The organism is Stenotrophomonas sp. YIM B13575, assembly GCF_042787595.1.
Lineage (GTDB): Bacteria > Pseudomonadota > Gammaproteobacteria > Xanthomonadales > Xanthomonadaceae > Stenotrophomonas > Stenotrophomonas lactitubi_B.
In genome coordinates this window covers 1-50290 of sequence record NZ_JBHZOP010000063.1, presented here as the reverse complement: position 1 = coordinate 50290, position 50290 = coordinate 1, and the positions used below count along the sequence as shown (strand labels likewise).

41 protein-coding genes are annotated in these 50290 nt (G+C 67.4%); 23 read left to right on the top strand and 18 right to left on the bottom strand.

The window, feature by feature from the left end:
- Positions 1-96: 96 nt before the first annotated feature.
- Together ACFX4F_RS11850 and ACFX4F_RS11845 are read right to left on the bottom strand one after the other, a co-directional pair.
- Positions 97-1524, bottom strand: a complete 1428-nt coding sequence (locus tag ACFX4F_RS11850) for an amino acid permease (protein WP_099818326.1) — start codon at positions 1522-1524, stop codon at positions 97-99.
- Between the two features lie 97 nt (positions 1525-1621).
- The gene (locus ACFX4F_RS11845; protein WP_180166946.1) at positions 1622-3097 is read right to left on the bottom strand and encodes an amino acid permease; all 1476 of its coding nucleotides are present in this window, start codon (positions 3095-3097) and stop codon (positions 1622-1624) included.
- 176 nt (positions 3098-3273) lie between these two features.
- On the opposite strand from ACFX4F_RS11845, the gene ACFX4F_RS11840 reads away from it, so the two are divergent.
- Positions 3274-3843, top strand: a complete 570-nt coding sequence (locus tag ACFX4F_RS11840) for an NUDIX hydrolase (protein ID WP_380655445.1) — start codon at positions 3274-3276, stop codon at positions 3841-3843.
- A gap of 118 nt (positions 3844-3961) precedes the next feature.
- Here the strand turns inward: ACFX4F_RS11840 and serA are convergent, their stop codons facing one another.
- Positions 3962-5203 (bottom strand): phosphoglycerate dehydrogenase, encoded by a 1242-nt coding sequence (gene serA / locus ACFX4F_RS11835; protein WP_099818329.1) that lies wholly within the window; start codon positions 5201-5203, stop codon positions 3962-3964.
- A 169-nt stretch (positions 5204-5372) separates the two neighbouring features.
- On the opposite strand from serA, the gene ACFX4F_RS11830 reads away from it, so the two are divergent.
- From ACFX4F_RS11830 to ACFX4F_RS11820, 3 genes are all read left to right on the top strand, one after another.
- Complete coding sequence (locus tag ACFX4F_RS11830; RefSeq protein WP_380655442.1) at positions 5373-6761, top strand: FAD-binding oxidoreductase; 1389 nt, start codon at positions 5373-5375, stop codon at positions 6759-6761.
- A gap of 63 nt (positions 6762-6824) precedes the next feature.
- Complete coding sequence (locus ACFX4F_RS11825) at positions 6825-7124, top strand: DUF2388 domain-containing protein (protein ID WP_099818331.1); 300 nt, start codon at positions 6825-6827, stop codon at positions 7122-7124.
- Positions 7125-7134: 10 nt separating this feature from the next.
- Positions 7135-8991: a DUF4105 domain-containing protein gene (locus ACFX4F_RS11820; protein WP_380655438.1), complete on the top strand. Its 1857-nt coding sequence runs from the start codon at positions 7135-7137 to the stop codon at positions 8989-8991.
- On the opposite strand, the gene ACFX4F_RS11815 is transcribed toward ACFX4F_RS11820, so the two are convergent.
- Positions 8969-10036 carry an ATP-binding protein gene (locus ACFX4F_RS11815; protein WP_099818332.1) on the bottom strand — a complete coding sequence of 356 codons (1068 nt, stop codon included), beginning with the start codon at positions 10034-10036 and terminating at the stop codon, positions 8969-8971. The two genes, ACFX4F_RS11820 and ACFX4F_RS11815, sit on opposite strands and share 23 nt — an antisense overlap.
- Positions 10036-10752, bottom strand: a complete 717-nt coding sequence (locus tag ACFX4F_RS11810; protein ID WP_099818333.1) for a response regulator — start codon at positions 10750-10752, stop codon at positions 10036-10038. The genes ACFX4F_RS11815 and ACFX4F_RS11810 overlap by 1 nt, the downstream gene beginning before the upstream one ends.
- A 130-nt stretch (positions 10753-10882) precedes the next feature.
- Between ACFX4F_RS11810 and ACFX4F_RS11805 the strand changes: the two genes are divergently transcribed.
- The 4 genes from ACFX4F_RS11805 to ACFX4F_RS11790 all read left to right on the top strand — a co-directional run bounded on the left by ACFX4F_RS11805 (position 10883) and on the right by ACFX4F_RS11790 (position 16372).
- On the top strand, positions 10883-12031 hold the full coding sequence (locus tag ACFX4F_RS11805) for an efflux RND transporter periplasmic adaptor subunit (RefSeq protein WP_099818334.1): 1149 nt from the start codon (positions 10883-10885) through the stop codon (positions 12029-12031).
- Between the two features lie 21 nt (positions 12032-12052).
- Positions 12053-15217, top strand: a complete 3165-nt coding sequence (locus ACFX4F_RS11800) for a multidrug efflux RND transporter permease subunit (RefSeq protein ID WP_380655433.1) — start codon at positions 12053-12055, stop codon at positions 15215-15217.
- The gene (locus tag ACFX4F_RS11795) at positions 15198-15590 is read left to right on the top strand and encodes a nuclear transport factor 2 family protein (RefSeq protein WP_380655430.1); all 393 of its coding nucleotides are present in this window, start codon (positions 15198-15200) and stop codon (positions 15588-15590) included. The genes ACFX4F_RS11800 and ACFX4F_RS11795 overlap by 20 nt, the downstream gene beginning before the upstream one ends.
- An 83-nt stretch (positions 15591-15673) precedes the next feature.
- Complete coding sequence (locus ACFX4F_RS11790; protein ID WP_099818337.1) at positions 15674-16372, top strand: COG3650 family protein; 699 nt, start codon at positions 15674-15676, stop codon at positions 16370-16372.
- A gap of 50 nt (positions 16373-16422) precedes the next feature.
- Here the strand turns inward: ACFX4F_RS11790 and ACFX4F_RS11785 are convergent, their stop codons facing one another.
- The 7 genes from ACFX4F_RS11785 to ACFX4F_RS11755 all read right to left on the bottom strand — a co-directional run bounded on the left by ACFX4F_RS11785 (position 16423) and on the right by ACFX4F_RS11755 (position 23236).
- On the bottom strand, positions 16423-16971 hold the full coding sequence (locus tag ACFX4F_RS11785; RefSeq protein WP_380655427.1) for a hypothetical protein: 549 nt from the start codon (positions 16969-16971) through the stop codon (positions 16423-16425).
- The gene (gene yeiP / locus ACFX4F_RS11780; protein WP_099818338.1) at positions 16961-17527 is read right to left on the bottom strand and encodes an elongation factor P-like protein YeiP; all 567 of its coding nucleotides are present in this window, start codon (positions 17525-17527) and stop codon (positions 16961-16963) included. The genes ACFX4F_RS11785 and yeiP overlap by 11 nt, the downstream gene beginning before the upstream one ends.
- Before the next feature lie 49 nt (positions 17528-17576).
- Entirely contained in the window at positions 17577-18347 is a 771-nt protein-coding gene (locus tag ACFX4F_RS11775) for an SDR family NAD(P)-dependent oxidoreductase (RefSeq protein WP_230111078.1), read from the bottom strand.
- 79 nt (positions 18348-18426) lie between these two features.
- Complete coding sequence (locus ACFX4F_RS11770) at positions 18427-21000, bottom strand: EAL domain-containing protein (protein ID WP_380655422.1); 2574 nt, start codon at positions 20998-21000, stop codon at positions 18427-18429.
- Positions 20997-21890 (bottom strand): hydroxymethylglutaryl-CoA lyase, encoded by an 894-nt coding sequence (locus tag ACFX4F_RS11765; RefSeq protein ID WP_380655419.1) that lies wholly within the window; start codon positions 21888-21890, stop codon positions 20997-20999. Before ACFX4F_RS11765 ends, ACFX4F_RS11770 begins: the two co-directional genes overlap by 4 nt.
- Before the next feature lie 169 nt (positions 21891-22059).
- The gene (locus tag ACFX4F_RS11760; RefSeq protein WP_380655416.1) at positions 22060-22446 is read right to left on the bottom strand and encodes a VOC family protein; all 387 of its coding nucleotides are present in this window, start codon (positions 22444-22446) and stop codon (positions 22060-22062) included.
- Position 22447: 1 nt separating this feature from the next.
- Entirely contained in the window at positions 22448-23236 is a 789-nt protein-coding gene (locus ACFX4F_RS11755; protein ID WP_380655413.1) for an enoyl-CoA hydratase-related protein, read from the bottom strand.
- A gap of 119 nt (positions 23237-23355) precedes the next feature.
- On the opposite strand from ACFX4F_RS11755, the gene ACFX4F_RS11750 reads away from it, so the two are divergent.
- The 3 genes from ACFX4F_RS11750 to ACFX4F_RS11740 are packed head-to-tail and all read left to right on the top strand — an operon-like array spanning position 23356 to position 25723.
- The gene (locus tag ACFX4F_RS11750; protein ID WP_089240906.1) at positions 23356-23610 is read left to right on the top strand and encodes a FeoA family protein; all 255 of its coding nucleotides are present in this window, start codon (positions 23356-23358) and stop codon (positions 23608-23610) included.
- Positions 23607-25469 carry a ferrous iron transport protein B gene (feoB, locus tag ACFX4F_RS11745; protein WP_099818345.1) on the top strand — a complete coding sequence of 621 codons (1863 nt, stop codon included), beginning with the start codon at positions 23607-23609 and terminating at the stop codon, positions 25467-25469. The genes ACFX4F_RS11750 and feoB overlap by 4 nt, the downstream gene beginning before the upstream one ends.
- Positions 25469-25723 carry a DUF6587 family protein gene (locus tag ACFX4F_RS11740; RefSeq protein WP_099818346.1) on the top strand — a complete coding sequence of 85 codons (255 nt, stop codon included), beginning with the start codon at positions 25469-25471 and terminating at the stop codon, positions 25721-25723. Before feoB ends, ACFX4F_RS11740 begins: the two co-directional genes overlap by 1 nt.
- Positions 25724-25904: 181 nt before the next feature.
- Here ACFX4F_RS11740 and ACFX4F_RS11735 read toward each other — a convergent pair whose 3' ends face one another.
- Entirely contained in the window at positions 25905-26486 is a 582-nt protein-coding gene (locus tag ACFX4F_RS11735; protein WP_099818347.1) for an NAD(P)H-dependent oxidoreductase, read from the bottom strand.
- Between the two features lie 54 nt (positions 26487-26540).
- Positions 26541-26936 (bottom strand): MerR family transcriptional regulator, encoded by a 396-nt coding sequence (locus ACFX4F_RS11730; protein WP_099818759.1) that lies wholly within the window; start codon positions 26934-26936, stop codon positions 26541-26543.
- Positions 26937-27143: 207 nt separating this feature from the next.
- On the opposite strand from ACFX4F_RS11730, the gene ACFX4F_RS11725 reads away from it, so the two are divergent.
- The 5 genes from ACFX4F_RS11725 (at position 27144) to ACFX4F_RS11705 (ending at position 34074) form a co-directional block, all read left to right on the top strand.
- The gene (locus ACFX4F_RS11725) at positions 27144-27827 is read left to right on the top strand and encodes a 4-hydroxy-tetrahydrodipicolinate reductase (protein ID WP_380655452.1); all 684 of its coding nucleotides are present in this window, start codon (positions 27144-27146) and stop codon (positions 27825-27827) included.
- A 327-nt stretch (positions 27828-28154) separates the two neighbouring features.
- Positions 28155-29285 (top strand): glutamine-hydrolyzing carbamoyl-phosphate synthase small subunit, encoded by a 1131-nt coding sequence (gene carA, locus ACFX4F_RS11720; RefSeq protein WP_099818349.1) that lies wholly within the window; start codon positions 28155-28157, stop codon positions 29283-29285.
- 149 nt (positions 29286-29434) lie between these two features.
- On the top strand, positions 29435-32677 hold the full coding sequence (carB, locus tag ACFX4F_RS11715) for a carbamoyl-phosphate synthase large subunit (RefSeq protein WP_099818350.1): 3243 nt from the start codon (positions 29435-29437) through the stop codon (positions 32675-32677).
- Between the two features lie 8 nt (positions 32678-32685).
- On the top strand, positions 32686-33150 hold the full coding sequence (greA, locus tag ACFX4F_RS11710; RefSeq protein WP_176022519.1) for a transcription elongation factor GreA: 465 nt from the start codon (positions 32686-32688) through the stop codon (positions 33148-33150).
- A 3-nt stretch (positions 33151-33153) separates the two neighbouring features.
- Positions 33154-34074, top strand: coding sequence for a phosphoglycerate mutase (locus tag ACFX4F_RS11705; protein WP_380655404.1), 921 nt, complete (start codon positions 33154-33156; stop codon positions 34072-34074).
- A 38-nt stretch (positions 34075-34112) separates the two neighbouring features.
- Here the strand turns inward: ACFX4F_RS11705 and ACFX4F_RS11700 are convergent, their stop codons facing one another.
- Together ACFX4F_RS11700 and ACFX4F_RS11695 are read right to left on the bottom strand one after the other, a co-directional pair.
- Positions 34113-35171: a DUF1176 domain-containing protein gene (locus ACFX4F_RS11700; RefSeq protein ID WP_380655401.1), complete on the bottom strand. Its 1059-nt coding sequence runs from the start codon at positions 35169-35171 to the stop codon at positions 34113-34115.
- Complete coding sequence (locus ACFX4F_RS11695; protein WP_380655398.1) at positions 35172-36215, bottom strand: DUF1176 domain-containing protein; 1044 nt, start codon at positions 36213-36215, stop codon at positions 35172-35174.
- Between the two features lie 122 nt (positions 36216-36337).
- Here ACFX4F_RS11695 and recJ point away from each other — a divergent pair, with 122 nt between their 5' ends.
- Entirely contained in the window at positions 36338-38095 is a 1758-nt protein-coding gene (gene recJ, locus ACFX4F_RS11690) for a single-stranded-DNA-specific exonuclease RecJ (protein ID WP_380655395.1), read from the top strand.
- A 12-nt stretch (positions 38096-38107) separates the two neighbouring features.
- Here the strand turns inward: recJ and ACFX4F_RS11685 are convergent, their stop codons facing one another.
- Positions 38108-39157 (bottom strand): DUF1176 domain-containing protein, encoded by a 1050-nt coding sequence (locus ACFX4F_RS11685; protein WP_380655392.1) that lies wholly within the window; start codon positions 39155-39157, stop codon positions 38108-38110.
- Between the two features lie 133 nt (positions 39158-39290).
- Between ACFX4F_RS11685 and ACFX4F_RS11680 the strand changes: the two genes are divergently transcribed.
- Positions 39291-42170, top strand: a complete 2880-nt coding sequence (locus ACFX4F_RS11680; protein ID WP_380655389.1) for a VIT domain-containing protein — start codon at positions 39291-39293, stop codon at positions 42168-42170.
- A gap of 102 nt (positions 42171-42272) precedes the next feature.
- Here ACFX4F_RS11680 and ACFX4F_RS11675 read toward each other — a convergent pair whose 3' ends face one another.
- Entirely contained in the window at positions 42273-43484 is a 1212-nt protein-coding gene (locus ACFX4F_RS11675; protein WP_380655386.1) for an acyltransferase family protein, read from the bottom strand.
- 197 nt (positions 43485-43681) lie between these two features.
- Here ACFX4F_RS11675 and ACFX4F_RS11670 point away from each other — a divergent pair, with 197 nt between their 5' ends.
- From ACFX4F_RS11670 to ACFX4F_RS11650, 5 genes are all read left to right on the top strand, one after another.
- On the top strand, positions 43682-44524 hold the full coding sequence (locus ACFX4F_RS11670; RefSeq protein ID WP_380655449.1) for a LytTR family DNA-binding domain-containing protein: 843 nt from the start codon (positions 43682-43684) through the stop codon (positions 44522-44524).
- Between the two features lie 90 nt (positions 44525-44614).
- Positions 44615-45740 (top strand): peptide chain release factor 2 gene (gene prfB / locus ACFX4F_RS11665; RefSeq protein ID WP_099818762.1). Its coding sequence is split into 2 segments (ribosomal slippage): positions 44615-44689 and positions 44691-45740, totalling 1125 coding nucleotides; the frame shifts between segments, so codons are not numbered across the junction.
- Positions 45741-45839: 99 nt separating this feature from the next.
- Entirely contained in the window at positions 45840-46622 is a 783-nt protein-coding gene (locus ACFX4F_RS11660; protein WP_099818357.1) for a helix-turn-helix transcriptional regulator, read from the top strand.
- Between the two features lie 488 nt (positions 46623-47110).
- Positions 47111-48502 (top strand): NAD-dependent succinate-semialdehyde dehydrogenase, encoded by a 1392-nt coding sequence (locus ACFX4F_RS11655; protein WP_380655381.1) that lies wholly within the window; start codon positions 47111-47113, stop codon positions 48500-48502.
- Positions 48503-48577: 75 nt separating this feature from the next.
- Positions 48578-50218, top strand: a complete 1641-nt coding sequence (locus tag ACFX4F_RS11650; RefSeq protein WP_099818359.1) for an acetolactate synthase large subunit — start codon at positions 48578-48580, stop codon at positions 50216-50218.
- The last annotated feature ends 72 nt before the right edge of the window (positions 50219-50290 follow it).

Sequence of the window (50290 nt, the reverse complement as noted above, 5' to 3'; positions counted from 1 at the left end):
CAACCCCCCCCCCCCCCCGCCAAACCCTCAAACCCGCCGGTGCTGTTGCTGTTGCTCCAGCGGGTGCAGGGCCGCAGGCCCTGCAATGCAGAAAACTCACTTCCCCCGCAAACGGCTGTGCTTGAAGCCGTAGAAGAAGTAGATCACGAAGCCGACAAACGTCCACACGCCCATCAGCATCCAGTTGTGCAGCGTCATCGCCGACAGCAGCGCCAGGCAGCTCAGCACGCCCAGGCCGCAGATCAACCACGCGCCCCGGATGCGGAACGGACGCGGCAGGTCCGGCTGGGTGCGGCGCAGGATCAGCACGCCGGCACAGACCGCCGCGAAGGCGATCAGCGTGCCCATCGAGGTCAGTTCACCGAGGATGTCCAGCGGGAACAGCGCCGCCAGCAGGGCGATGCCGATGCCGGTGATGACCGTGTTGATATGCGGCGTGCGGTACTTCGGGTGGATCTTGGTGAACACCGGCGGCAGCAGGCCGTCACGCCCCATGATCATGAAGATGCGCGGCTGGCCGATGATCATCACCAGCACCACCGAGGACAGGCCGATCAACGCACCGATCTCCACCACCACCCGCAACCAGCCCAGCTGCGGGTGCGCGGCCACGGCGGTGACCACTGGCTCGTCGGTGCCCAGCAGCTGGTAGGGCACCAAGCCGGTCATGACCGCAGCCATCGCGATGTACAGCACCGTGCAGATCACCAGCGACAGCATCATGCCGATCGGCATGTCGCGCTGCGGCTTGTGTGATTCCTGCGCGGCCACCGATACGGCTTCGAAGCCGATATAGGCGAAGAACACCATCGCCGCGCCGCGCAGCACGCCTTCCATGCCGTACTTGCCGGGGCCTTCGTTGGCCGGGATGAACGGGGTCCAGTTGCTGGTGTCCACGTATTTCCAGCCGACCACGATCACCAGCACGATCAGCCCGGTCTTGAGGATGACCATGGCCATGTTCATCGCCGACGACTTGCTGATGCCGACGTAGCAGAGCCAGGTCAGCAGCAGCACCAGGATCGCGGCGGGGATGTTGGCGATGGCGCCGGTGGGGCGCAGCTGCGCGTCCAATGGGGCACTGACCAGCGCAGCCGGTAGATGGATGTCGAAATGGCTGAGCAGGCTGAGGAAATAGCCGGTCCAGCTGACCGCCACGGCCGAGGCGGAGACGCCGTACTCGAGCACCAGCATCCAGCCGATGAACCAGGCCGAGAGCTCGCCGAAGGTGGCGTAGGTATAGGTATAGGCGCTGCCGGAGACCGGCACCATCGCCGCGAACTCGGCATAGGCCAGGGCGCAGAAGGCGCAGCAGATCGCGGCCAGCACGAACGACAGCATGATGGCCGGGCCGGCGTGATTGGCGGCAGCCTGGCCGGTGATGACGAAGATGCCGCCGCCGATCACCGCACCGATGCCGAGTGCGGTCAGGCCCCAGGGGCCGAGGTGGCGACGCAGGCTCAGGCCATTGGCGTCTTCGTGGGCGGCGTGCGGGTGCTTGGTGGCCCACAGTTGCTTGAACATGTGTGGTGGTCTTGTGCGGTGCGCCCCGTGAACGGGCGCGGGCGGAAATGCTTGCGGATATCGACGGGCCGGCGCAGGAGCCGGCCCGTCGGGAGGATCAGGGCGACTTGGCCAGCTTGCTGTGGCGCATGCCGTAGCCGAAGTAGATCAGCAGGCCCAGCACGGTCCAGCCCACGAACAGGTGCCAGTGCACCACGAAGGCCTGCCAGAACAGGAACAGGCACGACAGCGCGCCCAGCGGGCAGATCACCCACACCAGCGGCACGCGGAACGGGCGGTGCAGCTCCGGGCGGGTGTAGCGCAGGATCAGCACGCCCACGCAGACCGTGGCGAAGGCCAGCAGGGTACCCATCGACACCAGCTCGCCGAGCACGTTCAGCGGCACCAGGCCGGCCAGCGAAGCGGCGATCACGCCGACCACGATCGTGGCCCAGTACGGGGTGCGGAAGCGCTTGTGGACCTTGCCGAACACCTTCGGCAGCAGGCCGTCGCGCGAGATGGTGTAGGCGATGCGGGTCTGGCCCATCATCATCACCAGCACCACCGAGGACAGGCCCGCGATCGCGCCGATTTCCACGGCGGTCTTCAGCCAGGACAGGCTCGGGTAGGCTTCCAGTGCGGTGGCCACCGGCTTGTCGGTGCCCAGCAGGTGGTACGGCAGCATGCCGGTCAGCACCGCGCAGACGATGATGTAGACGATGGTGCAGACCGCCAGCGAGCCGAGCAGGCCGATCGGCATGTTGCGCTGCGGGTCCTTGGTTTCGCCGGCGGCGGTGGAGACCGCATCGAAGCCGATGTAGGCGAAGAACACGATGGTGGCCGCGCGGAACACGCCACTCCAGCCGAACTCGCCGGACACGCCGGTGTTTTCCGGGATGAACGGATGCCAGTTGGCCGGGTCCACGTGGGCCGCGCCGATGCCCACGAACAGGCAGATCACAAACACCTTGATGGCCACAATGATCGCGTTGACGAACGCGGACTGGGTCACGCCCACGTACAGCAGGCCGGTCACCGCCGCCACGATCAGTACCGCCGGCAGGTTGAACAGCTTGCCGGAGGCGGCGAACTCGTGCCCGTTCCAGGCGATCGGCGCCGCACTCAGTGCGTCCGGGAACGGCATGTGCAGCGTGGTGGTGATGAAGCTGATCAGGTACGCCGACCAGCCCACCGCGACCGAGGCCGAGGCGAACAGGTACTCCAGCACCAGGCACCAGCCGATGAACCAGGCCATGCCCTCGCCGAGGGTGGCGTAGGAGTAGGAGTAGGCGCTGCCGGAGACCGGCATCATCGCGGCGAACTCGGCGTAGCACAGGCCCGCCAGCGCGCAGGCGATCCCGGCGAACACGAACGACAGCATCACCGCCGGACCGGCGTGGTTGGCCGCGGCCTGGCCGGTGAGCACGAAAATACCTGCGCCGATCACCGCACCAATGCCAAGCATGATGAGGTGTTTCGCCGTGAGGGTCCGTTTCAACGTGGCTTCGCCGTCCAGGCTGCCTTCGATGGGTTCGCCGGCATCGACGTGCCCGGCCGGTTCGACCGGCTTGACCCTCAACAGAGCTTTCAGCATGCAGTACTTCCTGATGATCGGATTGGGAGGGCTGCCGGTACATTGCCAGCGGCCCGAATGGTGAAGGCCGCGCAAACGGCCCGCTGTACCTTAGCCAATGCTGAAGGCACCGCACAAGCGCAAACGCAACAATGAACGGCGATAATGGCCGGTATTTTTCCGGGCACCCCGCATTCATGAGCGAAACCACCGAATCCCTTGCCGTGCTTGACGATCGCCTGCGCAGCCTGCTGCATGACTATGCGCGCAAGGAACCCGCCCACGACGCCCTGGCTGCCGAATTCGGCACATTGATCGACGATGTGGAAGATGCGTTCCGCCGCGAGCGGCTGGCAGGCCATTTCACCGCCAGCTGCTGGCTGGTCAGCGCCGATGGCCAGCGCCTGCTGCTGACCCACCATCGCAAGCTGCAGCGCTGGCTGCAGCTGGGCGGCCACGCCGACGGCGACCGCGACCTGGCCCGGGTGGCGCTGAAGGAGGCCGAAGAGGAGTCCGGCCTGACCGGGCTGGTGCTGGACGATCCGGCGATCTTCGACCTGGACAAGCATTGGATTCCGGAACGCAAAGACGTGCCGGGGCACTGGCATTACGATGTGCGTTTCGTGATCCGTGCGCTGGGCGGCGAGGATTTCGTGCTCAGCGAAGAGTCGCTGGAGCTGGCCTGGCGCCCGGTGGCCGAGGTCGCCGGCGATCCGCAGTCGGATGAATCGATGCAGCGCATGGCGCGCCGGTGGCTGGCACGCTGAAAAAATACATCCACGCATGGCGTGGATCTACCAGGGGATCGCGCGCCCAGTAGATCCACGCCATGCGTGGATGGCGTGGTGCCGGATGCATTCCGCCGGGCATGGCCCGGCGCCGCCATCAATACAGAATGCGCGTGCGCAACGTGCCCGGAATCGCCGCCAGTTCGTCACGCACCGCGCTGGCCTGTTCCTCGCTGGCGGTGATGTCGATCACCACGTAACCCACCTTCGGGTCGGTGCGCAGGAACTGGCCGTCGATGTTGACGTTGTGCCGCGAGAAGATCTCGTTGACCTTGGACAGCACGCCCGGCACGTTCTGGTGGATGTGCAGCAGGCGCAGGCTGTCGGCGTGCTCGGGCAGGGTCACTTCCGGGAAGTTGACCGCCGACAGGGTGCTGCCGTTGTCGCTGTAGCGCACCAGCTTGGCGGCCACTTCGATGCCGATGTTGTCCTGCGCTTCCAGCGTGCTGCCGCCGACGTGCGGGGTCAGGATCACGTTGTCGTGGCGGGTCAGCGGCGATTCGAAGACATCGCCGTTGCCCTTCGGCTCGACCGGGAACACATCCAGTGCAGCGCCACCGATGTGGCCGCTGGCCAGTGCAGCATCCAGCGCATCGATGTCGACCACGGTGCCACGCGCGGCGTTGATCAGGTGCGCGCCGCGGCGCATCTTTGCCAGCTCGGTGCTGCCGATCATCCACTGCGTGGATGGCGTCTCCGGTACGTGCAGGGTCACGATGTCGGCACGCGCCAGCAGGTCGTCCAGGCTGGCCGCCGCCCGGGTATTGCCCAGCGAAAGCTTGGTTTCCACATCGTGGAAGATCACCTGCATGCCCAGCGATTCGGCCAGTACGCCCACCTGGGTGCCGATATGCCCGTAGCCGATGATGCCCAGCACCTTGCCGCGCACCTCATGGCTGCCGCTGGCCGACTTCGACCAGCCGCCGCGATGGCACTCGGCGTTCTTCTGCGGAATGCCACGGGTCAACATGATCGCTTCGGCGATCACCAGCTCGGCGACGCTGCGGGTGTTGGAGTAGGGCGCGTTGAATACCGGTATGCCGGCCAGCTCGGCCGCATCCAGGTCGACCTGGTTGGTGCCGATGCAGAAGCAGCCGACCGCAATCAGGCGCTTGGCCTCGGCCAGCACCTCGGCGCTGAGCTGGGTGCGCGAACGGATGCCGACGATGTGCGCCTCGGCGATGCGCGCCTTCAGCTCGTCCTCGGGCAGTGCCTTGGTGTGCGCTTCGATCTGGCTGTAGCCGGCGGCGCTGAACACCTCCACGGCGGTCTGGCTGACCCCCTCCAACAACAGTACGCGGATATCCTGCTTCGGGAACGAGGTCTTCTTCGGCGACATGGGGCGGCACGGCCAGTGGGACAGGGGCTGACCACTATGCCAGATCGCAACGCCCATGGTGCAGTGCGCAATTGGTTGCAACTGCAGCTATCGAAGGCGTTGCGGGGCTGGACGCTGCCCCCCGCCACTGGCACGCTTGCCCGTTCTTCACGCCCCGCGCTGGACCGTCATGACCGATTCCCGCATCGCCTCGTTGCAGCAGGCCTGTCCCGGCCTGAAGCTGAAGACCGACCCTGCCGACCTGGAGCATTACGGGCGCGACTGGACCCGGCGCTGGACGCCGGCGCCGCTGGCGATCGCGTTGCCGGCCACGGTGGAAGAAGTGCAGGCGGTAATGCGCTGGAGCGCGGCCGAAGGCGTGGCAGTGGTTCCGTCCGGTGGTCGCACCGGCCTGTCCGGCGGCGCGGTGGCGGCCAATGGCGAGCTGGTGCTGAGCCTGGAACGGATGAACAAGGCGCTGGACTACGACGCCGTCGACCGCACCCTGGTGGTGCAGGCCGGCATGCCGCTGGAGGCGCTGCACAACGCCGCGCTGGAGCACGGCCTGATCTACCCGGTGGATTTTGCCGCGCGCGGTTCCTGTTCGATCGGCGGCAACATCGCCACCAATGCCGGTGGCATCCGGGTGATCCGCTACGGCAATACCCGCGAATGGATCGCGGGACTGAAGGTGGTCACTGCCACGGGCGAACTGCTCGAGCTCAACAAGGGCCTGATCAAGAACTCGAGCGGCTACGACTTCCGCCAGTTGCTGATCGGCTCGGAGGGCACCCTGGGCGTGATCGTCGAGGCCACGGTGAAACTCACCGACCCGCCGCCGGCCAGCAACGTGATGCTGCTGGCGCTGCCCAGCTTCGACGTGCTGATGCAGGTGTTCGCCGCGTTCCGCGCGCGACTGCAGCTGCAGGCCTTCGAATTCTTCACCGACCGTGCGCTGGAGCACGTGCTGTCCCACGGCGCGCAGGCACCGTTCGATGAAGTACATCCCTATTACGTGGTGACCGAATTCGCTGCCGGTGACGAAGCGCAGGAAGCGGCGGCAATGGCCGCCTTCGAAGACTGCATGGGCAATGGCTGGGTCAGCGACGGGGTGATCAGTGCCAGCGATGCGCAGGCGGCGCAGCTGTGGCGCCTGCGCGAGGGCATCACCGAGGCGCTGGCGCGCTACAAGCCCTACAAGAACGATGTCTCGGTGCGGATCTCGTCGATGCCGGCGTTCCTGGCCGAGACCCAGGCGCTGATCGGCGACGCCTACCCGCATTTCGACGTGGTCTGGTTCGGCCATATCGGTGACGGCAACCTGCACATCAATGTGCTCAAGCCGGATGACACCAGCGATGCCGACTTCGTGACCCAGTGCGAGCACGTGACCAAGCTGCTGGCGCAGGTGCTGGCGCGCTTCAATGGCAGCATTTCGGCCGAGCACGGTATCGGCTTGGTCAAGAAGGGCTACCTGGACAGCACCCGTGGCCCGGCCGAGATCGGGCTGATGAAGGCGGTCAAGCGCGCGTTCGATCCCGAAGGGCGGCTGAATCCCGGCAAATTGTTCGACCTTTGACACGGGCAAAGACTTCACCCAGCCGTTACGCTCCACCCACCCAAATCAACGAACTTCCTGACCATGATCCGTCCGCTCCTGCTGGTTGCCCTGTTGTCCCTGCCGCTGGCCGGCTTCGCTTCGAGCTTTGCCGGCACCTCGGCCGGGTCGGCGACGGGCGCCTCTTCGGGTTCCTCGGGCAGCAGCTCGGGCGATGACAAGGTGGTGCTGGCCGCACGCGATGATGCGGCGGCTTTTGTCGCCAGCGATGGCCAGATCCGTGGTGCACGCCTGCAGGCGGCGCTGGTGCACCTGCGCGAGCAGGATGCAGCTGCGCAGCAGCAGAGCGACCTGCAGCTGGCGCGCGCGCTTCTGGCGCGTTGATCCGGGCAACATGACCTCCGCGTCATCGCTTGCTGTAGAGCCGAGCCATGCTCGGCTGAATGCCAAGCGCAGACGGACGATCACAGCTGCCACGCATGGCGTGGCTCTACTGCTGGCCGCTCAGGTCGCGCACGCGGCTGATCGCCTGCAGCTCGACCCGGCCGGTCTCGATCCGGCACAGCAGCAGCTCGCCAGCCAGACCCTCGCCGATGTGCAGTCACTGCTGCCGGAAGGCCTCCTGGCTGCATTGCCGGCGCAGGTGCAGGTGCGCTGGAGCGATGACCTGCCGGCCGATGTGCATGGCCGTGCCTTCGCCGGGCGCATCGCGCTGCGCCGCGACCTGCTGGATGACGATGTGGCCGGTGCCCGTCGCGCCCGCCGCAGCGCGCTGGTGCACGAACTGACCCATGTTGCTGACCGCAACAGTACGCACTGGTCGCGCAGCGCCCGCTGGCGCGACCTTGCCGGTTGGCAGCGCAAGCCGTGGCATCTGGGCCGCGGTGACAATGCCTTCCGCGACCGCAGCCCCGATGCCTACGAGCTGACCGACCCGGCCGAGTACCTGGCGGTGAACGCCGAACACTTCGTGCTGGATGCAGAGTTCGCGTGCCGCCGCCCGGCACTGGCGCAGTGGTATCAGGCGCACTTCGGTACGCCGCCATCGTTGCCTGCGCCGCACTGCGCTGGCACCGTTCCACTGCTGCAGGCCGATGCGGAAGAGGGCGCGGCGTCGCTGCTGCAGCTTGACCCGTCGCGTGTGTACGCCGTGGACTATCTGTTCGCCGAAGGCAGTGCGCAGCCGATGAGCCGCTGGGGCCACAGCATGCTGCGGCTGGTGATCTGCCGTCCCGGCCGCGCACCGGGACCGGACTGCAGGCTGGACCTGGAGCATCACCGGGTGCTGTCCTTCCGCGCCTTCGTCGGCGATGTGCAGATTTCCAACTGGCGCGGCCTGACCGGTGGTTATCCTTCGCGCCTGTTCGTGCTGCCGCTGCAGCAGGTGGTGGACGAATACACCAAGGTCGAACTGCGCGGACTGGCCTCGCTGCCGCTGCAGCTGGACCGCAGCGAGATCGCCAGCCTGCTCGAGCGCACTGCACAGGTGCACTGGAGCTATGACGGCCGCTATTACTTCGTCAGCAACAACTGCGCGGTGGAGACGGCAAAGCTGCTGCAGGCAGGTGTTCCGCGTCTGGGCGAAGCCGGCCTGGCGCAGCTGAGCCCGCGCGGGTTGCGGCGGCGGCTGGCGCGGCTGCATGCCCTGGACGAGCAGGTGCTGGCCGATCCCGCGCAGGCACAGGCGCAGGGCTACTACTTTGCGTCCGCGCGCGATCACTACCAGCAGTTGTTTTCGGTTGCCGCCGCGCAGATGGCGTTGCCGGCGCGCGATGTGCGTGCATGGCTGGCGCTGCCGGCGCAACAGCGCGCACCGTGGCTGCTGCGCGGTGATGTGCGCGCCAGCGCCGGCCTGCTGTTGCTGGAACAGGCGGCGCAGCGGCGCGCGGAACTGCGCGCACGCGATGCACTGAAGCGGCGGTTGCTGGCTGACCCTGACAGCAGCGCCACCCGTTCACTGCGCGCGTTGCTGGAACAGAGCGGGCAGTGGTTGCGGCCCGGACAGTTGCTGGCCGACGCCGGCTACGGCCTGCCGCAGGCGGAAGAACAGGCAGAGGTGGCACGCGCAGTGGCCGTCGCCAGCGCACAGGCCATACCCGCCTGGCAGGCACTGCGCGTGCAGCTGCGCGCGCAGTTGCCGCCATCGCAGCGACGTGAGCTGGATGACATCGACAACAATCTGGCTGCGTTGGGTGCGCGCGTGCGTGAGCAGGCCGCCGAAGTGCCGCCTACTGGCGCGGCAGCTCGATGACGAAACGACTGCCACCGGCCGTGCCCGGGGTGCAATAGACCTGGCCGCCGTGTGCATCGGCGATGGCCTTGACCACCGCAAGGCCGAGACCACTGCCACCGCCCAGGCGCGATCGTGAACCGTCGCCGCGCATGAACGGATTGAAGATGTCCGCATGCAGGGCCGGATTGATACCCGGGCCTTCGTCCTCGATCGCCACCTGCACATGGGCCACGGTGTCATGCACGGCGATGCGTACCTTGCCCGGGTTGGCATAGCGGCGCGCGTTCTCCAGCAAGGCCAGCAACGCCTGCCGCAACCGCGTCGGATCGCAATGGGCGGGGTGCTCCTCGCGGCTGGTCTCCAGCTCCAGCACGAAGCCGGCACTGCGGAAAGCGGGATCGACCAGGGTCATCACCGAATGCACTTCGGCCACCACATCGGTGCGGGCGCGGCGCACATCAAGGCGGGCATTGTCGGCCAGGCTCAGCACCCGCAGGTCCTCGATCAGCCGTGACAGGCCCTCGACCTGCGCCAGCAGACTGCGGAACTGCGACTCATCGGGCTGGAACACGCCTTCGGCCAGGCCCTGCAGGCGCCCGCGCAGGATCGTCACCGGCGTGCGCAGTTCGTGGGCGATGGCCGCGTGCCACATCACCCGTTCGCTTTCCATGTGCTGCAGGCGGCGCGCCATCGCGTTGAAGTCGTCCACCAGCGCTGCGACCTCACCGGGGGAGTTGGCCTCGGCCGTGGCGCGCGCGCCGAGATCGCCGCCTGCCAGTGCGCGCACGCTGTCCACCAGTGAATTGAGCGGCGACAGGATGCGATGGGCCAGGCGGAACGAAGCGGCAATCGCCAGCGCCAGGCCGGTCAGGATCACCCCGACCATCCACGCCAGCTCCGGTCCCGTCGGCAGCCAGCCTTCCGGCTCTTCGGCGCTGGCCGGGAAGAATTCGATCAGCACGGCATACAGCAGCCACGAAGAGAGGATCACCATCACGATGACGCCGACGACCATCAGCGACATCGAGACGATGATGTGCCGGCTGAGCCCGGAGCGCCGCATCAGCGGTCGGCCATCAGTCGGTAGCCGACACCGCGCACGCTGGCCGGAATCTGGGTGAGGCCTACTTCGTCCAGTTTGCGCCGCAGCTTGCTGACATGGCTGTCCACGGTGCGTTCCAGTGCTTCGCTTTCCGGCAGGCATTCGTGCATCAGCTCGCTGCGGCTGAAGATCCGTGACGGCGCCAAAGCCATGCAATGCAGCAGCTTGAACTCGGTCAGGGTCAGCAGCAGCTCGTGGCTGTAGCCGTCGCCTTCCACATGCACCGCGTGGGTGGCGGTGTCGATCAGCAACGGGCCGACGCGCAGGGCAGTGGGCGCATCCGCCCGCGCACTGCGCAGCGTACGCCGCAGTACTGCACGCACGCGTGCTGCCACCTCTGCCGGGTTGAACGGCTTGACCACATAGTCATCGGCACCCATCCGCAGCGCGGTCAGCTTGTCCAGATCCTGGTCCAGCGCGGTCAGCATGATGACCGGCGTTTCGCCGCGCTGGCGCAGCTGGGTCAGCACGCTCCAGCCATCCAGCCGCGGCAGCTGCACGTCCAGCAGTACAAGGTCCGGGCGCATGCTGCGATGCAGGTCCAGGGCAATCTGGCCATCGGCCGCACGCAGGGTGCGCAGGCCCTCGCGTTCAAGGTAGGCGGCAAGGATGTCGGCGATCTCGGCTTCGTCCTCGACGATCAGGACCAGCGCCGCGAGGGCAGGGGAGGCATGCATGGCAAGGCGAGGCCGGAAGGTGCTTGCCCTCCATCGTATCTCCACAGTTCCTCCATCGAAACCCCATCATCGCCACGCACACTGCGCGCTTCATGATTCGTCAGCCGCGCCTGCGGCACTGTGCACAGCAATGAGAACCTTCAGGACTCCGGTCGCGCTGGTCGCGACCTTCGCCTTGGCCATGACGGCCTGCTCCCGCCCCGAACCCAGCGTCGAAGCGGTGCCGCGTGTCAGCGTGGTCACTGTCGGCCCGCAGGTGGTGCAGCGCGATGATGAACTGCCCGGTCGGGTGGCGGCGGTGCGCACCGCGCAGATCCGTGCGCAGGTCGGCGGCATCGTGCAGCGCCGGATGTTCGAGCAGGGTGCGGAGGTGCATGCCGGGCAGCCGCTGTTCCAGATCGACCCGGCGGCATTCCGCGCCGACGTCGATTCGGCGCTGGCGGCCCTGCAGCGCAGCGAGGCCGCCCTCGGCCGCAGCCGTGTGCAGTCACAGCGGCTGCAGGCGCTGGCCGCTGCGCAGGCGGTCAGCCAGCAGCACCGCGATGATGCCAGCGCCGAGCACGAGCAGGCCCGCGCAGCGGTCAACGAGGCACGCGCGATCCTGGCGCGACGCCAGCTCGACCTGCGCTACGCGACGGTCAGTGCACCGATCGATGGCCGCATCGACCAGGCATTGGTGACCGAAGGCGCGCTGGTTGGCGTCGCCGATGCCGAGCCGATGGCGGTGGTGCAGCAGATCGATCAGGTCTACGTGGACGTGCGCCAGCCGGCATCGCAGCTGCAGTCCCTGCGGCGTGGCGCGGTGGACGGCGAGCTGCCGGTGACGATCATCGGCGCGGCGGGTTCGCCGCTGCCCGAGCGCGGCCGGTTGTTGTTCTCCGGTGTCAACGTCGATGCACGCACCGGCGATGTGATCCTGCGCATCCTGGTCGACAACCCTGAGCGGCAGCTGTTGCCGGGCATGTATGTGCGTGCCCGGGTGCCACGCGGTGCGCCGGCCAGCGCGCTGCTGCTGCCACAGCAGGCGGTGCTGCGCAGCGCCGGTGGCCAGGCGTATGCCTGGGTCATCGCCGCCGATGGCAAAGCAGTGATCCGCACACTGGAGGTGGACGGCAGCGTCAACCGGCAATGGCTGGTGCGGCATGGCCTGAAGGCGGGCGAGAAGGTCGTGGTGGAAGGCCAGGAGCGCCTGCAGGAAGGCGTGCTGGTCGACCCGCGCGACTGGCAGGTCCCCGTTGCCAGTGCCAGTGCAACGCCTACACCCGCAAGCCAGGGCTGAGCCCTTCCAGGAACCCACGACATGGCTCGTTTCTTCATCGATCGCCCGGTATTTGCCTGGGTGCTGGCGATCTTCGTCATCCTGGCCGGCGTGCTGGCCATTCCGCGGCTGGCGGTCGAGCGCTATCCGGCGGTCGCGCCGCCCAGCGTCAGCATCTATGCCAGCTATCCCGGCGCCAGCCCGCAGACGTTGAATGACGCGGTGGTCGGCCTGATCGAGCGCGAGCTGTCCAGCGTCAAGCATCTGCTGTACTTCGAATCGTCGGTGGACACCTCCGGCGAAGCGTCGATCACCGCCACCTTCAAGCCCGGCACCGATCCCGAGCTGGCACAGGTGGACGTGCAGAACCGGATCAAGGCGATCGAGCCGCGCCTGCCACGCAGCGTGCGCCAGAACGGCCTGTTCGTGGAGGCTGCCGACTCGGGGTTCCTGATGCTGGTGGGCCTGCGCTCACCCGATGGCAGTGTCAGCGAAGCGGCGCTGGGCGATTTCATGGCGCGCAACATCATCGAAGAGCTGCGGCGCATCGACGGCGTCGGCCGCGTGCAGTTGTTCGGTGCCGAACAGGCGATGCGGATCTGGCTGGATCCGACCCGGCTGACCGGCTACGGCCTGACCATGGTCGATGTGGCCAGCGCGATCGAGCAGCAGAACCTGGAGATCTCGCCGGGTCGCATCGGCGATTCGCCCGGCGTTCCCGGCCAGCGCATCACCGTGCCCTTGAGTGCCGAAGGCCAGCTGTCCACGCCCGAGCAGTTTGCAGCGATCGTGCTGCGCGCCGGTGCCGATGGTTCGCGGGTGCTGCTGGGTGACGTCGCCCGGGTCGAACTGGGTGCGCAGAGCTATGCCTGGGGCACGCGCGAAGATGGCTACCCGGCGACGGCGGCCGGTGTGCAGCTGCGCCCCGGTGCGAATGCGGTGCGTACCGCCACGGCTGTGCGCGAGCGCATGGCCGACCTGCAGCCGCTGCTGCCGCAGGGCGTTGAATCCAGCATTCCGTTCGATACCGCGCCCTTCGTCAAGGTCTCGATCCAGAAGGTGCTGCAGACCCTGGTCGAGGCGATGCTGTTGGTCTTCGCAGTGATGTACCTGTTCCTGCAGAACTGGCGCTACACGCTGATCCCCGCCCTGGTCGCGCCGATCGCGTTGCTGGGCACCTTCGCGGTGATGCTGGCGCTGGGCTTCTCGATCAACGTATTGACCATGTTCGGCATGGTGCTGGCGATCGGCATCATTGTTGACGATGCGATCGTGGTGGTCGAGGGCGTGGAGCGGATCATGGCCGAAGAAGGCCTGCCGCCGCGGGAGGCCACGATCAAGGCAATGCGTGAGCTGACCGGTGCGGTGATCGGCATCACCCTGGTGCTGACGGCGGTGTTCATCCCGATGGCGTTGGCCAGTGGCTCGGTCGGTGCGATCTACCGCCAGTTCAGCGTGGCGATGTCGGTGTCGATCCTGTTCTCGGCACTGCTGGCGCTGAGCCTGACCCCGGCGCTCTGCGCGACGCTGCTGCGCCAGGGCACGCGTGGCCACCATGGCCGCGGCGGTGTGTTCGGTGCGTTCAACCGTGGCTTCGAGCGGATGACCGGGCGTTACCAGCAGGGCGTGGCGGCGGTCCTTCGGCGCAGTGGCCGGGTGATGGGCCTGTTCGCTGCCTTGCTGGTGGCACTGCTGATCGGCCTGCATTGGTTGCCGGGCGCGTTCCTGCCGGAAGAGGACCAGGGCTATTTCATGACCTCCATCCAGCTGCCGGCCGAAGCAACCGCCGAACGCACGCTGGCGGTGGTCGAGGCCTACGAACAGCATGTCGCCTCGCGGCCTGCGATCGCCTCCAACCAGGCAATCCTCGGCTACAGTTTCTCCGGCTCGGGCCCGAGCGCGGCGTTGACCTACACCATGTTGAAGGACTGGGGTGAGCGCGGCGGCAGCACCGCAGCGGATGAGGTGAAGGCCGCGCAGCAGGCCATGGCGACGGTGCCGGAAGGCGAGGTGATGAGCGTGATGCCGCCGGCCATCGACAGCCTTGGTCGTTCCTCCGGCTTCTCGTTGGCACTGCAGGCGCGTACCGGCCAGGGCCAGGCCGAGCTGCGCGCCGCCCTGCAGCAGCTGTTGAAACTGGCGGAAGCCAGTCCGTTGTTGGCGGAGGTGCATGCCGATGGGCTGCCTGCGGGCAGCAACGTGCGGCTGGACATCGATCGCGCCAAGGCCGAAGCGATGGGCGTTGCATTCACCGATATCAGTGCAACGCTGTCGGCGGCGATGGGCTCGCAGTACGTCAACGATTTTCCCAATCGCGGGCGCATGCAGCAGGTCATCGTGCAGGCCGATGCCCCACACCGGATGGAGCTGGAGGACGTGCTGAAGCTGTATGTCCGCAACAGCGAAGGCGGCATGGTGGCGCTGTCCGAGCTGGTCAGCCCGCAGTGGACCGAGGCGCCGCTGCAGCTGCAGCGTTACTTGGGGTTCCCGGCATTGAACCTGTCCGGCGCACCCGCCAGCGGCGTGTCCACCGGCCAGGCGATGATCGAGATGGAGCGCCTTGCACAGCAGCTGCCCGCGGGCTTTGCCCTGCAGTGGACCAGCCAGTCGCTGCAGGAGCGCGAGTCCGGTGCGCAGGCGCCGTGGTTGCTGCTGCTGTCGATGCTGGTGGTGTTCCTGGTGCTGGCGGCGCTGTACGAGAGCTGGTCGATTCCGCTGGCGGTGATGCTGGTGGTGCCGTTGGGCCTGCTCGGCGCCGTTGCTGCAGTGCTGCTGCGCGGGATGCCCAATGATGTGTTCTTCAAGGTCGGCATGATCACGGTGATCGGGCTTTCGGCGAAGAACGCGATCCTGATCGTCGAGTTCGCCCGCCAGCTGCAACAGCAGGGGCGCGGCCTGGTCGAGGCCGCCATCGAAGCGGCGCGGCTGCGGCTGCGGCCGATCGTCATGACCTCGCTGGCGTTCGCGCTGGGCGTGGTGCCGCTGATGCTGGCACAAGGTGCTTCAAAGGAAACGCAACAGGCCATCGGTACCGGGGTGTTCGGCGGCATGGTCAGTGCGACCGTGTTGGCCGTGTTCTTCGTGCCGGTGTTCTATGTGGTGGTGCAGGGTGCGCAGCAGTGGCTTGCGCAGCGCCTGCGTCGACGCCGGCCGACGCCGGGAGGACGCGTGGATGGAAAGCAGGTGGATGGAAAACAGGAACCGTGAGGGCCTGTACGACGCGCAGCTGCGCGTGCTGGAGCAGCAGCTGCGCGATGCGTTGCTGGACGGTGACCATGGCGCGGTAGCTGCCCTGCTGTCGCCGGTGTTGTTCATGATGGACGGGCAGGGCGGCCGGATGCTCGACCTGCCCTGGCTGCGGGACTGGCGGCAAGGACGCCTGCAGATTCTTGCGCTGCAGGTGCATGCAGTTGAAACGTTGCTGTGTGGACGCCTGGCGTTGTTGTCCGGCGATGTTCAGCTGCATGTGCACTGGCTGGGACGCGAACACGTGCAGCACTTTCGCCTGTTGCGCGTCTGGACAAGCGCTTCCAGTGCCGGCGGCGCGCAGCTGCTGTCGATGGCGGTGCTGACAGGCTGAACACGGTCATGCAGCTTTCAGGCCCCGTTTGCGCGCAGATGGTAGGGTCCGAGGTCTCTGTAGTTTCGACAAGGAGTCGAGCCATGCGTGTAATTCCCAGTCTGTTGGCGGCTTCCCTCGGCCTTGCGCTGAGCGCCTGCCAGCCGGCGCAGACGCCGGCATCCAGTGGCGCAGCCGATGCGGCCGCAACGCCGGCACCGGCACCTGTGGCTGCCGCTGTTGATGGCGGCGGCAACGAAACTCTCTACCGCTGCGGCGACCTCGACGTGCGCGCGACCTTCAACGGCGAAGACGCAGCGACGGTTGTGATCGGCGAGCGCAGTTTCGCGATGTCCTCCGAACGCGCGGCCTCCGGAGCGAAATATGCCGATGGCAAGGGCAACAGCTTCTGGACCCGCGGCAGCGACGAAGCGCTGCTCAGCCTGAAGGGCGAGGCGGACCGTGAGTGTGGTGCGGTGGAAGCGACCGAGGGCGATGGCAGTGCCGGCAACGCCGCGTTCCGTGCCACCGGCAACGAGCCCGGCTGGCTGGCCGTCGTCGACGGTGATGCGCCGGGCCTGCAGGTGGAGGTCGACTACGGCGAGCGCCGCTTCGCGGTCGCCAAGCCGACCGAGGGCGCAGACGGCTGGGTTGGCAAGGCGGCCGATGGCACCGACATCAAGCTGAGCTTCCAGCGCACCACCTGTCAGGACGACATGAGCGGTGAGGCGTTCGAGGCCAAGGCGATGTTGACTGTGGGCACGCGCCAGTACCACGGCTGCGGCAACTTCGGCGCGAAGTAACGCGTGGTTACGCGGATCGGTAGCGCCGGGCCATGCCCGGCGTTGATCGGTCAGTCCTCACAGGGCTTCAAGTCCAGCTCGAACACCAGGTCGTAGCGGCTGTTGATCCCGACCAGCGCCTTGCGGATCGCACAGTCTCCGCGATGGCGCGCGACCAGATCGGTGAAGATCTTCTCGCGACCCTCGCAGTACGTCGCGCTGGCCTCTTCGAGTTCCCGACGGCGCTCGTCGTCGTAGGGCTCTTCGCCGGCGAAATGCTGGCAGGTGTTTTCGCGCGCGAGAAACGCCTGCACGTCGCCGGGCATCTGACAGTAGATGCGTATGTCTTCGATGTCGTACACGTCGTTGGAGACCGCACAGCCAGCGGCGGCACGGACCTGTTCCAGTTCCTCGTAACTCGAGGGCAGGCTGGCAGCGGAGGGCTCCTCGGCGGGTTCCTGCAGGGCCGCGGGCGACGTCGCTGGCGGTGCGATGGGAGCCACCGGATCGACCGCTACGCCCTCTGGCGTGGCACCACCTGCACCGTTGTCCGCTGCCTGCGGCGAGCACGCCGCAAGCAGGGACAGGCAGGCGATCAGTGCCGCGCGGTTAATCGGCACGGCCGGCAAATTCGCCGGTGGCGGTGCTCACCAGCACACGCTCGCCGTTGACGATGTACTCCGGCACCATGATCTCGATGCCGGTGTTGAGCTTGGCCGGCTTCGGACGCTTGGTGGCGGTACCGCCCTTCAGTTCCGGCGGCGTCTCGATCACTTCCAGCACCACCGAGGCCGGCAGCTGGATGGCCACCGGCTGCTCGTCGATCACCTGCACGTAGATGCCGGTCAGGCCGTCGGTGATGTAGCCGGCGTCATCGCCGATCACGTCCGCGTCCAGGGTGTAGGGGGTGTAGTCCTCGTCATCCAGGAAGACGAACGCATCGCCGTCCTTGTACGAATAGGTGGACTGGCGGCGCAGCAGTTCGACTTCGACCAGGTTGTCGTCGGCATCGAAGCTGGCATCGAGCTTGTTGCCGCCCGGCACGCTGTACATGATGAAGCGGAAGCGGACGTTGCCGCCGCGACCCTGCGGCGAGCTGCGCTCGATGTCGCGGATCTGGTAGACGCCGTTGTTGAACTCGACGACGTTGCCCTTCTTGATGTCGTTGGCTTTCATGATGATGTTGGTCGTTGGGGGAGGGCGCCGTCCCGGCGCCCGGGGGGAATCACTTCGGAGCGAGCCGGGTGGCGCCGTCCAGGCGGATGGTCTCGCCGTTGATATAGGTGTTGCCGAGGATGTGGCCGACCAGGCTGGCGAAGTCTTCCGGCTTGCCCAGGCGCGACGGGAACGGGATCGATGCGGCCAGCGATTCCTGCACGGCCTCGGGCATGCCATCGACCATCGGCGTCCAGAACACGCCCGGCGCGATGGTGTTGACGCGGATGCCGAAGCGCGACAGCTCGCGGGCCATCGGCAGGGTCATTGCCACCACGCCGCCCTTGGAGGCGGAGTAGGCGGCCTGGCCGATCTGTCCTTCGTAGGCGGCAACGCTGGCGGTGTTGATGATGACGCCGCGCTCGCCGTCCACCCCGGCCTCGTTGTGCTGCATGCGGTTGGCGGCGGCCTTGGCGACGTTGAAGCTGCCGACCAGGTTGACCATCACTGTGCCCTGGAACCCGGCCAGCGGCATCGGGCCTTCCTTGCCCAGCACGCGGCCAGCGCCGAGGATGCCGGCGCAGTTCATCGCGACATTCAGGCCGCCGAGGAAATCGCAGGCCTGGTCGATGGCCGCCGACACGGACGCTTCATCACTGACGTTGACATTGAAATAGCGGGCGTTGTCCTGCCCCAGCCCGGCAACGGCGGCCGCGCCCTTGGCGTCGTTGAGGTCGAACAGGGCGACCTTGCCGCCCTGGGCAACCAGGTGCTGGGCCACGGCCAGGCCGAGGCCGGAGACGCCGCCAGTGATCACGGCACGTACGGAAGACAGCTGCATTGCACGGTCCTGCAGGTTCAAGAACCGCCGATTCTAACGGAAGCGACGGCAGCCGCCGTTGTGCACTGCGCCGCGGGCCTCAGCCCAGTTCGCGGGCGCGCCGCAGGCGACGCTCGAAGTCGGCGGCGGGCAGTCCGTGGGCGAACAGGAAGCCCTGGCCGACGGTCACCCCCAGGTCGAGCAGGCATTGCCGTTGTGGTTCGGTTTCCACACCTTCGGCGACCACGCCCAGGCCGAGGCTGCGGGCAATCGCGCAGACCGCCTCGCAGACCGCCACATCCGAGCGGTTGCGGGGGATGCCCTCGACGAACAGCTGGCTCAGTTTCAGCCCATGGATGGGCAGCCGGCGCAGGTAGTTCAGCGCGCTGTAGCCTTCGCCGAAGTCATCGATGGTCAGCATCACCCCCATCTCGCGCAGGCGGGCGAAAGTTCGTAGGGTGTCCGGCGCATCTTCGATCAGCACCCGCTCGGTGAACTCCAGCTCCAGCACGCTGCCGGGCAGGCCGAACTCGTCCAGCACCTGCCGCACCCAGCGCGCGAGATCCTCGCCGACGAACTGCCGCCAGGACACGTTGACGGCCACCCGTACCAGGCCGAGCCCATCGTCCTGCCATTGCCGTACCTGCCGGCAGGCTTCGCGCAGCGCCCATTGGCCGATGCGCACGATGTCGCCGGTGTGCTCGGCGTGGCGGATGAACAGGTCCGGGCGCATCGGCCCCAGCTGGATGTTGTGCCAGCGCATCAACGCCTCGCAGGCAATGGTGGCGCCGCTGCGCAGGTTGACCTGTGGCTGGTAGACCAGGTGGAACTCGTCGCCATCGAGGGCCTTGTGCAGCCGACTTTCGATCTGCAGGCGGTCATGCTGGCGCTGTGCGAGTTCCGGGGAAAACACCTGCCAGCCGTTGCGGGTGCGCCGCTTGCACTCGTACATCGCGGTGTCGGCATTCTGGATCAGCTGCTGCGGCCGGTCGCCATCACGCGGTGCACGGGCGATGCCGATGCTGGCGGTGACCGGGAACTCGTCGCTGCCCAGCTGGAACGGCGCAGAGAAGGCCGCAGTGATGCGCTCGGCCAGCTGTTCGGCCTGGTCCGGCTGGTCGCGCAGGTCGCAGATCACCAGGAACTCGTCGCCACCGAAACGGGCGAGCAGGCCTTCGGTGCCGATCGCGGTGGCGATGCGCCGGGTCGCTTCGATCAGCAGTTCATCACCGGCGTTGTGGCCGAGCAGATCGTTGACCACCTTGAAGCGGTCCAGGTCGATGTACAGCACCGCCACGCGGTCGTGGCTGGGGCTGTCCATGCGCACGCCGAGGTCGCTCAGCACCGCATCGCGGTTCATGATCCCGGTCAGCGGGTCGGTGCGGGCCTGCACGCGCAGGGTTTCCTCGGCCTGCTTGCGCTCGGTGATGTCCTGCACGGTGCCGGTGATGCGCGCGGCATCGACATCGCCGGCCGAGACCTCGCCGATCATCCGTATCCAGAACGAGTGGCCATCGCGGCGCTGGCCCTGCAGCTCCAGGCCGAAGCTGCTGCGGTGTTCGATGGTGTCGGCCAGCGCCTGCTGCAGGGCGGCGCGGTCGTCGCTGCGCAGGCAGTCCAGCAGGTCCGGCATGTCTTCCATATCTGCCGGCTGGCCGACGATGCGCCGCGCCTCATCGGTGAGGTACAGGCGCTGCAGGCCGCGATCCCACTCCCAGCCGCCGATGTGGGCCAGTGACTGCGCGCGCGCGAACAGGGTGTTGTTGCGCTTCAGTTCGGTGATGTCACTGAACATCGCATAGACATGGTCGGCCTGGTCGCAGCCGTTGCCGAACACCGGTACGTTGGTGGTGGACAGCCACAGCATGCGTCCGCGCGGGCGGTGGTAGAGGCCGATGATGGTGCTGCGGATCATCCGCCCGGCCTGGAAGCAGCGGCTGGTCGGCCACTGTGCCTGGGTCAGCGGATGGCCATGTTCGTCGACGATGATCCACGCCTCGGGATCGAGCATCGAATTCAGGCCCACGCCACCACCGGTGAGGCCGAGGATGCGGTGCGCGGCCGGGTTGGCCGACAGCACGCGCAGATTACGGTCGAACAGGATCACGCCCTTGTCGATCGACTCCATCAACAGGCGATAGCGCGACTCGGCGCGCCAGCGCCCGCTCAGGTCGCGGGCGACGGCGACGATGCAGGGCTGGCCACGGTCCTGGAAGCCGGCCGAATGCACCTCGACCGGAAAGCGACTGCCGTCGCCGCGCATGTTGGTCACTTCGATGACGTAGGTGTCGCCGCGGTTCAACGCCTCCCACACCGGTTGCAGATGGTCGCTGGGCAGGTCCGGGTTGAGCAGTTCGATGGGCTGGCCGACGATGTCTTCGCGCCGCCGATCGTAGGCGATGATGCCGGCACGGTTGACGTCCAGCACCACGCCTTCGGCGCTGAGGATGCTGACCGGGTCGGGCACCGCATCGAACAACGCGGCATAGCGGGCCTGGGTATCCAGTTCGCGCTGCTGTGCATCGGCCAAGGCCTGCCGCGCCTGGCGCAGCAGCCTGGCCTGGGCAGGCGGTGGCGATGCGGCCAGCGCCGCGTCCAGAGCGGCCAGCGCGTCGTCGGTTTCGGCGAGAGCATCGCCGATGGCCGGACGGTCGCGCGGGCCGCTGTCGTTCATGTCGCCGCCAGCGCCTGCCCGACGCGGCTGGCGGTGGCGCGGCCGAGCAGCCCCGCCAGCCAACGCCCGGTCTCTGCCAGCGATGGCAGGTCCACGCCGCACTCCAGGCCCAGGCCCTGCAGCAGGTACACCACGTCCTCGCTGGCCACGTTGCCGCTGGCGCCCTTTGCGTACGGGCAGCCGCCGGCACCGGACACGGCGCTGTCGACCACGCGCACGCCTTCTTCCAGGCAGGCGGCGATGTTGGCGATGGCCTGGCCATAGGTATCGTGGAAGTGCACGGCCAATGTGCTCATCGGGATCTCGGCAGCCACCGCCTGCAGCATCGCGCGGGCCTTGCGCGGCGTGCCCACGCCGATGGTGTCGCCCAGCGAGATTTCGTAACACCCCATCTGCTGCAGGGCACGGGCGACGCGCACGACGTCGGCCAGCGGCACCTCGCCCTGGTAGGGGCAGCCGAGCACGGTGGAGACGTAGCCACGCACGCGCACGCCGTCGGCGGCTGCACGGCGCAGGATCGGCTCGAAGCGGGCCAGCGATTCATCGATACCGGCGTTGGTATTGGTGCGGTTGAAGGCTTCCGATGCAGCGGTGAACACCGCGACTTCCTGCACGCCGACGGCGCGTGCGCGGTCGTAGCCCTGTTCGTTGGGCACCAGCACCGGATAGTCGATGCCCGGGTGGCGCTGGATGCCGGCATAGACTTCGGCAGCGTCGGCCAGCTGCGGCACCCAGCGCGGGCTGACGAAGCTGGTCGCCTCGATGGTGCGCAGGCCGGTGGCCGACAGGCGATCGATCAGGGCGATCTTGTCGGCGGTGGCCACGGCCTGCTTTTCGTTCTGCAGCCCATCGCGCGGGCCGACCTCGACGATGCGGACGAAATCGCTCATCGCGGCACCCCCGCGGCAGGCGGGACGGGACGGGCAGGGCGGATGGGATCGACTGGGGTCACGGCGGTTCCTGGGAAACGGAGGCGGCCCGGTCTTCGCCAGGCTGCCAGATGAGATACGCAGGCGGGTCGCACGAGCGGCCACGCCTGCGCCTGTTTTGACGGAGGGCCTACCCGGGCAGGTGGCAGACCACCTCGATGTTGTTGCCGTCCGGATCGATCACGAAGGCGGCGTAATAGTCCGGGTGGTACCACGGGCGCAGGCCGGGGGCGCCGTTGTCGCGGCCCCCTGCAGCCAGGGCGGCGGCGTGGAATGCATCAACCTGGGCCCGTTCGCCGCAGACGAAGGCCACGTGCACGCCCTGGCTGAGGGGCGCCGCATTGCCCAGCCAGAAGAACGGTTTGCCGTGTTTGCCGAAACCCACGTGGTCGTGGGCGCCGGTCTGTTCGGCACTGACCTCCATCACCAGGCCGATCTGCAGCGGTGCCAGCGCCTGCAGGAAGAAGGCCTTGCTGCGCGGCAGGTCGCCGCTGTTCACACCAATATGGTCCAGCATGTCAGGCCTCCGTGACCCAGTGCGGTGCGCGCTTGTCGAGGAAGGCGCCCAGGCCTTCCTGGCCCTCGGCAGACACCCGCAGGCGTGCGATCAGAGCAGCATTGTCACGGTCCAGGCTGTCGCGATCATCGGCGTCGCGCACCTGCCGGACCAGCAGTTTGGCCGAAGCCGAGGCGATCGGCCCGGCCTTGTCGAGCAGGGCCAGCTGCCGCTGCACCGCTTCGTCCAGGCGCTCGGGCTCCACCAGGTGGTGGATCAGGCCGATACGCAGGGCGGTGTCGGCGTCGAAGTGCTCGCCGGTCGCAAACCAGCGGCGGGCCTGGCGGCTGCCGATGGCCTCGATCACATAGGGCGAGATCACTGCCGGCAACAGGCCCAGACGGCTTTCGGTCAGGCCGAAGCGGGCAGCGCTGGTGGCAATGGCGATATCGCAGCAGGCCACCAGGCCCACCCCGCCACCGAAGGCGGCGCCGTGGACCCGCGCCAGGGTCGGCTTGGGCAGCTCGTCCAGGGTGCGCATCAGCCGGGCCAACGCCAGGGCGTCCTCGCGGTTGTCGGCCTCGCTGGCCGAGGCCATGCCACGCATCCATTGCATGTCGGCACCGGCGGAGAAGGAGGCGCCGTGGCCGGCCACCACCACCGTGCGCACCGTGTCATCGCGGCCGGCCGCTTCCAGGGCCGCGGTCAGCCGGGCGATCAGGCCGGCATCGAAGGCGTTGTGCAGCTCCGGCCGGTTCAGCCAGAGGGTCAGGACAGCGCCAGTGCGCTCGATCTGCAAAGCATCGTTCATGGGATTCCGGGGTTGCTCCATACCTGTATGGATCATAGCGGGCCATTGGTCATGGGCCATGACGCGACGCGGGAATGTTAGAATCGAGAACCATTTACATCCAGCAGAGAACACGCTAGATGACGCTGTCCGAACTGCCCCTGCACACCTCGGCCGTGGTCGATTCCGTGCAGGACCTGCATGCCAACGATGCCATCGCCCGGCGCCTGCGCGAGCTGGGCTTCGTCAAGGGTGAGGAAGTGCGCCTGGTGGCGCGGGGTCCGGTCGGCGGCGAGCCGCTGCTGGTGCAGGTCGGGTTCACCCGTTTCGCGCTGCGTATCAGTGAGGCCCGGCGCGTGGTCATCGACCCAGCCAGCCAGGAGCGACGCGCATGAGTGCCACCGCAACCGCCGCACCGCTGCGCATCGCGCTGGTCGGCAACCCCAACAGCGGCAAGACCGCGCTGTTCAACCAGCTGACCGGCAGCCGGCAGAAGGTCGCCAACTACACCGGCGTCACCGTCGAGCGCAAGGAGGGCCGCCTGCGTGCGCCGTCCGGCCGCGAGTTCGCCGTGCTCGACCTGCCGGGCGCCTACAGCCTGCATCCGGCCAGCCTCGACGAGGCGATCACCCGCGACCTGTGCCGGGGCTTCTACCCGGGTGAGGCCGCGCCGGACGTCCTGTTGTGCGTGATCGACGCCACCAACCTGCGCCTGCACCTGCGTTTCGCGCTGGAACTGCGCGAGCTGGGCCGGCCGATGATCATCGCGCTGAACATGGTTGATGCCGCGCAGCGTCGCGGCATCCAGATCGACGTTGCCGCGCTGGAGCGCGAGATCGGTGTGCCGGTGGTGGAAACCGTGGCGGTGCGCAAGCAGGGCGCGCGTGCGCTGGTGGAACGCCTGGACACGATGGTGCCGCACCTGGATGCGCCGCTGGCCGGTGTTGAAAAGGACGTGGATTACCACGCGCAGGTACGCGCGATCCTGGCCGCCGCCGTGCGCATGCCGGCGCGGACCGCGAAGATCGACGACACGCTGGACCGCTGGCTGCTGCATCCGGTGTTCGGTTTGATCACCCTGGTCGTGGTGATGTTCCTGATCTTCCAGGCGGTGTTCGCCTGGGCGACGCCGCTGATGGATGGCATCGAAGCCGGCTTTGCCTGGCTGGGTGAGCTGGCCGCCAGCGTGCTGCCGGCTGGGCCGCTGACCAGTCTGCTGACCGACGGCATCATCGCCGGCCTGGGGGGCGTGGTGGTGTTCCTGCCGCAGATCCTGATCCTGTTTGCCTTCATCCTGGCACTGGAGGAGTCCGGTTACCTGCCGCGCGCTGCGTTCCTGCTGGACCGCATGATGGCGGCGGCGGGTTTGTCGGGGCGCTCGTTCATTCCTTTGCTGTCCAGCTTCGCCTGTGCGGTGCCGGGCATCATGGCCACCCGCAGCATCCAGGACCCGCGTGACCGCCTTGCCACGATCCTGGTGGCACCGCTGATGACCTGCTCGGCGCGCCTGCCGGTGTATGCGCTGTTGATCGGCGCGTTCATTCCGGCCGGCAGGATCGGCATCTTCAACCAGCAGGGCCTGGTGCTGTTCGGCCTGTACGTGGCCGGCATCCTCAGCGCGCTGGTGATGTCATGGGTGATGAAGAAGTGGCGCCGCGACAAGAGCGAGCACCCGCTGATGCTGGAGCTGCCGTCGTACCGCATTCCGCATCCGCGCGACCTCGCCGTCGGCCTGTACGAGCGCGGCATGATCTTCCTCAAGCGCGTCGGCGGCATCATCCTGGCGCTGACCATCCTGTTGTGGTTCCTGCTGTCGTTCCCGGGCGCGCCCGCCGACGCGACGATGCCGGCCATCGACTACAGCTATGCCGGCCAGATCGGCCACGCGATGACCGCGATCTTCGCGCCGCTGGGCTTCAACTGGCAGATCTGCATCGCGCTGATTCCGGGCCTCGCCGCGCGCGAAGTAGCGGTGTCCTCGCTGGCGACGGTGTACGCGCTGTCGGCTGCCGATGACGATGCGGCGATCTCCGCGCTGTCGCCGGTGGTGGCTGATGGCTGGTCGCTGGCCACCGGTCTGGCCCTGCTGGTGTGGTTCATCTACGCGCCGATGTGCATCTCGACGCTGGCCACCATCAAGCGCGAGACCAACTCGTGGAAGCAGATGGGCTTTGCGGCGTTCTACCTGTTCGCCGCGGCGTACGTGGCTGCCCTGATCACCTACCAGGTGACCGTGGCGCTGGGGGGCGGCTGATGGACGCCGGCCTGCTGATCCAGTACCTGATCATCGCGGTGGCCGTGCTGGTCAGCGCCTGGGTGGTGCTGAAGAAGCAGGCGCCCGGTACCGTGCGCAAACTGCGTGGCGCGCTGGCACTGGCGCTGCTGAAGCCGGGCCGTGCGGTTTGGCTGCAGGCGTTGGGCCGGAAGATCGCGCCGCCGGCCACTGGCGGTGGCGGCGCATGCGGCGGCTGTGACAGTTGCGGGCCGACGCCGCCGAAGCAGCACTGAGGCTGCCTTTCCTGCTTTGGCGGGTGCGAAGCTTGGTTCGCACGCCCTTGATCCTCATCCACGCATGGCGTGGATCTACTCATCTCCTGCGCCGCCCTCCAGCGGCGTCGGAATTGATCATCCACGCATGGCGTGGATCTACGTTGCGGGCCGGGCGAGGCGGGCCGTTCGCCGCGACGCGTCAACGCGCCTGCGCACCCAGCTCGGCCGCTTGAGCCAGCCAGCGTTCGCGCTGTTGCGGCGTGCTGCTGCGCACGGCGCCCAGGCGGCTGACCCGCACCGGGCGGATGCCGCAGAATTCCAGGATGGTGCTGCGGATCTGGGTAATGCCCGGGTCGCGGTAGATCCACCGGTAGTACCAGGGCGGCGTGTCCAGGGTAGTGATGACCCGCGCGCTGCGTCCAGCCAGCAGCCGGTCCCACCACACCGAATCGCGCCGGTAGCGGAAGGCGAAGCCTGGCAGCAGCACGCGGTCGAAGAAGCCTTTCAGCAGCGCAGGCATCGCGCCCCACCAGGTCGGGTAGACCAGCACAAGATGATCGCAGGCCTGGATCGCGTCGGCGGCATCCTGCAGGTCGGCTTCCAACGGCTGGATCTGGCGATAGCCGTGGCGAAGTGCCGGGTCGAACTGAAGGTCGCCCAGGGCGATCAAGCGCACGCGGTGGCCGGCGTTGCTGGCGGCGGTTGCGTATCGCTGGGCGAGGGCGCCGCACAGGCTGTCGCGGTCGGGATGGCCAAGCAGGATCAGGATGGAGCGGGGCACGGCAGTCTCGGAAGCTGGAAAACCGCGACCGTGCGCTATGCCCCAGGGGCAGAGTCAACCACCGGCGGGGCAGCCAGCGGCAGCCAGAACGCAAAGACCATCGCCCTGCTGCAGCCATTGCCGCAGCTCGTCCGCCACCTGCTGCAGTTCGACCTCGATGCGGGCAAGCCGCTCGCGCTCGGAAGCAATCGCAGCGCGCTGGCGCTCCAGCAGGACCAGCACTGCCGGCCAGTCGAGCTGGCCGTCGCTGCGCTGCAGGCGGGTGATGGCGGCCAGTCCGATGCCCAGCCCCAGCGCCTGCCGGATCAGCTGCACCCACGCCACATCCTGTTCGCTGTAATCGCGATAGCGGTTCAGGCGCGGCACTGGCGGCAGCAGTCCGCGTGCCTCGTACAGGCGGATCGCCTTGGCGCTGGCGCCGGTGCGGCGCGCGACCTCGGAAATGCGCACCGTTTCAGCCCTGCATTCGCGCAGGCGGCATGATGGCGTCAGCGCGAATGCAGGGCGGTTCGCAAAGGTGCATGAGGTGCGGGCCAGCGCTTGTAGGGGCACGCAGCGTAGCAGCGACAGCGCTTGCCGGACCATGCGTGCTGCCGCTAGCCTGCGTGCATGAACCAGACTCCCCTGCGATTGCTTATTCACGGCGCCTCCGGGCGCATGGGCCAGGCCCTGTTGCGGCTGGCCGCCGAACACCCTGATTCCCTGCAGATCGTCGCTGCGGTGACCGGCCGCGCGCCGGCCCAGCGGGTGATCGATGGTGTGCCGTTCTTTGCTGCGAGCGAGGTGCCGGGGGCGCCGGTGTTCGACGTGGCGATCGATTTCAGCCTGCCGGAGGGCTTCGATGCACTGCTGGCACTGTGCGTGGAGCGCGGCGCAGGCCTGGTGTCGGGCACCACCGGCATTTCCACTGCGCAGCGCCAGGCGCTGGAGGCGGCGGCGGTGAAGATCCCGCTGGTGTGGGCGTCGAACTTCAGCCTGGGCGTGGCGGTACTGGACGAGCTGGTGGAGCGTGCGGCGCAGGCGCTGGCCGGCTGGAACTGCGACATCGTTGAATCGCACCATACGCAGAAGAAGGACGCTCCCTCGGGCACGGCGCTGACCCTGGGCGCTGCGGCGCAGCGCGGCGGGGCTGAGCCGCAGTACGCCAGCCTGCGCGCCGGTGACATCGTCGGTGAGCACCTGGTGCAGTTCACCGGCCTGGGCGAGCGCATCGAGCTGGTGCACCGGGCCACCAACCGCGACATCTTCGCCCGCGGGGCGCTGTTTGCCGCGCGCCAGCTGCAGGGCCGGGCGGCGGGCAGCTACCGGGTGCGGGACCTGCTGGACGGTCCGAACGGATGAACTGGACGGGGTCGGATCCCTTTCCGGCGGAAAGGGTTCTGACCCCATCTGTGGGCACCCGGGTTCAGAGCCTTTCCCGTTCGGGAAAGGATCCGACCCCGCCCTGCGGCCTGCATACGCCCCCGGATTGAAATGAATGCGCAATCGCCTGTTCATGAATGGCGATAACCGCTGGCGCGCGCGCCCCGGCACCGCTACAATTCGCACTCGCCGAATCACGAAAGCCGGACCGGTCCCAGACCGTACGTCCGCGCTTTTTTGCAACCGGATTTCCGTGAAGCGCAGGCGTGACTTCGGCACCCCCTCGGTAGCCAAAGTGAGAATTCCGTGACCCAAGCCGCAATCCTCGTCCTCGAAGACGGCACCGTATTCGAGGGCGAATCCGTAGGCGCGCCCGGCCTGTCCGTCGGTGAGGTGGTGTTCAACACCGCCATGACCGGCTACCAGGAAGTGTTGACCGATCCGTCCTACGCCCGGCAGATGGTCACGCTGACCTATCCGCACATTGGCAACACCGGCATGACCGACCAGGACAATGAAGCGTCCAAGGTGTGGTCGGCCGGCCTGATCGTGCGCGATGTGCCGCGCCGCCCGAGCAGCTGGCGCAGCCAGGTGTCGCTGCAGGACTGGCTGATCCAGCGTGGCGTGGTCGCCATCGCCGGTATCGACACCCGCAAGCTGACCCGCATCCTGCGCGAGAAGGGCGCCCAGAACGGCGCGCTGATGGCCGGCGACGGCATCGATGTGGAAAAGGCACTGGAAGCGGCCCGCAAGTTCCCCGGCCTGAAGGGCATGGATCTGGCCAAGGTCGTCACCACCGACAAGTCCTACGTCTGGACCGAGGGCCAGCTGGACCTGGACGCCAATGCCTTCGTCAGCGTGCCGGCCAAGTACAAGGTCGTGGCCTACGACTTCGGCGTGAAGACCAACATCCTGCGCATGCTGGCCGAGCGCGGCTGCGAGGTCACCGTGGTGCCGGCGCAGACCCCGGCTGCTGAAGTGCTGGCGCTGAAGCCGGACGGCGTGTTCCTGTCCAACGGCCCGGGCGACCCGGAGCCGTGCGACTACGCGATCACCGCGATCAAGACCTTCATCGACGTGAAGATCCCGACCTTCGGCATCTGCCTGGGCCATCAGCTGCTGGGCCTGGCCTCGGGCGCGAAGACGATCAAGATGGGCCATGGCCACCATGGTGCGAACCATCCGGTGCAGGACCTGGACAGCGGCCGGGTGATGATCACTTCGCAGAACCACGGTTTCGCAGTGGATGAAGCGACCCTGCCGGCCACCCTGCGGGTGACCCACCGTTCGCTGTTCGACGGCACCAACCAGGGCATCGCCCGCACCGACGTGCCGGCCTTCTCGTTCCAGGGCCACCCGGAAGCGTCGCCGGGCCCGACCGACGTCGGTCCGTTGTTCGACCGTTTCGTGGCGCTGATGGACCAGGCCAAGGCGTGATCAGTACGCCGCCGGTTCGCCGGTGGCGTCGCGATGGACCGTAAGCCTCCGCATCGCGGCTGCCCCTGGCGCGGCGCTGCGGATCAAGATTCCTGATCGACAGCGTGCGATCACCCCCCTTGTCACGCTGTACTGACTTAGAGAAGAAAATGCCCAAGCGCACTGACCTCAAGACCATCCTCATCATCGGTGCCGGCCCGATCGTCATCGGCCAGGCCTGCGAGTTCGATTACTCCGGCGCCCAGGCCTGCAAGGCCCTGCGTGACGAGGGCTACCGCGTGGTGCTGGTCAACAGCAACCCGGCCACGATCATGACCGACCCGGAGATGGCCGACGCCGTCTACATCGAGCCGATCAACTGGCAGACGGTCGAGAAGATCATCGCCAAGGAAAAGCCCGACGCGTTGCTGCCGACCATGGGTGGCCAGACCGCGCTGAACTGCGCGCTGGACCTGGCCGACAACGGCGTGCTGGAGAAGTACAACGTCGAGCTGATCGGCGCCAAGCGCGAAGCCATCATGATGGCCGAGGACCGCGAGCTGTTCCGCGTGGCGATGAGCGAGATCGGCCTGGAGTGCCCGACCGCTGCCGTTGCCCACACCCTGGACGAAGCGCTGGAGATCCAGACCCGCGTCGGCTATCCGACCATCATCCGCCCCAGCTTCACCCTCGGCGGCAGTGGCGGCGGCATCGCCTACAACCGCGAAGAGCTGATCGAAATCGTCAACCGCGGCCTGGAACTGTCGCCGACCACCGAAGTGCTGGTCGAAGAGTCGGTGCTGGGCTGGAAGGAGTTCGAGATGGAAGTGGTCCGCGATACCGCGGACAACTGCATCATCGTCTGTTCGATCGAGAACCTGGACCCGATGGGCGTGCACACCGGTGACTCGATCACCGTGGCCCCGGCGCAGACCCTGACCGACAAGGAATACCAGCGCCTGCGCGATGCCTCCATCGCCGTGCTGCGCAAGATCGGCGTGGATACCGGTGGTTCGAACGTGCAGTTCGGCATCAATCCGGACACCGGCCGCGTGGTGGTGATCGAGATGAACCCGCGCGTGTCGCGGTCCTCGGCGCTGGCCTCCAAGGCCACCGGCTTCCCGATCGCCAAGGTCGCCGCCAAGCTGGCCGTGGGCTACACCCTGGACGAACTGAAGAACGAGATCACCGGCGGCCTGACCCCGGCCTCGTTCGAGCCGTCCATCGACTACGTCGTCACCAAGATTCCGCGCTTCGCGTTCGAGAAGTTCCCGGCTGCCGATGCGCGCCTGACCACCCAGATGAAGTCGGTGGGCGAGGTGATGGCAATGGGCCGCACCTTCCAGGAATCGATGCAGAAAGCCCTGCGTGGCCTGGAAACCGGCAAGGTCGGCTTCGACCCGACCGGCCTGGACCTGAGCAACGAAGACGATCTGCAGACCCTGCGTCGCGAGCTGAAGGCGCCGGGTCCGGAGCGCCTGTTCTTCGTCGCCGATGCGTTCCGCGCCGGCATGAGCGTGGAGGACATCTTCAAGCTGTCCTACATCGATCCGTGGTTCCTGGACCAGATCGAAGAAATCATCGCTGCCGAGGCCCAGGTCGCGGCCGATGGCATCGACGCACTGGATGCGGCGCGCCTGCGCAAGCTCAAGCGCGCCGGCTTCTCCGACGCCCGCCTGGCCCAGCTGACCGGCACCAACGAAGCGGCCGTGCGTGCGCTGCGTCGCGCGCACAAGGTGCGCCCGGTGTACAAGCGCGTGGATTCCTGCGCCGCCGAGTTCTCCACCGGCACCGCCTACCTGTACTCGACCTATGAGGAAGAGTGCGAAGCCGCGCCGAGCAACCGCGACAAGATCATGATCCTCGGCGGTGGCCCGAACCGCATCGGCCAGGGCATCGAGTTCGACTACTGCTGCGTGCACGCGGCACTGGCGCTGCGCGAAGATGGCTATGAAACCATCATGGTCAACTGCAACCCGGAAACCGTGTCGACCGACTACGACACCTCCGATCGCCTGTACTTCGAACCGCTGACCCTGGAAGACGTGCTGGAAATCGTCGAGCTGGAGCAGCCGAAGGGCGTGATCGTGCAGTACGGCGGCCAGACCCCGCTGAAGCTGGCACGCGCGCTGGAAGCCAACGGCGTGCCGGTGATCGGCACCAGCCCGGACTCGATCGACCTGGCCGAAGACCGCGAGCGCTTCCAGCAGCTGGTGGAAAAGCTGGGCCTGAAGCAGCCGCCGAACCGCATCGCCCGCAACGACCAGGAAGCCCTGCTGCTGGCGCGCGAGATCGGCTACCCGCTGGTGGTGCGCCCGAGCTACGTGCTGGGTGGCCGCGCGATGGAAATCGTCTACGGCGAATCCGACCTGGCCCGCTACGTGCGTGACGCGGTGAAGGTGTCCAACGATTCGCCGGTGCTGCTGGACCGCTTCCTCGACAACGCCGTCGAGTGCGACGTGGATATCATCGCCGACGCCCAGGGCAACGTCCTGATCGGTGGCGTGATGGAGCACATCGAAGAGGCCGGTGTGCACTCGGGCGATTCCTCCTGCTCGCTGCCGCCTTACTCGCTGTCGGCTGAAACCCAGGCCGAGCTGCGTCGCCAGGTGATCGAGCTGGCCAAGGCCCTGAACGTGGTGGGGCTGATGAACACCCAGTTCGCGATCCAGACCGACGAGGAAGGCAACGACACCATCTTCCTGCTGGAAGTGAACCCGCGTGCCTCGCGCACCGTGCCGTTCGTGTCCAAGGCCACCGGCATGCCGCTGGCCAAGATCGCGGCCCGCTGCATGGCCGGCAAGACCCTGGAAGAGCAGGGCGCCACCAAGGAAATCGTGCCGGACTACTACTCGGTGAAGGAAGCGATCTTCCCGTTCGCCAAGTTCCAGGGCGTCGACCCGATCCTTGGGCCGGAGATGCGCTCCACCGGTGAGGTGATGGGCGTGGGTCGCAGCTTCAACGCCGCCTTCGCGCGCGCGCAGGAAGCCGGCGGCATCAAGGCGCCGCCGGTCGGCAAGGCTTTCGTGTCGGTGCGCGACCCGGACAAGAAGCGGGTGCTGCCGGTGGCCAAGGCCCTGCTGGCACGTGGCTACAGCCTGGTCGCCACCCGTGGCACCGCAGCGTGGCTGCAGCAGCACGGCATGGATTGCGAGATCATCAACAAGGTGGTCGAGGGTCGCCCGCACATCGTCGATTCGATCAAGAACGGCGAGATCGTCTATATCGTCAACACGACCGAAGGCCGTGCCGCGATCAACGACTCGTTCTCGATCCGTCGCGAGGCGCTGCAGCACCGCGTCACCTATTCGACCACCATTGCCGGTGCCAAGGCGCTGGTGGATTCACTGGAATTCCGCGGTACCGGCCCGGTCTGGTCGCTGCAGGAACTGCACAAGGAGTTGAACGCATGAGAGCACCCATCACGATGAAGGGCGCGCAGCGACTGCGCGATGAACTGGATCACCTGAAGTCGGTCAAGCGCCCGAAGGTGATCGCCGCGATCGCCGAAGCGCGCGAGCATGGCGACCTGAAGGAGAATGCCGAGTACCACGCCGCGCGCGAGGAACAGGGCTTCATCGAAGGCCGCATCAAGCAGCTGGAAGGCGAGCTGTCGCACGCTGAGATCATCGACGTGAGCAAGCTCAATGCAGGCTCCAAGGTGGTGTTCGGCGCCAGCGTGACCCTGGCCGACGTGGAATCGGACGAAGAGAAGAAGTACCAGATCGTTGGCGATCTGGAGGCGGACATCAAACTGGGCCTGATCGCCATTTCCTCGCCGGTTGCCCGCGCGATGATCGGCAAGCTGGAAGGTGACTCGATCGTGATCGATGCGCCGGCTGGCCAGCGCGAGTACGAGATCGTCAGCGTCAGCTACCAGGACTGATCCGTGGCAACGGCGACCCTGCTGTTGCCGGCACGCAGCCGCTTTGCGGTGGCTGCATTGCCGGATGATGTGGCGCGTGCCCTGGGCCGCGCCACCACCTCGCAGGGCGACGCCGGTGAACGGGCGCAGCTGCTGCGCCACTTCACGGTCGCCGCGCCGCACTGGCCGGTGGCCGCGTTGACCCGCCAGCGTGACGTCGGCGATGCCGCCGGCGCCTGCTGGCTGCGTGCCGATCCGGCCTGCATGGTGCCGGACATGCATGGCGCGCGCATGATGGGCCACGGCGAAACGCTGCGGCCCAGCCTGGCCGATACGTTGGCCCTGCTGCCCGTGTTGCAGCCGCTGTTCGCGGATGCGGGCTTCGTGCTGGATGCCCCCGATCCTTCGCGCTGGTACCTGCGGCTGCCGATCGGCACCGAGCTGCCGGAGTTCGACAGTCCCGACGAGGTGCTGGGCGATGACCTGTTCTCGCACCTGCCACCGGGTGAGGCGGGCCGCCGCTGGCGAGCGCTGATGACCGAAGCGCAGGTGCTGCTGCACACCCATGCGTGGAACCAGCAGCGCGCTGTACAAGGCCAGCAGCCGATCAATTCGCTGTGGTTCTGGGGCGGTGGCGTGATGCCGGTATCGGTAGCCACGCCGCACGCACAGGTGCGCAGCCGCGACGCGCTGCTGCAGGGTCTGGCCCAGGCCGCAGGCGTAGCGGTGGATGGTGAACAGTCGGTCGATGCACTGGTCGACCTGCGCCAGCTGCGCTCGTTGCAGCAGCTGGGCAATGATGCGATCCGTCCGCTGCTGGCGGCGCTCAAGCGTGGTGAATTGCAACGGCTGGTGCTGGATTTCGAGGATGGCCTGCAGTTCCAGCTGGACAAGGGCCAGCGCTGGCAGTTCTGGAAGAAGCCCCGCCAGCTGCACGACGGTTGAAAGAATGCGGTAGCGCCGGGCCATGCCCGGCGGATGCGCTATCGAACATCGGTGACGTAGGTCGGCAACTGCCAGTGCCTGCGGCTCGGGCCGGTGCAGTAGTGACCGACGTACTCCGCACTGAGGATCAGTCGACTTCCGTCCCACGCCCAGTGCCGGTTCGTCCCGCACGCATCCTGGTCTGTCGCAAGGCCTTCTTCAAGAAACACGGCGTGCGGGTAGAGCGGAAACAGCGGGGTCGACGAGAGCAGCTTGGGTGCGAATGGTGCACGGTCGCGGATCAGCCAGGTACCCGCTGGCACGATGTGGCGGTCGGTCGCACAGCTCAACATGGCAAGGACATGGGTGGCATCCACCCGTTCGATGCGTAGCTGGCGCGACGACATCCGTTCGCAGGCGTTCCGCGCGGCGGCCACCGGCTGCAGCTGCTGCAGCAGGTCTGTCTGCTCAGCCAGCTGCCCATCGTCGTCATGTGCTTCGACCAGCAGCGGCGGTGCCTTCAGTGGTGGCGCGGCTACCGCGGCCGGCACCTTCGATTCCGGCTGTGCGCCCTTGCGCACCAGCGCGCCTGGGGTATCCAACCGACCCTGTGCTTCGTCCATCTTCAGCAGCAGCGTGCGAATGCCGCGATCCGACAGTGGCCACGCATGGCCGGAGGCGTCGCTCATCTCGATGCGCCTGTCCTCCAGCAGTGCATCGATCACTGCTGTCACGTAGTGCGCGGGCAGCTGCAGGCCAACATCGAGCGCTTCGCTGTGGCCGATGGCACCCAGGTCCCTTCCGTCCACACGCAGTCGCAACGTCCCTTCGGGTGCCACCGCCACAGGGGTACGTGGCGCGTCCTCGGCGCCTTCGGCCATTGACAGTCGTGCGGTGACCGCGGTCTGCGGCCCGCCGGCACGTTCGAGCAGCACGCTCAGCATCAGCGGTGCCAGTGGGCCGTAGGCTGCCAGCCGGCAGGTGCGGGTGTTGTCGCAGGCCAGCACCCCGTCACCCTCGACGAACGATGTGCCAAGCGGTTCAGCGGCCGAGGCAACCGAGGCCAGAGTGAGGGAGGCCAGCAGCAGCGGCGTGCGTAACAGTGAGGATGCACGCACTCAGCGAACCTCGCTGACCAGCGTCGGCAGCGTCCAGTGCCCGCCCGGCATGCCACGGCACAAGCCGGTACTGAACGCACTGCTTGGCTGGAATCTGCGGCCATCCCAGGTCCAGTCCGAGCCGGAAACGCAGTCGCCGATGCCTCGGCCCTTGTAGCGTGCGTACAGCGTGCGCTCGCCGCGCGAGAAGCCCTCTGCTTCCAGCGTGACCGTCTGCGGGGCGTAAGGGGGCTGGTCGCGCGCGATCCAGAAACCATTGCTGTAGTTGTACGCACCCATCTGGCACAGCGCCTGCACCAGCACATGGCGCTCGTCCAGCCGCTCGATCACCATTTCCGGGGTTCCCTTGTACTCGATCAGGCGCGGGCAGTCGTCGCTGTCGCCGAGCGTGGCAATCAACGCGTCGCGCAGCGCTTCGCTGCTGCCCAATGCGCTGTCGCCGGAGCGCGGGGACGTCAGCGCCGCGCTCACGATCAGAGGCTTGACGCGCGCAGCCGGCACGCTCGCTTCGGCACGCGCGCCACGCCGTATCAGGGCGCCGGGCGTACCCACGCGCCCTTGGGCCTCGTCCATTTTCAACAGCACTGCAGCGGCACCACGATCGGAAATCGGCCAGCGCGTGCCCCTGCTGTCGATCACCTCGATGCGGGCCTGGCCGGGCAGGGCAGCGAGCAGGGCTGCAACCTGCGTCGGTCGCAGCGTCACCGCTTCGTCGGCCCCGGTGTCCTGCACGGGACCCAGATCACGTCCATTCACCTGCAGATGCATCTCACCTTCAGGCATGGCACTTTCGCCATCTTCACCGACCCGCAGCCGCGCCTGCACCGCCGTGCCGGGACCACCGGCGCGTTCCAGCATCAGGCCCATCAGACTGTCTGCGTTCTCCGGGCCATAGCCTGCAGCGCGGCAGGTGCCGGTGTTGTCGCAGGCCAGGAACCAGTCGTGGTGCACGAACTCGATACCGGGTTCCAATGGTGTGTTTCCAGCATGGGAAGCAAGTGGCAGCAGCAGGCTGGCCAGCAGTACGGACAGCGGGCGATACATGGCGGATTCCGTTTCAGAAGCGAACAAGCATGGGCGATCACCCCGCCTGCGCCAAGCCCGCGCAGAGCCAGACACGCCGAGCGGGGTATCATGCGCGGGTCTTCCGTAACCCGGCGATGCCGATGTCCCTTGCCGCCGATGCTGCGCCGCTGTCCTCTGATTCGCCGATGATCCGCCGCCGCGATGCGGTTGCGCCCGGTAGCTGGCCGGATGGCACGCTGCCACTGTTGGCGCGCCTGTACGCCGCACGTGGTGCGCACACCCCGGAACTGGCGCTGCCCAAGCTGGGCAACCTGCATGCGCCGGAGCTGCTGACCGGCATCGATGCGGCCGTGGACCTGTTGGTCCAGGCCATTGCAGCGGACAAGCGGATCCTGGTGGTCGGCGATTTCGACTGCGACGGCGCAACCGCCTGCGCGGTCGGTGTACGTGGCCTGCGCATGCTCGGCGCGCAGCATGTCTTCCACGCGGTGCCCAACCGCATGGTGCACGGCTACGGCCTGTCACCGTCGCTGGTGGACGAGCTGGCTGCGCTGCAGCCGGATCTGCTGGTCACCGTCGATCACGGCATCGCCTGCCATGCCGGCGTGACTGCGGCCAAGGCGCGTGGCTGGCAGGTGCTGGTTACCGATCACCATCTGCCCGGTCCGCAGCTGCCACCGGCCGATGTCATCGTCGATCCGAATCTGGACGGTGACGCCTTCCCCAGCAAGTCGCTGGCCGGCGTCGGCGTCATCTTCTACGTGCTGATGGCGCTGCGCCGCCGGATGCGCGAAGCGGGTGTGTTTGCCGATGGCAAGGGGCCGGACCTGACCACCCTGCTGGACCTGGTGGCGGTGGGCACCGTGGCCGACCTGGTGGTGCTGGATGCCAACAACCGCGCCCTGGTCAGTGCGGGTCTGCGTCGGCTGCGCAACGGCCAGGGCTGCGTCGGCCTGAAGGCATTGATCGAGGCCAGTGGCCGCGACGCCGCGCGACTGACCGCCACCGATATCGGTTTCGGCCTTGGCCCGCGCTTGAATGCGGCCGGCCGGCTGGAAGACATGGCGCTGGGTATCGCGCTACTGCTCACCGAAGATCCGCGGCAGGCCCGCGACATCGCGCAGACGCTGGAGCAGATCAACGCCGAGCGGCGTGCGGTGCAGCAGTCGATGACCGATGACGCCGAACAGGCGCTGTCACGGGTGGTGCTCGATACCGCAGGGCAGCGCCCGGTGGCGGCCTGCCTGTTCGTTGCCGATTGGCACCCCGGTGTGGTGGGCCTGGTCGCGTCGAAGATGAAGGATCGCCTGCATCGTCCGGTGATCGCGTTCGCCCCGGCCGAGCCGGGCGCCGATACCCTGCGCGGTTCGGCGCGTTCGATCGCCGGCCTGCATATCCGTGATGCGCTCGCGCTGGTGGATGCACGCCATCCCGGCTTGATCGAGCGCTTCGGCGGTCACGCGATGGCTGCCGGCTTGAGCATGCGTCTGGATCATCTGGCCGACTTCGAAGCCGCCTTCGTCGCCACCGTGCTGGAAATGCTCGACCCGGCGGCACTGCAGCAGCAGGTGCTCAGCGACGGCGAACTGGCAGCGGACGAACTCGATCATCGCCATGCCGATGCGCTGCGCCTGGCCGGACCGTGGGGACAAGGCTTCCCCGAGCCGCTGTTCGACGGTCACTTCGAAGTGGCCAACTGGCGCGTGCTGAAGGAGCGGCACCTGAAGCTGGAGCTGCGCCTGCCCGGCGTACCGGGCACGATCAACGCGATCCATTTCGGTGGCTGGCACGGCAATGCGCCCGGCAAGCATGTCCACCTGGCCTACCGGCTGGCCTGCGATGACTATCGCGGTGGCGCCGCGATCCAGCTGATCGTCGAGCACTGCCTGCCCGCATGAAGAAGGGGGGCGTCAGCGGACCTCGCTTACCCGCGTCGGCAGTTCCCAGGTTCCGCCGGGAACGCCACGGCACAGGCCGCCGCTGATCGCCGAGGTCGCGATGAAGCGCGTGCCATCCCAGGTCCACGTTTCATCCGACACGCAGTCGGCCAGACCACGGCCCTTGTGCGAGGCGACAATCTGCCCGTCGCCGTAGTCGATCGCATCGCTGGTCACCCACTGCGGCTGGTAGGGCGCTTTCTCACCGATGACCCAGTAACCATCGCCGGTGTTGTAGGCGGCGCGCCAGCAGGGAACGTTGACCAGCAGGTGCTTGGCATCCAGGCGCTGGATCTGCAGTGGTGAGTTGCTGATCGGAAGATCCGGGTCGGCGTCGAGCAGGCCTTCGCAGCTGGGCTCTTTCAGGGTGGCACGCAGCGCTGCACGCAGCGCCGGTGAAGCGGCCAGCTTGGCAAACGCCGGGTCGTCCGGCGGCGTCGACAAGGTCGCTGCCTTGCGCACCAGGGGTTTGGCAACGGCGGCCGGCACGCTGCTTTCGGCGGCAGTGCCCTTGCGCATCACCGCTCCCGGTGTCCCCACGCGACCCTGGAACTCGTCGGCCTTCAGCAATACAGCCGCTGCACCCTTGTCCGACAGCGGCCACGCATGGCCGGCGGCATCGACAATTGTGATGCCGCCATCGCGCACCAGTGCCGACAGCACTGCGGTGGTCTGCGCCGGGCTCAGCGCATAGGTGCCTGTGTCCTTGGCCGGCGCCAGCACGCCGAGATCACGCTGCTGGATGCGCAGGTGCAGCGCGCCCTTGGGCTGCGGCTGGTCATCGATCGGCTGCAACGACACGCGGCCGTTGATGGCCTGATCGGGGCCACCCTGCCGCGTCAGCAGCACGCTCAGGGTGCTGTCATCGCCACTGGCATAGCCGGCCGCGCGGCAGGTGCGGGTGTTGTCGCAGGCCAGGACCCAGTCGTGATGCTGGAAATACAGCCCGGCAGGCGCGTCGACGGCGCCGGCGGCCAGTGGCCAGCACAGGGCCAGCAGGGTGGGAAGCAGGGGAGAACGCATGGGCATCCTTGCGCGGGATCGGGAAGTCGCACATGGTGCGCCCAGGGGCGGCGAAGAGCCAGCATCGAATCGCGTTAACCCCATCCCTCCGTCTGGTGCGTTCAAGCAATCACGATCCCATTGGAGTCCTGTCATGGTCTTCGCCCGATGCTGCACCGTACTGCTGTTGGCCTTGGCAACCTGGCCGGCTTCGCCCCAGGCGTCACGTCGTCCGGCACCGCCGATGACGTCCACGCCGCTGCTGATCGCACCCGCGGCGGAACAGCCCGTGCAGCTCCGACAGGCGCGCATCGAGGGTGAGGTGCAGGCCGGCATCGCCCAGACCCGCATCACCCTGGAGTTCCACAACCCCAATCAGCGCGTGCTGGAGGGTGAGCTGCAGTTCCCGCTGGGCGAGGGCCAGCAGATCACCGGCTTCGCCCTGGACATCAATGGCGAACTGCGCGAGGCGGTGCCGGTGCCCAAGGACCGCGGTCGCCAGGTGTTCGAGGAGATCGCCCGTCGTGGCGTCGATCCGGGCCTGCTGGAGCAGACCGCTGGCAACCAGTTCCGGCTGCGCGTGTATCCGCTGCCCGCCGGCGGCAGCCGCCGCGTGCAGCTGGTCGTGCGCGAGCCGCTGGCATACGCCGGACAGGGCTGGCGTTGGACACTGCCGCTGCAGTTCGTCGCCGCTGCCGCTGCCGTTGAACTGGACGTGCAGGCACCGAAGGATGCTGACACGGGCGATGCGCCGTTCCGCATCGCCGATGGTCGCCTGCACTGGCAAGGTCGGGGCGTGCAGTTGCCGACCCAGCTGCAATGGACGCTGCCGGCCGAGCGCAAGGCACAGGTGCAGGTTGCGCGCTGGCAGGACGGTCACTACCTGTTGGCACAGCTGCCGGTGCCGACCTCGGCCGCGCCACGCCGTGTGCCGTCGGAAGTGGGGCTGCTGTGGGATGGTTCCGGCTCCGCTGGCCGGCGTGATCGCACCCGCGAGTTCGCGCTGCTTGATCGCTACTTCGCTGCGATGGGCGAAGGCAACGTCGCGCTGACGGTGCTGCGTGATCGTGCCGAGCAGGTGCGTCGTTTCCGTATCCGCGGCGGCGACTGGAGTGAACTGCGCCGGGCGTTGATGGCGGTGCAGCCCGATGGTGCCAGTGCGCTGGCGCAGTGGCAGCCGCAGCCGGAGGTGAAGGAATACCTGATGGTGAGCGATGGCCTGCTGACCTACGGGCCGGAAGCATTGCCGGCGCTGGCCGCCGACCAGCGCCTGTTCGCGATCAGCAGTGCTGGTGCACGCACCGATGCCATCCGCCTGCGCGGTTGGAGCGAGGCGCATGCAGGTGCTTTCGTGGCGCTCGGCAGCGATATCGATGCCGCCGCGCGGGAGCTGCTGTCGGTACCTCTGGATGTCCAGATCGACGCCGGACGTGGCGTGCAGGATGTGGTGATCGATCGCCGCAGCCAGGCTCAGGGCTGGCTGTGGTTGCATGCGCGGTTGGCGGCCGAAGGTGTGCCGATGCGGGTACGCGTGGCTGGCGGCGAGTGGCAGGCACTGCCCGCGACGCAGAAGAACGAAGACGGTGATCTGCTGGCCGGCTTGTGGGCACAGGCACGTCTGCAGCAGCTGTCGGCCGATCGACGCGGCAACCGTGAGGCGATGCAGCGCCTGTCGCAGCAGTTCAGCCTGGTGGGCCCGGATACCTCGCTGATCGTGCTGGAGACCCTGGACGACTACCTGCGCTATGCGATCCGTCCGTCGGGCAAGCTGCGCGCCGAGTATGACCAGCGCTTCGCACGCCAGGTTGCAGACCGCGATGCGGCCGACCGTCAGCGCCTGGACAACGTGGTGACGCAGTGGCAGCAGCGCCAGCAGTGGTGGAATCGCAGCTGGCCGAAGGGGGCGCCGCCGCAGGTGGATTCGAAGGCGCTGGAGGTGGCGGCCGGCGCCCCGCCGGCACCGGTAGCGATGCTGGTTGCTCCGGCACCGGCCGCAGCGGAGATGCAGTTGAATGCAGCCACTGCGCGCCAGCGTTCGGTTCCACGCCCGGCACCAGCGCCCGCGCCGATGATGGAAGCAGCCGCCGATGCGATGGCGGCCGAGCCTGCCGCTGCCAATGACGGCCAGCTGGGAATCAAGCTGGCTGCGTGGCAGCCGGATTCGCCGGTTGCCCGCCGCCTGCGCCAGGGGCCGTCGTCGCAACTGTACGACCGCTATCTCGCCGAGCGCGCGGCGAACGCCGACAGCAGCGCATTCTTCCTCGACGTGGCCGATCTGCTGATCGAACAGGGGCAGCGCGATCTTGCCCTGCGCGTGCTCTCCAACCTGGCCGAGATGGAGCTGGACAACCGCCATCTGCTGCGCGTTCTCGGTTATCGGCTGATGCAGGCCGACGCTCCGGCGCTGGCGGTGCCGGTGTTCGAGCAGGTGCTGGCGATGGGCCAGGAAGAACCGCAGAGCTTCCGCGACCTGGGTCTGGCGCTGGCCGCAGCGGGCAAGCCGCAGCAGGCGCTGGCGCCGCTGTACCAGGTGGTCGTGCGCCCTTGGGATTCCCGTTTCGACGGCATCGCGCTGATCGCCCTGGACGAGTTGACCAACCTGGTGGCCGGCAGCAAGCCGCGGCTGGACACCAAGAGCATCGACCCGCGTCTGCTGCAGGCGATGCCGCTGGACCTGCGCGTGGTACTGGCCTGGGATGCCGACAACAGCGACATGGACCTGTGGGTGACCGACCCGAACGGTGAGCGCGCGTACTACGGCAACCGCCTGACCTATCAAGGCGGGCAGATGTCGCAGGACTTCACCGGTGGCTATGGCCCGGAACAGTTCTCGCTGCGCAACGCCAAGCCCGGCAAGTACAAGGTGGAGGCGAACTACTTCGGCAGCCGCCAGCAGCTGGTGACCGGCGCGACGACGCTGATGCTGCGCCTGACCACCCACTGGGGTACGCCGAAGCAGAACGACCAGGTGGTGACGATGCGACTGAAGGACCGTGCCGAGACCGTGCTGGTGGGCGAATTCGAGGTGCGTTGACCACTTCGACGCCCGTGTAGGGTCGAGCTTGCTCGACTGCTTCGCTGTAGAGCCGAGCCTGTGCTCGGCTCATGGCACAAGCAGCCGAGCGTGGGCTCGGCTCTACAACCGTGCCGTTGCGGCGCGTGCGATCGGTGACTCTGGTGGATTGGCACGCAACCCGAACAGCGGCCGCAGCCAGCGCACGCGCCGCACCAGCAGTTCGTGGATCAGCAGGCAGCCGCCGACCGTGCCGACAATCACCAGCAGCGGCTCCAGCCAAGCGCCCAGCTGCAGCGGCCGCAGCCAGTACAGCAGTACGATCAGCACGGTCTGGTGCAGGATGTACCAGCTGAAGACCGCCTCGCGGCAGTAGCCCAGGCCACGCCATGGACGCGCAAGCAGGACCTGCGCCCAGCCGAAGATGGCCAGCAGGGCGCACCAGGTGTACATCGCGCGGCCGACGCGCTCGGTCTGCGCCCATGGCAGCGACAGTACCCATTCCGGCAGATCGCCAACATCGGGCATCCGGGCAAGTGCGCGGATGCCCAGTTCGACAGTCAGCCCGATCACGGCCAATACCAGGGTCAACCGCCGGCCACGCACCAGCAGATCCCATCCACGCTGCCAGCGCGCCGCAAGGAAGCCGCCGAGGAACAGGGGCAGCGATTCGGCGTGGACATACAGGTCATCGACCAGTGCATGGGTTGGCGGGTGCGCGGGCAGGATCACCAGCAGTGCCCACGCCAGCCACAGCACCGGCAGCAGCAGGCCCAGCGTGGCGATCCAGCGGTCGCCCAGAGGCAGATCCGGCAGACGGTGGCGTAGCGGCCGCACTACGCTGGCCAGCAGGATCGTCAGCAGCGTGTAGGGGATCAGGTATGCCAGGTACCACAGGTGGTTCCAGGTGAAGCCATAGGCGGCACCGCTGAAGCTGGCGCCCGGCCAGGGCCGGAATTGCCAGTAGCGCCACAGGAAGGCGCCGAGCCCCGGCGTTACGTCGCCCTTGTCCACCGCCTCACAGTAGGCCTGTAGGGAAACGACCGCGACGATGCCGAACAGCAGCGGCAGCAACAGGCGCCCGCCGCGCCGCAACGCGAACCGCCACCGGCCGTGCCCGGGCAGGCACAGGCCCAGTGCAATGCCGGAGATGGCGAACAGCAGCGGCATGCGCCAACGATTGAGCGCGATCATCGGCCACTGCAGCCACCCGGCCGTGTGGCTGCTCTTGAGGTGGAAGTCCCATCCGGCCACGTACGCCATGGCCACGTGGTAGAGGATCAGCAGCCCGAAGGCGCCGATGCGCAGGGTGTCGAGGTCGTGGCGGCGGGTCATCGCGCTATCCGTGTTGGTGTCGTTGCAGGGTGGAAGACCTTCCGGGGTGTCGCCAGCAGGAGGGGGTGGCTGGATGCCCCGCAGGGCCCAATGGCGGGGCTGGGGGACGAATGGCGTACGTCACCGGGGCCGTGGTTGGCGATAATCCAGTGATGGACGAGCACAACCAGCAGGACCCGCAAGTGCGTGGCGAACCAATGGGCAGCAGCAGGCAAGGACGGCAGGTAGCCGTGTTCTGGGTCGTACTGTTCCTGGGGACGGCGGTGGCCAACGTGCTGGCCAAGGTGATGATGGCGGCGCGCGATGGACTGCCCTCGCAATGGAGGGCGACGACGATCGACGAGTTCAGCAGTGCGCTGGTGTCGCTGCTGCTGCTGGCGTTGTTGATCCGCGCCGCCTCGCGTTGGCCGCTGCACGCCGACACCTGGCGGCAACGACTGATGCCGTACCTGCTGGGTGCGGTCGCGTGGTGGCTGCTGCACGTGAGTGGGATGGTCCTGCTGCGCAAGGCCGCGCACGCCTTGCTTGGCAGCCACTACACCTTCGGTGACTGGCCGGCGCAATGGTTCTATGAGTTCTTCAAGGACATCCAGACCTACGCGCTGCTGGTCTCGGCGGTACATGCCGTGGCCTGGTTCGGTCGTCGCCGGCAGGGTGAAGCGACCCTGCTCGCCGCCCCCGATGAGGGCCCGCCGGTCGAACCGGTCGATCGTCCCGACCATTTCCTGGTGCGCAAGCTGGGCAAGGAGTTCCTGGTGGCCACGGCCGACGTCGAGTACGCCCAGGCCGCCGGCAACTACGTGAACCTGCGGGTGCGCGGCCATGACTACCCGCTGCGGATCACCATGGCGGTGCTGGAAGCGCGGCTGGACCCGGCTCTGTTCCTGCGCAGCCACCGCAGCTGGCTGGTCAACCGTGACCAGCTGCGCTCGATCGAGCCGCTGGATGGCGGCGAGGCCTTGCTGCACATGGCTGACGGGGCCCGGGTGCCGTGCAGCCGACGCCAGCTGCCGCTGCTGCGGCAGGCGCTGGGCGGGTAGGGCCGGGGCGGTACGAACCCGGCTTTTGCGCCGGTTCACTCCGGGCTGCGGTATCATTTGCAGTCATCTTTTGAATGTATGACCGCCGACATGATCGAACTGAATCCTGTCCGCCAGCGCATCGCCGATCTGACCGATCGCGTGTTGTCGCTCCGGGGGTATCTTTGACTACGACGCCAAGAAAGAGCGTCTTGAAGAAGTAACGCGGGAGCTGGAAAGCCCCGACGTCTGGAACAACGCCGAATACGCCCAGAACCTGGGGCGCGAGCGCTCGACCCTGGAAAAGACCGTGGGCGGCATCGCCGCGGTGCTGGAAGGCCTGAGCGACGCCACCGAACTGCTGGAGCTGGCCGAGTCCGAGCAGGACGAGGACACGGCGCTGGCCGTGGTGGCCGACTTGGACAAGCACCAGGCGCACGTGGAGAAGCTGGAGTTCCAGCGCATGTTCTCCGGCCAGATGGACACCGCCCCGGCGTTCGTCGACATCCAGGCAGGCGCCGGTGGTACCGAAGCCCAGGACTGGGCCGAGATCCTGCTGCGCATGTACCTGCGCTGGTGTGAATCGCGCGGTTGGAAGACCGAGCTGATGGAAGTGTCTGGTGGCGACGTCGCGGGCATCAAGTCGGCCACGCTGCGCGTGGAAGGGGACTACGCCTATGGCTGGCTGAAGACCGAGACCGGTGTGCACCGCCTGGTGCGCAAGTCGCCGTTCGACTCGGACAACCGCCGCCATACCAGCTTCACCTCGGTGTTCGTGTCGCCGGAAGTGGACAACAACATCGAAATCGACATCAATCCGGCCGATCTGCGTACCGACGTGTACCGCTCCTCCGGTGCCGGTGGTCAGCACGTCAACAAGACCGAATCGGCGGTGCGTATCACCCACATCCCGACCAACACGGTCGTGGCCTGCCAGACCGGCCGCAGCCAGCACCAGAACCGCGACAACGCGATGAAGATGCTGGCCGCCAAGCTGTACGAGCTGGAAATCCAGAAGCGCAATGCCGAGCGTGATGCGGTGGAAGCCACCAAGTCCGACATCGGCTGGGGCAGCCAGATCCGCAACTACGTGCTCGACCAGAGCCGTATCAAGGACCTGCGCACCGGCATCGAGCGTTCGGATACGCAGAAGGTGCTCGACGGCGATCTGGACGAATTCGTCGAGGCCAGCCTGAAGGCCGGCCTGGCGGTCGGTTCCAAGCGCATCGATGCCTGATGCGTGCCCGGCGACAGCGGTACCGTCCGCTGCCCGGGCCCTGTATTGCGGGACGTCATCGGCGTCCCGCAATGCCGTTGAAACCTGCAGGGCAGGGTGATGATGCGCAGTGAAGCCGAACGCAAGGAACTGGGTGGCTTTCTCAAGGCCTGCCGCGCGCGGGTCGAGCCAGCAACACTGGGCCTGCCAGCGGGGCGCAGGCGCACGCCGGGCCTGAAGCGCGAGGAAGTCGCGCTGGCGATCGGGGTCAGCGTCAGCTGGTACACCTGGATCGAGCAGGGCCGCGAAGTGCGCGCCTCGCCCGAGGTGCTGGAGCGCCTGGCGCAGGTGCTGCGGATGAGCGACGACGAGCGCGCCTACGCGTTCGCGCTGTCCGGCTACGGGGTGCCGCTGGAGTTCCCCGACGAAACGGTGACCGACGGCCTGCGCCAGCTGGTGGAGGCAATGCAGCCGATCCCGGCATACGTGCGCAATACCCGCTTCGACATCCTGGCCTGGAACCCGGCCATCGCCGATCTGTTTGTCGACTACGGTCAGTTGGCGCCGCATGAGCGCAATACGCTGCGGCTGATGTTCCTGTATCCGCCGTACCGCACGCTGATCCTCAACTGGGAAGAAATGACCCGCGGCCTGCTGGCCAGCTTCCGCGCGGCGATGGCGCAGGCGCCGGACAAGGCGCCGTTCCTGGCGCTGGCCGAGGATATCGGCACGCACAGCGAGCAGTTCCGCCAATGGTGGCCAGAGCACGATGTCCGTCGTTTCGACGAAGGTGCCAAGAAGCTGAACCATCCCACGCGTGGACTGCTGGACCTGCAGTACGTGGCGTTGGTACCGGAGAGCCGGCACGACCTGTCCCTGGTGACCTACCTGCCGCGCAGGTAAGGGGTTCGGCGGGGCGGTGTCGGAGTGCCGCGATCGAGTAGATCCACGCCATGCGTGGATGCTTTTCGATTTCAATTCGAGATAGTCGATCTCGATGGAAATTCATCCACGCATGGCGTGGATCTACTGTGTCGACCAAGGTCGACACCTACCAACAGCCGCGGGAATCTGTCGAAGGCGGGGTGGGTCCGGTTGCGGGGGCGTGAGCGCCATGGATGGCGCGACCGAGCTTACATGGACGTACTTGCAGCGTCCCCTGCAGCCGGACCCGCCCCGCCATCCCACGGAATGCCGCTGTTGCTGTTGCTTCCGTTGTTGCTGTTGCCTCTGCGGGTGCAGGGCGCAGCCCTGCCGGGAGCCCCACCCCATTCAGGCAGGTAAGTGCAGGTCACAGGATAAACAGACGCCTTGTTGCCTTTACCGATCGGGTCCACATTCCTTGTCAGGAAACGGGCAGCCGCCCGTTGTCGAGACAACAGGAGACCTGCATGTCCGCTTCCCCCGCAGCCCCCGCTGCCATTTCCCGCGATCCGGCCACCGGCCAGCAGATCGCCAGCCACCCCTTCGCCACTGCCGCCGAACTGGAAGCGATCCTTGATCGCGGCCAGGCGGGCTTTGCTGCCTGGAGTGCGCAGTCACTCGAACAGCGCGCGGGCGTGCTGCGTGCGATGGCAGCCGTGCTGCGCCGCGACCGTGAACCCCTGGCCGCGCTGGCCACCGCCGAGATGGGCAAGGTCCACGCCGAGTCGTTGGCCGAGATCGAGAAGTGCGCGGTGCTGTGTGACTGGTACGCCGACAACGGCGCGGCGTTCCTGCGCGACGAGCCGACCGCGGTGGCCGACAACAAGGCCTATGTCTCCTACCTGCCGCTGGGCGTGGTGCTGGGCATCATGCCGTGGAACTTCCCCTACTGGCAGGTGATGCGCGCGGCCGTGCCGATCCTCATGGGCGGCAACGGCTTCCTGCTGAAGCCTGCCGAAAACATCGTCGGCACCGCCGGGCTGCTCGCCGCTGCGTGGCGCGATGCGGGCCTGCCGGAGGGCACCTTCATCGCCGCGAACATCAGCCGTGAGGGCACCAGTGCCGCCATCGCCGATGACCGTATCGCCGCGGTGACCCTGACCGGCAGCGTCGCCGCCGGACGCAGCATCGCCGCGCAGGCCGGGCAGGCGCTGAAGAAGGTGGTGCTCGAGCTCGGTGGCTCGGATCCGTTCATCGTGCTGGCCGACGCCGACCTGGACGCCGCAGTCGATGCCGCCGTCGCCTCGCGCTTCCAGAACACCGGGCAGGTGTGCATTGCCGGCAAGCGCATCATCGTCGAAGAGCCGGTGTACGAGCGCTTCGTGGCGTTGTTCTGCGAGCGGGTGCAGGCGCTGACCGTCGGCGATGGCCGCGAAGCCGGCAACCGGATCGGCCCGATGGCCCGCCAGGACCTGCTTGAACAGCTTGATGCGCAGGTACGCGCCTCGGTCGAGGCCGGTGCGCAGCTGCTGGTGGGCGGCAAGCAGCTTGATCGCCCCGGCAGCTTCTATGCCCCCACCGTGCTGGCCGGCGTCGAGCCGGGAATGCAGGCGTTCGATACCGAGACCTTCGGGCCGGTGGCGTCGATCAGCCGTGCGCGCGATGCCGACCATGCGGTGGAGCTGGCCAACCAGAGCGAGTTCGGGCTCAGCGGCAATCTGTGGACGGGCGACCACGCCCGTGCGATGCAGCTGGCGCGCCGGCTGCAGACCGGTGGCGTGTTCGTCAACGGCTTCTCGGCCTCCGATCCGCGCGTGCCGATCGGCGGCGTGAAGAAGAGTGGCTTCGGCCGCGAGCTGTCGCACTTCGGCATCCGCGAATTCGTCAACGCGCAGACGGTGTGGTTCGACCGCCGTTGACGCGGGCCATCCACGCTTGCTGTCAGCATCCCTGCAACGTTCCATCATCACGCACTGCGAGAAGGACGTCATTCCATGTCCAAGGGTTCCGATCTGCTCGTCGCCGCACTCGAAAACGAAGGCGTCGAGCGCATTTTTGGCATTCCCGGTGAAGAGAACCTCGATGTCGTCGAGTCGCTTCGCCACTCCAGCATCGAGCTGGTCATCACCCGCCACGAACAGGCTGCCGTGTTCATGGCCGCCACCTACGGCCGCCTGACCGGCAAGCCGGGCGTCTGCCTGGCCACGCTCGGCCCGGGCGCACTGAACTTCACCACCGGTGCCGCCTATGCGCTGCTCGGTGCGTGGCCGGTGATCATGATCACCGGGCAGAAGGGCATCGTCGCCAGCAAGCAGGCGCGCTTCCAGATCGTCGACATCGTCAGCACGATGAAGCCGCTGACCAAGTCCGCGCGGCAGATCGTCTCGGCACGCACCATCCCGACCATCGTCCGCGAGGCGTTCCGTACCGCCCTGGAAGAGCGTCCCGGCCCGGTGCTGCTGGAACTGCCCGAGGACATCGCGGCGATGGAGGTCGAGGACGTCGCACTGATCCCGCCACACCCGGTGGATCGGCCGATTGCCAGCCCCGAGGCGCTGGACCGCGCGGCGCAGATCATCCGCGACGCCAAGCGGCCGCTGCTGGTGATCGCGTCGGCCGCCTCGCGGCCGCAGTCCAGCGAGGCGCTGTCGGCCTTCGTGCTGCGCGCCGGCATTCCATTCGTCACCACGCAGATGGGCAAAGGCGCGGTGGCCGGTGGCTCGGGCCTGTACATGGGCACGGCGGCGTTGAGCGAGCGCGACTACGTGCACATGGCCATCGACCAGGCCGACGTGATCGTGACCATCGGCCACGAGGTCACGGAGAAGCCGCCGTTCGTGATGCGCCCGGGTGGCCGCACGGTCATCCACATCGGCTATTCGCAGGCCGCGGTGGAGCAGGTGTACTTCCCGCAGGTGGAGGTGATCGGCGATATCGGCCGCTCGCTGACCCTGCTGGCCGACCGTATCGAGGGCAAGGTCGACAACGCCGCTGCACTGTTGCCGCTGCGCGCGACGATCCTGGAACACATCGCCGATCGTGCCGAAGAGGCCGGCTTCACGCCGCAGCGGCTGGTGCATGACGTGCGCCAGGTGATGCCGCCGGACGGCATCGTGGCGCTGGACAACGGCATGTACAAGATCTGGTTCGCGCGCAACTACCGCACCCAGGTGGCGAACACGCTGCTGCTGGACAACGCATTGGCAACGATGGGCGCGGGCCTGCCGTCGGCGATCATGGCCTCGATCCTGTACCCGCAGCGCCGCGTGCTGGCGGTGTGTGGCGATGGCGGTTTCATGATGAACAGCCAGGAGCTGGAGACCGCGCGTCGGCTGGGACTGAACCTGGTGGTGCTGATCCTCAACGACGGTGCCTACGGGATGATCCGCTGGAAGCAGGCGGTGGACGGCTTCGCCGATTACGGCATGACCTTCGGCAATCCGGACTTCGTCAAATACGCCGAAGCCTATGGCTGCCAGGGGCATGAGGTGACCGCGATCGAGCAGTTCATTCCGACGCTGGAAGCGGCGTTCACGGCGGGTGGCGTGCATCTGGTGTCGGTGCCGATTGATTATTCGGAGAACCAGCGGGTGCTGGTGGACGAGCTGCGGCAGGCGTTCCCCGGGAACGGGTAGGTGCGGATGGTTGGGTAGCGCCGGGCCATGCCCGGCGGATTTCCGGGGAACGACCGCCGGGCATGGCCCGGC

What these genes read in the sequence shown, in the direction of transcription:
- ACFX4F_RS11685 (WP_380655392.1), bottom strand. Translation starts at nt 39,157, where the DNA reads ATGCGTTCTCCCCTGCTTCCCACCCTGCTGGCCCTGTGCTGGCCACTG.
- ACFX4F_RS11800 (WP_380655433.1), top strand. Translation starts at nt 12,053, where the DNA reads ATGGCTCGTTTCTTCATCGATCGCCCGGTATTTGCCTGGGTGCTGGCG.
- ACFX4F_RS11845 (WP_180166946.1), bottom strand. Translation starts at nt 3,097, where the DNA reads ATGCTGAAAGCTCTGTTGAGGGTCAAGCCGGTCGAACCGGCCGGGCAC.
- serA (WP_099818329.1), bottom strand. Translation starts at nt 5,203, where the DNA reads ATGTCGCCGAAGAAGACCTCGTTCCCGAAGCAGGATATCCGCGTACTG.
- ACFX4F_RS11650 (WP_099818359.1), top strand. Translation starts at nt 48,578, where the DNA reads ATGTCCAAGGGTTCCGATCTGCTCGTCGCCGCACTCGAAAACGAAGGC.
- recJ (WP_380655395.1), top strand. Translation starts at nt 36,338, where the DNA reads ATGTCCCTTGCCGCCGATGCTGCGCCGCTGTCCTCTGATTCGCCGATG.
- ACFX4F_RS11805 (WP_099818334.1), top strand. Translation starts at nt 10,883, where the DNA reads ATGAGAACCTTCAGGACTCCGGTCGCGCTGGTCGCGACCTTCGCCTTG.
- ACFX4F_RS11765 (WP_380655419.1), bottom strand. Translation starts at nt 21,890, where the DNA reads ATGAGCGATTTCGTCCGCATCGTCGAGGTCGGCCCGCGCGATGGGCTG.
- yeiP (WP_099818338.1), bottom strand. Translation starts at nt 17,527, where the DNA reads ATGAAAGCCAACGACATCAAGAAGGGCAACGTCGTCGAGTTCAACAAC.
- ACFX4F_RS11760 (WP_380655416.1), bottom strand. Translation starts at nt 22,446, where the DNA reads ATGCTGGACCATATTGGTGTGAACAGCGGCGACCTGCCGCGCAGCAAG.
- ACFX4F_RS11840 (WP_380655445.1), top strand. Translation starts at nt 3,274, where the DNA reads ATGAGCGAAACCACCGAATCCCTTGCCGTGCTTGACGATCGCCTGCGC.
- ACFX4F_RS11695 (WP_380655398.1), bottom strand. Translation starts at nt 36,215, where the DNA reads ATGTATCGCCCGCTGTCCGTACTGCTGGCCAGCCTGCTGCTGCCACTT.
- ACFX4F_RS11830 (WP_380655442.1), top strand. Translation starts at nt 5,373, where the DNA reads ATGACCGATTCCCGCATCGCCTCGTTGCAGCAGGCCTGTCCCGGCCTG.
- ACFX4F_RS11770 (WP_380655422.1), bottom strand. Translation starts at nt 21,000, where the DNA reads ATGAACGACAGCGGCCCGCGCGACCGTCCGGCCATCGGCGATGCTCTC.
- ACFX4F_RS11795 (WP_380655430.1), top strand. Translation starts at nt 15,198, where the DNA reads ATGGAAAACAGGAACCGTGAGGGCCTGTACGACGCGCAGCTGCGCGTG.
- ACFX4F_RS11750 (WP_089240906.1), top strand. Translation starts at nt 23,356, where the DNA reads ATGACGCTGTCCGAACTGCCCCTGCACACCTCGGCCGTGGTCGATTCC.
- ACFX4F_RS11820 (WP_380655438.1), top strand. Translation starts at nt 7,135, where the DNA reads ATGACCTCCGCGTCATCGCTTGCTGTAGAGCCGAGCCATGCTCGGCTG.
- ACFX4F_RS11660 (WP_099818357.1), top strand. Translation starts at nt 45,840, where the DNA reads ATGATGCGCAGTGAAGCCGAACGCAAGGAACTGGGTGGCTTTCTCAAG.
- ACFX4F_RS11825 (WP_099818331.1), top strand. Translation starts at nt 6,825, where the DNA reads ATGATCCGTCCGCTCCTGCTGGTTGCCCTGTTGTCCCTGCCGCTGGCC.
- ACFX4F_RS11725 (WP_380655452.1), top strand. Translation starts at nt 27,144, where the DNA reads ATGGGCCAGGCCCTGTTGCGGCTGGCCGCCGAACACCCTGATTCCCTG.
- ACFX4F_RS11675 (WP_380655386.1), bottom strand. Translation starts at nt 43,484, where the DNA reads ATGACCCGCCGCCACGACCTCGACACCCTGCGCATCGGCGCCTTCGGG.
- ACFX4F_RS11815 (WP_099818332.1), bottom strand. Translation starts at nt 10,036, where the DNA reads ATGCGGCGCTCCGGGCTCAGCCGGCACATCATCGTCTCGATGTCGCTG.
- carB (WP_099818350.1), top strand. Translation starts at nt 29,435, where the DNA reads ATGCCCAAGCGCACTGACCTCAAGACCATCCTCATCATCGGTGCCGGC.
- ACFX4F_RS11790 (WP_099818337.1), top strand. Translation starts at nt 15,674, where the DNA reads ATGCGTGTAATTCCCAGTCTGTTGGCGGCTTCCCTCGGCCTTGCGCTG.
- ACFX4F_RS11670 (WP_380655449.1), top strand. Translation starts at nt 43,682, where the DNA reads ATGGGCAGCAGCAGGCAAGGACGGCAGGTAGCCGTGTTCTGGGTCGTA.
- feoB (WP_099818345.1), top strand. Translation starts at nt 23,607, where the DNA reads ATGAGTGCCACCGCAACCGCCGCACCGCTGCGCATCGCGCTGGTCGGC.
- ACFX4F_RS11740 (WP_099818346.1), top strand. Translation starts at nt 25,469, where the DNA reads ATGGACGCCGGCCTGCTGATCCAGTACCTGATCATCGCGGTGGCCGTG.
- ACFX4F_RS11775 (WP_230111078.1), bottom strand. Translation starts at nt 18,347, where the DNA reads ATGCAGCTGTCTTCCGTACGTGCCGTGATCACTGGCGGCGTCTCCGGC.
- ACFX4F_RS11755 (WP_380655413.1), bottom strand. Translation starts at nt 23,236, where the DNA reads ATGAACGATGCTTTGCAGATCGAGCGCACTGGCGCTGTCCTGACCCTC.
- ACFX4F_RS11810 (WP_099818333.1), bottom strand. Translation starts at nt 10,752, where the DNA reads ATGCATGCCTCCCCTGCCCTCGCGGCGCTGGTCCTGATCGTCGAGGAC.
- ACFX4F_RS11680 (WP_380655389.1), top strand. Translation starts at nt 39,291, where the DNA reads ATGGTCTTCGCCCGATGCTGCACCGTACTGCTGTTGGCCTTGGCAACC.
- ACFX4F_RS11850 (WP_099818326.1), bottom strand. Translation starts at nt 1,524, where the DNA reads ATGTTCAAGCAACTGTGGGCCACCAAGCACCCGCACGCCGCCCACGAA.
- ACFX4F_RS11655 (WP_380655381.1), top strand. Translation starts at nt 47,111, where the DNA reads ATGTCCGCTTCCCCCGCAGCCCCCGCTGCCATTTCCCGCGATCCGGCC.